Here is a 50,123-nt window from a genome sequence, read left to right as displayed (position 1 = left end):
CGAAAGTAGGACACTGCCAAACACCTATTTACGACACCTGCCTGATGGCGGGTGTTGTGCTTTGTGGGAGTATGATGAAAGGAATGGAAATCCGGGATAGCGGTACAGTGTGAGTTGGAAAAGGAAGAACGAACCAACTTCGCATAAGGTAAAATGCAATTATTTGTTACTTATGGGTAAAGATGCTTGTGTGATAAGTAATGTCAGGCTATCATGGCGTGAATACTGTATCTTTAAGGAGCAGTATTTCGCCTGATTAATTGTATAAGGAGTTCTGTATGAAGAAGTTTCTTTTCGTCGTTTTTACCCTGTTAAGTTTTTCTTGGGTATTAGCACAAGTTAATATTAACACAGGCACCGCGCAAGAGCTTCAAACCTTGAATGGCATCGGTCCGGCTAAGGCTGCTGCAATTGTGGAATATCGCACAGTCAATGGCCCGTTCAAATCTCCCGAAGACATTAAAAATGTACGTGGTATCGGTAACGGCATTTATCAGAAGATTTCTTCAGAAATTACCATAGGCAATGGTCAGGCTGCCCGTGCTCCTGCCGCCCGTCCAGCTACTCAGCAGCAACAGCAGCAACCAGCTGCCGCCAAACCGGCTACTCCCGCAGCTAAACCGTCTACCAGTAAACCTGCCGCCACCCGTCCGGCTGCCAACAAACCAGCTGCGGCCAACCCCTAATAAGTACGAAATGCTTATACACCGCCTGCCATTACCGGCGGTGTTTTTATGCCCGAAAGCGGGTACAATAAATACCATTTTATTTGGAGAAGAATATGCCCAAACACCATAAACTCATCATCCTCGGTTCTGGCCCTGCTGGTTACACCGCCGCCGTTTACGCCGCCCGCGCCAATCTCAATCCCATCATCATTACCGGTTTGGAACAAGGCGGCCAACTTATGACTACCACCGAAGTGGACAACTGGCCTGCCGATGCCGACGGCGTGCAGGGCCCCGAACTGATGGCACGCTTTCTCGCCCACGCCGAACGCTTCGGCACAGAAATCGTTTTCGACCATATCCACACCGCGCAACTGCAGCAACGCCCGTTCAAACTCATTGGTGATGCGGGCGAATATACCTGCGACGCACTCATCGTCGCCACCGGCGCATCGGCCAAATACCTCGGCCTGCCGAGCGAAGAAACCTTTGCCGGACGCGGCGTGTCCGCCTGCGCCACCTGCGACGGCTTCTTCTACAAAAAACAGGACGTAGCCGTTGTCGGCGGCGGCAACACCGCCGTGGAAGAAGCGCTTTACCTGGCCAACATCGCCAATACCGTAACCCTGATACACCGTCGCGACAGTTTCCGAGCCGAAAAAATCATGGTGGACAAACTGATGCGCCGCGTGGAAGAAGGCAAAATTGTCTTGAAAACCGAAGCCGTATTGGAAGAAGTATTGGGCGACGACAGCGGCGTAACCGGCGCGCGGTTGAAATTCAACGACGGCCGCAGCGAAGACATCACCGTCAAAGGCGTATTCATCGCCATCGGCCACAAACCCAACACCGACATCTTCAAAGGCCAGCTCGATATGGACGACGCAGGCTACCTGAAAACCAAAGAGGGCAGCGGCGACAACGTCGGCGCAACCAATATCGAAGGCATTTGGGCGGCGGGTGACGTGAAAGACCACACCTACCGCCAAGCCATCACCAGCGCGGCCTCCGGCTGCCAGGCCGCTCTCGATGCCGAACGCTGGCTCGACCGGCAACATTAAATGCACTCAGGCTACCTGAAAAAACGAAACCTCCGAAAGCCGATTTAGCTTCGCAGAACCCCAGCCTTGGCTGGACCAAGACATCGTTTTAACTACGTTGCAGCTTGCGTTTTCAGGTAGCCTTTAGCCTTAACCAGATTTCAGGTAGCCTGCCCACAATATTCCCCACTGGGAACCAGCATGGCGGGTAACAATACAGGCTACCTGAAAATCCCAAATACCCTGCCCAAACCATTTGTAGCCAATCCAGCCGCAGGGCACAGGCAAACTGGTTTGCCGGCTTCAGCCTCCCTGCCATTTTTCAGGTAGCCTCCATGCCCACCGTTACCTTCTACACCCACGTTGCCGATTTAGAAATCTTCGCCTGCCGTTTGGCTAAACGCGCAGTTGAAGCCGGCTGCCGTGTGCTAGTTTGGGGCAGTAGTGCGGAACAGCTGGCAACCCTCGACCGCCAATTGTGGGCATTCGAGGCCGAAAGCTTCCTGCCGCATGAAATCTGGCTACCTGAAACATCGTGTCCAGCCGAGCCGCTGATATTGTTGGCTGAAGGCGAAATCCTGCCAGCGGTGGGAAGTCACATGGTTGTGCTGAACTTGTCGGCAGGCTTGTGGAGTGATGCGCCGAATACGCCGGAACGTGTGCTGGAAATCGTTGGCCACAGTGAAACCCAGCTTGCCACCGCTCGCCGTCGTTTTGCTGCCTACCGTAGCGGTGGTTTCAAAATCGAACACCACAATATGCAGGGCAAAGCCTAGCCCATTTCATCTATCGTCTGCTTTGCCGGCCTGCTATAAAAACAGCCCATTTTCGGCTAAAATGCCGCCTTTCCCGCCTTTAGTTTTGCTGCCGGATTTTTCAGGTAGCCTATAGGTGTGCCGCCTCATTCCTATCATCATTTCACAATAAAATATGCAAAACGCAGAACAAATTGCCGCCGCCGGCATTGCCGCCATCCAAAACACCGCCGACCAGCAAGCCCTCGAACTCGTCAAAGCCCAGTACCTCGGCAAGACCGGCGAACTCAACGCCCTGCTCAAACAGCTCGGCAGCCTGCCGCCCGAAGAGAAAAAAACCGTCGGCGCGTTCATCAACGAATGTAAGCAGCGTTTCCAAGTCGCCTACGATGCCAAATGCGCCGAGTTGGCCGAAGTCAAACTGCAAGCCCAGCTTGCCGCCGAAGCACTCGATATTACCCTGCCCGGACGCGCGCAGGAAAATGGTGGTCTGCATCCCGTAACCCTGACTTTGCAGCGCGTAGTCGAACTCTTTCACGGTATGGGCTTTGAAGTGGCGGACGGACCGGAAATCGAAGATGATTTCCACAACTTCCAAGCCCTGAATATCCCTGCAAACCACCCGGCACGCGCCATGCAGGATACGTTCTACGTTGAAAACGGCGATGTTTTGCGTACGCACACTTCCCCGATTCAAATCCGCTATATGCTCGATAAAAAAGAGCCGCCTATCCGCATTATTGCCCCAGGCCGTGTTTACCGTGTGGACAGCGATGCTACGCACTCACCCATGTTCCACCAAGCTGAAGGCCTGTGGGTAGAAGAGGGCGTAACCTTCGCCGATTTGAAAGCCGTGTTCACCGATTTTATCCGCCGCTTTTTCGAACGCGATGATTTGCAAGTACGTTTCCGCCCATCTTTCTTTCCGTTTACAGAACCGTCCGCCGAAATCGACATTATGGGCGAAAACGGCAAATGGCTGGAAGTCGGCGGCTGCGGCATGGTGCATCCCAACGTGTTGAAAAACGTGAATATCGATCCTGAGAAATACACCGGTTTCGCTTTCGGCATCGGCCTCGACCGTTTCGCCATGTTGCGTTACAACGTGAACGATCTGCGACTGTTTTTTGATAACGATTTGAACTTTTTGAAACAGTTTGCAAGATAACGGGATTTTGGTCATCTGAAAAAGGGAAATAGAACATATGAATTTCTGGACACAAAAAAGTATTGAGTTGGCAGCTCAAAGTAATTACCTGGATCAACTCTACCGTGTGTATCCCATGTCAATTAATTTGCGCCGAGAATTACCTTTACAAACGCAAAACGAAATTCGCATACATCTGGATAATCAGGACGGTAAAAAGTTGCTGCACGTTTTGCTCAAACAGGAAATATTTCCGATTAAAGACAGCTATGTTGCCTACCTAAAACGGGACAAAACTGCGATTGACCGTAATCCTGCTACTGTAAGCCGTTTGGCGGGGATATTGATTGAAATGGGTTTTGATGAGATTTTGGACAAAACTACTGTTCCTAAAGAAACTAACCGCCAAATCGGCCCATTGTTTAAAAATTGGATTGCCAGCGGTGCGTTGGGTGTGCCGGTTACTGATAATGTAGATGAATTTCTGAATTATCAAGGAAATATTGTGTTTAATGCTGGCGATAGGGCAATGGAAGTATTTGCCAAAACACATTTGGGCTATCAACATGATAAAGGATTGGATTTTATCGCTAAATTTAATCAGACGTTTATCATCGGCGAAGCCAAGTTTTTAACCGATTTCGGCGGACATCAGAATGCTCAATTTAATGATGCATTGGCAACTATGCGTGCGCCGCTTGCGCCTTGTTCTCGTCGGGTTAAAACCATCGCAATTTTAGACGGTGTTTTATACATTGCAGGTGGGAATAGAATGTTTACTGAGCTTGCTCGCTTTGACGATAACGAAGTGGTCGTGTCTGCGGTTTTGTTGAGAGATTATTTATTTTCGGTATGACCATGCAGCTTATTTATCCCAACAAGCAGTCTGAAAATCAGATTATCGCACAAGCTGAAAGAATTTCGCCGCTTGCCTTAAATAAACCGCTTCCGCTTTTGTTTTTCGGCGACAATTTCCATGCGCTCTCCGCCTTGCTTAAGAGCGGCTATCGCGAACGGATTGATTTGATTTACATTGATCCGCCGTATAACACACAACAAAATTTTACTGTATCAGATGGACGGAGCAGTACCATAAGTCGTACTAATTACGGTATCACTGCATATTCTGATAGTCGCAGTATGGAAGAATATTTGGAATTCATGCGTGAACGCCTGATTTTAATGCGTGAATTATTGTCGCCTTGTGGATCAATTTATGTGCATATTGATAGTAGAGTTGGGCATTATCTGAAAATTATTATGGATGAAGTCTTTGGTGCGGAAAACTTTAAAAATGATATAGCCCGAATTAAATCGAACCCTAAAAATTTTGTACGGCGGGCATTCGGTAATGAAAAAGATATGGTTTTGTTTTATGCCAAAAACGCTAAAAAAAATATTTTCAACAACATTACCATTCCACTAACCGATGAAGACAAAATAGAAATGTTCCAGAAGGTTGATGAGAATGGGCGGCGTTATAACACTATTCCCGTCCATGCGCCAGGTGAAACGCGAAATGGGGAAACAGGTGGAATGTGGCGTGGAATGTTGCCTCCGAAGGGCAGACATTGGCGCAGTCTCCCATCCGAATTGGACAGGTTGGATGAACAGGGATTATTAGAGTGGTCAAAAAATGGTGTTCCGCGTATAAAAAAATTTGCCGATGAGCATAAGGGAAAAAAGATACAGGATATTTGGCAGTATAAAGATCCTGTTTACCCTGTTTATCCGACTGAAAAAAATGCTCAAATGTTGGAAATGATCATTGCCCAATCATCTCTCCCTGACTCTATTATTTTAGACTGTTTTGCAGGCAGTGGCTCAACCTTGTGGGCGGCGCAAAATTTAGGGAGAGAATGGATTGGCATCGATACATCGGAAGTTGCCGTGCAAGCCATACAAGAAAGATTTGGCCTGTTCCCTGTACAAACGATAACGATTGAAAAATTTCAAGCTGGTTGAAACTCCAAAAAGCAGTCTGTGCCCCTAAACAAACAGGTCGTCTGAAAACAAAATCTGATAAAAAAGTTAATTAATTGATTGAGAACATAACATGCAATTCTCCTACTCATGGCTGAAAACCCAAGCCGGTACCGAACTTTCCGCCGATAAGCTGGAACACCTGTTAACCATGTCCGGCTTGGAAGTGGAAGAAGCCGAGACTGCCGCGCCTGCGTTTACGGGTGTGGTGATTGCCGAAGTGAAATCCGTTGAAAAACATCCTGATGCCGACCGTTTGAACGTTACCCAAGTCGATGCGGGTACGGGCGAGTTGGTGCAGATTGTGTGCGGTGCGCCGAATGTGAAAGCGGGCATTAAGGTGCCGTGTTCGCTGCCGGGTGCGGTGTTGCCGGGCAATTTCAAAATCAAGCCGACCAAGATGCGCGGCGTGGTGTCGAATGGGATGTTGTGTTCCACTGACGAACTCGGTTTGCCTGACGACGGTGTCAACGGCCTGCACATTCTGCCGCAAGACGCTCCCGTCGGCGTAAATATCCGCGAATATTTGGATTTGGACGATACGGTGTTCACGCTGAAAATTACACCGAACCGTGCCGACTGCCTGAGCATCAAAGGCATTGCGCGTGAAGTGTCCGCGCTGACCGGCTGCGCGTTCAAGCAGCCTGCAATCCATGCCGCGCCAATCACGGGTAGCCGCAAACAGCCCGTGCAGATTGATGCGCCTGCCGATTGCGGCCGCTTTATCAGTCGCGTGATTGAAAACGTGAACGCGCGCGCCGCCACGCCGGATTGGATGAAGCAGCGTTTGGAGCGCAGCGGTGTCCGCAGTATTTCCGCGTTGGTGGACATTGGCAATTATGTGATGCTGGAAATCGGTCAGCCGATGCATGTTTTCGATGCCGACAAACTTTTAGGCAGCCTGCACATCCGCCGCGCGCGCGAAGGTGAAACGCTGGAATGCCTGAACGAGAAAACCGTCTCTCTGTCTGAAAACACGCTGGTAGTGGCCGACGAAAAAGGCGCGTTGAGTTTGGCAGGTCTGATGGGCGGCGCAGCGAGCGCGGTTTCAGACGACACACAAAATATCGTGTTGGAAGCGGCTTGGTTTGCGCCTGAAATCATCGCAGGGAAATCGCGCCAGTACGGTTTTGGTTCGGATTCGTCGTTCCGCTTTGAGCGCGGCGTGGATTACCGTTTGCAGGCTGATGCTATCGAACGCGCCACCGAATTGGTTTTGCAAATCTGCGGCGGTGCGGCAGGCGAAATGGTGGAAGCGCAGGGCGAATTACCTGAAGCGAAGCAGGTCGAATTGCGTTTAGGTCGTCTGAAAACCGTGTTGGGCGTGGACATTCCTGCCGAACAGGTGGAAACCATTTTGCAGCACTTGGGCTTGCAGCCTGAAAAAACGGCGGAAGGCTTCCGCGTTACCGCGCCGAGCTTCCGTTTCGACATCGAAATCGAAGCCGATTTGATTGAAGAAATCGGTCGCGTTTACGGCTATGAAAATATCCCCGACGATTACACGTCAGGCCGTCTGAAAATGCTGGCGCTGCCCGAAACCTGCCGTCCGCGTTTTGCCGTTTATAACGAAATGGCGGCGCGCGGCTACCGCGAAGTGGTCAGCTATGCCTTCGTTGACGAGCAGTGGGAACTCGATTTTGCCGCCAACGCCAACCCCATCCGCCTGCAAAACCCGTTGGCGGCACAGTATGCCGTGATGCGATCCACGCTCATCGGCGGCTTGGTGGAAATTCTGCAAAACAATCTGAACCGCAAGCAAAACCGCGTGCGCGTATTTGAAATCGCCCGCGTGTTCAGCAAAGGTTCAGACGGCCAGTTTGTACAAAACGAACGCATCGGTGGTCTGTGGTACGGCGCGGCGATGCCTGAACAATGGGGCGAGAAAACGCGTAACGCAGATTTTTACGACATCAAGGCAGATGTGGAAAATCTATTGAAAAACAAAGCAGTTGAGTTTTTCAAAACCGAACATCCCGCGTTGCATCCAGGACGCGCTGCCAATATCGTTTCAGACGGCCAGGTCATCGGCTTTGTCGGCGAACTGCATCCGAAATGGCTGCAAAAATACGACTTGCCACAAGCACCGCTGGTATTTGAAATCGATATGGCCGCTGTGTTGGAATGCGAAAAAACGCGCTATCAGGCAGTATCAAAATTCCAGCCGGTTCGCAGGGATTTGGCGTTTGTCATGCCGGAAACCACCACCTTCGAGCAGTTGCAGGCTGCTTTGCGCGGCGTACAATCGGATTTGATTCGAGAAATTACCTTGTTTGACGTATATCGCGGAGTAGGGCTACCTGAAAACATGAAAAGCATGGCAGTAAAAGTGATTTTGCAGGATACTGAACGTACCTTGACAGATGATATGGTTGAAGAGATCGTACAGAGGTTGATTGCTGCTGCTGAAACTGTTGGTGCACAGTTAAGATAGATAAGAATAAGAAGCCGGCTGCTTAGGTATCAAGTAACCGGCTTAGTTATATAAAATAAAATCTATTTGTTAATCATTGTACAAGAAGATGATTTGCTTTGTGCCTCACTTACAGTTTTGCATTCGTAGATAGTACCAGATGCTGTAATGTAAAGGGACTTTCTGTAGTTGCTAGGTCTAGGTTGGAGGTATACATAGTAACTGTTAATAGATGAACCACTCCCAAACCCTGAAGTAAACGTATATTTGCCTGTGGGGTTGCTATTTTTAGAGTTAATCAAGCTAGCTAGCCCAGCAGTAGAGTAGTTACCATTATTGAGTATTTTATTTTGTCGCATTTGCGCTGCAATATCTAATAACTCATTTTTTGCAACTGCTAAATCAGTTCGTTCAACATAAGCTTGATAGGAAGGCAGGGCAATGATTGTCAATATAGCAATAATTGCAACCACTGTTAATAGCTCTAGGAGGGTAAATCCAGTTTGGGCTTTCATATTCTTGACCTGTTATGAGCTGATGTACTCTACATAAGATTGCAAAGTCACAACTGTGTTAGAGTTTGCGCCCCATGCTCTAGCTGTAACCCGGAAAATACTTTTCGATGCATTTTGATCCTGATGAGTGCCACCCAAACGCTCAACCATATAACAAGCATTATTTTTATTGCTATTCCCAGAAATACAGTACCTACCTTTCCCGTTGGTATTCAGATCTACACTATCATCCGAACGTTTCCATACTGGCGTGGACTCAGATGCTTTACCACCACAAATTCCATTTGAGCAACTATTAGAAGTTTCCTGTTTATCAAATTCGGCATTCCCCACTTCTAAAATACGAGATTCACCACTACGTAAAGCTTGTTCGGCTAGTGAGAGAGCAAACTTCCGATCCGCTTCGTTTGAGCTGATACGCATTTCAGTATTAGTAGATTGTATACTAGCAATTACAACTATTGCAATTACCAGCATCATGATTAGAACAACAAATAAAGTATAACCTTTTTGTTTTAGAATAGGTTGGCACATATATTACCTCCACGGACGTTTGCACGAATTAAATATTGATTCACGACACCGTAAGTTGATGGGCTATTATTAAGCCGTAATTGTACCTCAATAATGGTGGGTAAGGTGGATACACGCGTAATATTTGCTGTTGATTTTAGCTGGTCTCTATTTTCGGAAAAAGTAACCTTAGTACTAGTATCGTCACAGCCAGAATATATGGCAGAATATTGCATGCTCTGTATATTTGCAGCCATTAACTGAGGGTTACTCCACTGCCCATTTTTATCTAAGGTAAAACGGTAAAGAGCATCGGTGTCATTAACCCCATTTATACGACCAACAACGTAGGCAGCACTATATACCTGAGATAGTGTAGTTTGTGGGATATAAAAAACAGCACTATTATTTGAGTTTGATGTACGCGGGCCTGTACCAAAATCAGATACATCTACTTCATTGCTGTTAATTTTAATGTTGTTGCTTCTGTGTTTATCAATATACATTCGTGAACAAGAAGATAAAGCAACATGTCCGCCTGCTCGCACCACAGATCTTAACTCTTCAGAAGCACCAGTTGTTTTTGTTCCTGTGCTATCAAGAGGAGTGGGATGTAACCCGTACGTAAAAACGAGAACTTTTGATCCCGGTTTGGGAATAAAGTTATGGCGAGAAAATGCGGCGCTTGCATCAGTATTGCTCATGGTGCTAATGCCGTTATAATTTGGGTCACCCAATTTAAGTTGAAATTTAGCAGGAGATTGAAAACCATCACTTGAGCCAGGAGAAGTGGGGAGTTCTTTTGGGACTAAGTTACCCATGTTAAAACAACCGAAGGCACCTGCCATTTGAGCATCACGTAAGACTAACTCTGATACGTTGCGTAAATCTTGTTGTGCGGCTAGGCGGTTTTCTGATGTTCTTTTCATTCTGCTGGTGGTGCCGTAAGTAATACCAATAGCCAGCAATACAACCAAGGCAAGCGAGCTGGCCACCATGAATTCAATTAGAGTAAAACCATACTCTGTGTTCTGTGGAAGAAGGGGGGAAATTGGAGAAAGTTGTTTTTTCCTCATGTTAATCTCCTACGACGGCACTATATTGGAAGTTATAATTATCACTATTTGCCCCCGCTGCATCATCATTAGTTTCTGACCATTTGACGGATATGGTGGTCGTGGGGGTTGCTCCGCTTGTACTGTCTATTTTGTAGGCAATATTGCCGGCATTTGGTAATGCAATCTTTAACTCATTCACAAACGCATTCGTAATACAAGTAGTAAACTCGCTATTCGTCACGATTGAGTTGGCAGAACCTAATCCACATATAACATTAGCGGTCGGAGGATTGCTGTCAACATTGATCCAAGAAGCGGTTTTATAGTTTGAATATTGTAATTTGGCATTGACGTTACTAGCACTACCTAAATTGGTAATGACATCTGGATTGCTCAGCATACCTGCAGATAGGTTTTGTACTGCCTGGGCAACACGAGTTTGCATTTCTGCCTCGCGGACATTACCAACAGATTTTAGTTGTGCAAGCATTAAAGCCATGATGCCGAAAGCCATAATAAAAACAGATATCAATACTTCAAGCAAGGTACTTCCGCGCATTGATTGTAGTTTTAGCATGGGAAATTTCTTTGTATGAGCCATGGTTTATAAGGTTCCTAAAATTATGAGAGAGCACAGAAGTTTTTGTAATCAGCTGCCTGAATCCTATCAAATACAGCAGGCGTCATAGATGTATTGCACGAGACAACTCTTCCACTAGGTGCAATGAGAGCCATCCGTACTCGTTTGCCATCACTGGCTGAAATTCTAATGTAGTGCGAGGCATAGGTGTAAGGTACACTGGATCCGCTTTTTATTCCAGTACCAAAAGAACCATTGGGTAAGAATATAAACCGGTATTTAGTGTTTGAAGTAGATAGCTTATTAAAACCAATATCCAAATAAGTGATATTGACATTGCCTTGATCGATCAAGACAGAGCGTAAATCAATATCGCTGTTAGGATTGGTGATACTACTTTGATAGTCGTCATCTTTGTTGCTATCAACAAATGCCAATAGGGAGCTACCTCCCTTATCACAGCCATTATCAGGTTTTGCGTCAGACTTTAACTTAATTCCTCCGCATATAAGCACGGGTGCGTTACGCCGAACAGCTTCTGTTCTGGCAAATCTAAAAGTGGTAACAACACGGTCAATATGCCCAGCAATTCTTTGATTTGAAATAAAATCACTCATGCTTGGCATGGCGAGCGTGGCCATAATCCCAATAAGGGTTAGGGTAATCATTAGTTCTATCAAGGTAAAACCCTGGATATGTTGTTGTGTTTTCATAGCCATCACTCTAAGACGGGGAATGGGGCACCCAAAAATAGGTGGATTGATTAGGATTATTCTTATTCTTCAGTGAAGTAAGTATGCCCAGTATGTACAGCATTGTCAAATTTGCTGAATTCGCCGGTAAATATCAGCGGAATTTTGCCAGTGGGGCCGTTACGGTGTTTGCCAATGATACATTCGGCCACCCCTTTTTTATCGGTATCGGGGTGATAGTATTCGTCGCGATACATGAACATAATCAGGTCGGCATCCTGCTCGATGGCACCGGACTCACGCAAGTCGGACATCATGGGGCGTTTGTCGGTTCTGGATTCAACAGTACGTGACAGTTGGGAGAGGGCGATAATTGGAATATCCAATTCTCTGGCCAGTGACTTAAGTGAACGAGAAATTTCTCCCAATTCTGCTGCACGGTTGTTGTTATTGTGGCCGGTGCCGTTCATCAGCTGTAAGTAGTCGATAACCACCAGCCCTAATTTGCCTTTTCTTCTAGCCAGTCGGCGTACGCGGGCACGGACTTCCAACGAATTTAAGGCGGGAGTTTCGTCGATAAAGATGGGAGCGTCTGACAGTTTGTGCAGAGCGTCATTGAGCTTGCTCCAATGTTCGTCTTGCAATTGACCGGTTTTGAGTAAGCTCTGATCCAGCCTCCCAACCGAACCAAGCATACGCATTACCAGCTGCACACCGCCCATTTCCATCGAGAAGATGGCAACGGGCAGGTGCGTACTGATAGCGACGTTTTCCGCGATATTCAATGAAAAAGCGGTTTTCCCCATTGCTGGTCTCCCAGCGACGATGATGAGATCGCCGCCGTGCAAACCAGCTATTTTTTTATCTAGATCAATGAATCCGGTTGGAATGCCGGTTACATCGTCTTTATTTTCCCTCGAGTAAGCCTTGTCGATTTTGGCGACTGCTTCTTTCAGCATGGCAGGCATCTCTAAGAACTCGTGTTGCACTCTGCTGGTGCTTTCCGCGATTTTAAAGATTTTGGCTTCTGCCTCGTCTAACATTTGTTTGACGTCCTTGCCTTGCGGATTGTAAGCATTCCTAGCAATCTCTGTGCCAGCTTGTGCCAGTTGGCGCATGATGGAGCGGCTACGTACGATTTCGGCATAGCGGGAGATGTTGATGGCAGAGGCAGTATTTTGTGCTAAATCTACCAGATAGCCAAAGCCGCCGGCTTCCTCCAACACTTCTTCACGCTGCAATACTTCTTCCACGGTGATGGTGTCGGCGGGGCGGTTGCGTTCAGCCAGGTGGGAAATGGCGTGGAAAATTAGGCGGTGTTCGTAGCGGTAGAAGTCTTCTTCCGAGATGGTGCCGGCAATGCGGTCCCAGGCGGAGGAATCCACCATCAGTCCGCCCAATACCGACTGTTCGGCTTCTATGGAGTGTGGTGGTAGGGCGAGGCTTTCGTTGCTTTGGTCTTGAATATTCATAATTAGTTGTGGCGGGGGAATAGGGGCCCCTGAAAAATACGTTACTTAATGTGTGGTTCATGGCTACCTGAGAACCGGTATTCATTTGTTTTCCAGATAGTTTTCGAAGTGTGCTCCGACTGATCGGAGTAAACTGACAAATTCCGTCACTTTTGTTGCTTGCACACGGGGTATGGAGCAGTCCTTTAGTTCCGTCGGATAAGGCAGGTTCATTCGGCGCAGGCAGGACGCTCAACTATCAACACCGTAGTTTGGTTGTACCAATGCGCACACAAGGCGGCTGCGGCGGCTGCGGCCGGGGATGCGGCCGCATTCCTGTGCGGGGCTGTCGAAGTAGCTGCTGCGTGAGAAGGATTTGCTGCGGCTGTCTGAGTTGCGGCCTCGTCGGCTGTGGCGTGTTTCACGCGGCTCACGTGTTTCGCGCGAGGAGTGCTCGGCGGCGGGGCGGCTGCTTTCCTGCTGATGTTGCCACCAGCTCGGCTCGAAGCCCTCAATCCGTTCCACCGGCAGTTCTTTGCCAATGAGTTCTTTAATGGCTTCAAACATTTTCTGTTCGTCTTCATCCATCAGCGAGATGGCCACGCCCTCGGCGCCGGCGCGGCCGGTGCGGCCGATGCGGTGCACATAATCTTCGGCCTGGGTAGGCATTTCGTAGTTGATGACAAATGGCAGCTCGACAATGTCCAGCCCGCGTGCAGCCACGTCGGTGGCTACCAACACGCGCAGTTCGCCGGCTTTGAAGGCGGTGAGCGTTTCCAAGCGGGTTTGCTGTGATTTGTCGCCGTGAATCGGCGCCACGCTGAGACCGCGCCGTTTCAGATCGCGGGCTACCTGATCAACGCTCTGCTTGGTTTTGCAGAACACGATTACCTGGTTGATGTGCAAATCCACAATTAGCCGCTCCAGCAGATTGCGCTTTTGTACGGTGTCGATGGCGATGATGTGCTGTTCAACGCTGGCGCTGGTGGTATTTTGCGGGGCAGTTTGCACCTGTTCCGGCTGGTACATGAGATCTTGCGCCAGCTTGCGGATGGGAGGGGAGAATGTGGCGGAAAACAGCAGGGTTTGGCGCTGTTTGGGCAGCAGCTGCATGATGCGGCGGATGTCGTCGATGAAGCCCATGTCGAGCATGCGGTCGGCTTCGTCGAGCACCACGATTTCCACTTTATCCAGCCGGATATTTTTTTGCTGTACGTGATCCAGTAGGCGCCCCACGGTGGCCACCACGATTTCGCAGCCGGCGCGCAGGTCGGCAGTTTGTTTATCCATATTCATGCCGCCGAACAGCACGGTGTGGCGCAACGGCAGGTTTTTGATGTAGGCGGCGGTGTTTTGGTCGATTTGGTCGGCCAGTTCGCGGGTAGGGGTGAGCACCAGCATGCGCACCGGATGCATGGCGGGCGAGGTGCTGGTGGTGGCGTAGCGGCGCAGGCGTTCCAGGCTGGGCAGCATGAAGGCTGCAGTTTTGCCGGTGCCGGTTTGAGCAGCGGCCAACAGATCGTGGCCGGCCAATACTTTGGGGATAGCGGCGGTTTGGATGGCGGTGGGCTGCTCGTAGCCCTGGTCGGTCAGTGCGGCGGTGATTTCAGCGCTGAGGCCGAGATTGGTAAAGGGGTTGTTCATATTTGCTCCGTGTGGCAGCTGTGCGGTGGGCGGCTGCGGGGAATGGGGATGGGCTTTGGCGGCGGTTTGGATGAATTTGGCCGGCAAAGGCTGAAGGCTACCTGAAAGTAGGGGCGGTAACGAAGTTAAAGCAGGCCGGTGATACGCTTGAAAATTGTGCGCAAACCGGCACGGCAAAATGCCACAAAAAGTGTTTCAGGAGTAGGCAGTGGTCGGGAAACCCGACCAGAGGTTACCTGAAAACGTGGACTTCAATGAAATTCAAATAAAAGGCCGGCAATGCAAGATGCCGAACAGGCCGTATTGTGCCTGAAAAACCGGTTTTCAGGTAGCCTTTGCCGCGGCCTATTTCCAGATTTGCCGCGCATTCCGGCGCAGGTAGTCGGCATCGGAGAAGGTGGTGATCAGATGCGGTTTGAGGGCTATGAAGATGGCAGACAGCAGGCCGGTGAGGAAGGCTTCGCCCCAGGCAATCAGAAAGAACACCGGCAGCACGGAATCCAGCAGGATGGCAGTGGGAAATACTCCAGCCAGATACAGCAACACTCCATTGGCTGCCGTGCTGAGCAGGATGCCGGCAGCGGCGGCGAAAAAGCCGTTGAGGAAGATGTAGATAAACAGGTTGCGTGGCAGCCGCTGCACGATTTGCCGTGCCAGCGCCACGCCGACCAGCGGCGGCACAATGCCGGCCAAAACCGTTAGCCCCGCCACGCTTAAATCGCCCACGCCCTGCCACAGCCAGATATAGGGCAACAACAACAATACGACCAGGCAGAACGCTGCCGGAATGTCCACCATCAAGGCCAGTAGGCCGATACCCAGCAAATGGTAGCTCAACCCGCCCAGCATTCCGCCGGCTGGTGCGGCTCGCAGGCTCCAGCACAGCGCCACGATCAGCAGCCCAACCCATGCCGCCAAAGCCGGGCGTAGGGCGGCAGCAAACAATAGCAGGCACAGCACATCGGCGGCCAGTAGCCAGGGCAGGGGGAACCAGTGAGCGGGGAAATTCATGGGGTGTTAGCAGCTCAGATTTGCCAATCAATCGGCGGCAGACCGTGCTGTTGCAAATAGGCATTGGCCTGTGAGAAATGGCGGCAGCCGAAGAAGCCGCGGTGGGCGGAAAGCGGCGAGGGGTGCGGCGCGGTGAGCACCAGATGGCGGGCGCGGTTGATAATGGCACCTTTTTTCTGCGCATGGCTGCCCCACAGCATGAATACCAAGTGCTCGCGCCCTTCGTTGAGCACGGCAATCACGTGGTCGGTGAAGGTTTCCCAGCCCAGCGCGGCGTGAGAATGCGCCTGGCCGGCACGCACGGTGAGCACGGTGTTGAGCAGCAGCACACCCTGCTCTGCCCAGTTTTGCAGATAGCCGTGTTTAGGAATTTGAAAGCTAGGGATATCTTGTGCCAACTCTTTGTAAATATTTACCAGGGATGGCGGCACGGCCACGCCTTCGCGCACAGAAAAGGCCAGTCCGTGCGCTTGGTTGGCGCCATGATACGGGTCTTGCCCGAGGATGACCACGCGCACCCTGCCGAACTCGGTGGCGCGGAAGGCGTTGAACACGTCGGCGGCGGGCGGGTACACAATCTGCCCGGCTGCGCGCTCGTTGTGCACGCTATGGATGATGTGCTGGAAATAGGGTTGCTGCTTTTCCGCACCGATGGCTTCGTGCCAAGTTTGCATGGGAATTCCTTTTAGATGGGAAGAGGCTACCTGAAAAACGGGAACCGCCGTTTCAGGTAGCCTTTGGGGTTACATCAGCCAGCCGTCCGGCGTAACGGGTTGATTGTCAATTAAACGCACGACGCCGACCACTACGCGGAAGAGATACCAAAAGCAAATCACCACCACCAGCGGCACGCCGAGAATCACGCCGATAAAGGTAATGGTAAGCAGGAAGCCCACCACAAAGCCGATTAAGCTGCCCCAAAAAGTTCGCAGCAGAAATTGGATGTGGTCGAAATAAATCGTACCGCGCATATCGTCGCGCTTCACATAAGCCACAATGGCGCCGACGAAAGTAGGCAAGGTAAAGCCGACTATACCCAGCGCATACAGACCGTAAATCGCATACATATAGTTGCGCTGCTCAGGCGTGGGTGTGTTGGCAGTGGGCACGGGGTAGGCAGAATCGGGTTGTGTAGTCATGATGACACTCCTTGCAGGGGGTTAATGCGTATCCAGCTCGGCAAAACCTTTCACCAGATTGTCAATCTGCTTGAGCTGGCTCAAGAAGGGCTCAAGCTGGCTTAAGCGCAGGGCGCAGGGGCCGTCGCACTTGGCCTGCTCGGGATCGGGGTGGGCTTCCAAAAACAGCCCGGCCAGCCCCACCGCCATACCGGCGCGCGCCAAGGTAACAATCTGCTCGCGCCGCCCGCCGGCCGAATCGCTGCGTGCACCAGGCTGCTGCAGGCTGTGGGTAACGTCGAAAAACACCGGCACGTTCATCTGCTTCATGGTGTCAAAACCGAGCATATCCACCACTAAGTTGTTGTAGCCGAAGGCAGAGCCGCGCTCGCACAAGATGATTTTATCATTGCCCGCCTCCAGGCACTTGTTGATGATGTGTCGCATTTCATGCGGGGCGAGGAATTGCGCCTTTTTCACGTTGATAATCGCACCGGTGCGCGCCATGGCGTGCACCAGATCGGTTTGGCGGCTCAAAAAGGCCGGCAGCTGCAAAATATCGGCCACCTCCGCCGCTGGCGCGGCTTGGTAAGGTTCGTGGATGTCGGTAATCACTGGCACGCCGTAGGCCGATTTAATATCGGCCAACCATTGCAAACCCTCTTCCAAACCCGGTCCGCGGAAAGAATGCAGGCTGGATCGGTTGGCCTTGTCGAAACTGGCTTTGAATACATAGGGAATATCTAGCTTGCGGCAGATTTCCACATAAGTGGCGGCAATTTCCATGGCCAAATCGCGGCTTTCCAGCACGTTCATGCCGCCGAACAAAACAAAGGGGTGATTATTGGCAATGGCGAAGCCGTGAAGCGGGATTTGCGAAAGGGCGGTTTGCATGGCGTGCGTCCGTTGTTTGGGTGGATTTTAAAGATGGCACGATTATAGCGGAAAAAAAGGGGGAGAACGGAAGGCTTAAGATAGTTTATATATTTTCAGGTATCCTATTTGGGCAATGTAGGAAAATCAATGAATTGCCTGCTGCGCAACCTGAGCGCACTAGGCTTTGTGCCGAGATTTGAGTACAATACACTACATCAAAGTAACGTGTTTGCTGCAAGCAAACAGACCGCCAGCCGCCGCCGGAACCACAACCAAACAGAGGCTGGCGTTTGTTTCAGCCCGGCTGACAGCACGCGCCTTCGGGTGTAGAAAGTGGAACATGACCAAAGCGAAAACAACGCCGATTTTACCGCCCGCCATGCTGGGCATTTTGGGCGGAGGCCAGTTGGGCCGGATGTTTACCGTGGCCGCCAAACAAATGGGCTACAGCGTTACCGTGCTCGATCCCGATCCCAACTCCCCTGCTGCTGTGCTGGCCGACAAACACATCTGCGCCCCGTATGACGACCTCGGTGCACTGGCCGACCTTTCCACCTGCGCCGCCATTACCACCGAATTTGAAAACGTAAACGCCCAAGCCATGCGCGCCTTGGCCTTAGAAACCCGCGTTTGTCCCAGCGGCGATAGCGTGGAAATCGCCCAAAACCGCATTCAAGAAAAAGCCTGGATAGCCAAAGCCGGCCTCCAAACCGCGCCTTACCTGCCTGTTACCCAAGAAGCCGACCTCACCGACGAAGCCCTCGAGCCGCTCCTGCCCGGCATCTTCAAAACTGCCATGTTCGGCTATGACGGCAAAGGCCAGGTGCGCGTGTCCAGCCCGAAAGAAGCCCGCGCCGCTTTCAAACGGCTCGGCAGCGTGCCTTGCGTGTTGGAAAAAATGCTCAACCTGCATTCCGAGATTTCTGTGATCGTGTGCCGACTCAACAGCCAGCAGGTGGAATGTTTCCCGCCTGCCGAAAATCGCCACGAAGATGGCATCCTCGCTTACTCTATTGTGCCTGCCCGCTTGCCCGACGAAGTGCAGAAACAGGCACAGGAAATGGCCTGCCAGCTGGCCGAAGCCATGAATTACGTCGGCGTGCTGGCTGTGGAAATCTTCGTGATCGGCAACGACCACAAACTGATTGTGAACGAAATCGCCCCGCGCCCGCACAACTCCGGCCACTACACTTTGGATGCCTGCGCCAGCAACCAATTCGAACAGCAAGTGCGCCTCATGTGCCGCCTGCCGCCTGCCGATACCCGCCTGCTTTCTTGCTGCAGCATGGCCAACCTCTTGGGTGACATCTGGCTGCCCGAAGGCAAGGTAAACTGGTTGCCGCTCTTGCAACGCCCCGACGTGTGCTTGTATCTCTACGGTAAAAAAGATGCCCGCCCCAGCCGCAAGATGGGACACTTCACCGTGCTTTCCTCCCAATCTGCCGACATCGCTTTTATGCTCGCGCACAAATTGCAGCGGCAACTGCAGCGCAAAGGGAAATAACAAACGCCAACCCAACAGGGTTGCCAGGAACGGTGGCTCTGTTTTTTATGGGGAGCGGATACGGAGTAGCTTGGAGGGTAGAGGCTACCTGAAAATTTCAGGTAGCCTTTAATCTTGCCTGGCCGGTCTACAACGCGTTTTGCGGCCTGCCTTCGGCGAAGGCGGTGATATTGGCTTCGAGGATTTCGGTCATATTGAGCAGGGCTTCCTGGCTGGTCCAGGCGATATGCGGGGTAACGATGAGGTTGGGCAGCGGGGCGAGCAGGGGGTTGCCTTGGCGCGGTGGCTCTTGGCTGAGCACGTCGAAACCGGCGCCGCCGAGCCGGCCTTGTTGCAGAGCGGCGAATACGGCTTGTTCGTCGGCAAGACCACCGCGGCCGGTGTTGATGAGGATGGCGGTGGGTTTCATCAGGCGCAGCTCGGCTTCGCCTATCATGTGGCGGGTGTGCTCGTTGAGCGGGCAGTGCAAGGAAACGGCATCGGCCTGCTGCAGGGCTACCTGAAACGGGGTGTAGCCTTCGCGCACGGCGGCTGCGTGTTTGTGTTCGCCCCAGATGACTTTCATGCCGAAGGCCTGGGCGTAGCCGGCGAGTGTACGGCCGATGTTGCCGCGGCCGAAGATGGCGAGGGTTTTGCCGCCGAGGTCGTGCATGGGGGTGTTGAAGTGGACGAATTGGGGGGATTGTTGCCAGTCACCGGCGGCGATGTCGCGCATACAGGTGGGCAAGTGGCGGATAAGGGCGAGCAGCATCATGAAGGCGTGCTGGGCCACGCTTTCGCTGCTGTAGTTGCGCACGTTGCATACGGTAACGCCGGCGGCTTTGGCAGTGGCCAGATCGATGTGGTCGTAGCCGGTGGCGGCCACGGCGATGAGTTTGAGCTGGGGGTTGGCAGCGAGGTGTTCGGCGCGGATGGCAACTTTGTTGGTGATGGCGATTTGCGCACCGGCGAGGTGGGCGTTGGTTTGCTCGGGCGTGGTGGCAGGAAATTCGTGCAGGGAGTGGGGGAAGTTGAAAGAGAGCGGGCGGGCGGGAAGGGTGTCGCGGTCGAGGAAAACGATGTGCATGAATGGCTCCTTGGAACAGGGATATGAAGACGATATGGCCTGCAGCGAGTATAGCGCGAAACCAGGGGCGAGCGGCAGGCTACCTGAAAATTGGCGCCGCCTGCTTTCAGGTAGCCTTAATTAGATTTTCGGCGGCCTGCCGGTTTTAGCTTCATGGAACCACCGCTGCTTACTACTTTCACCGTTTGAGTTTGCTTTTTTTCATAGTTGCGAGCACTTGGAACGATTTGATGGCGAAGTAGAAGCAGATGAAGGTTATTTGGAAGGCGGCCGCAAAGGCAAACGCAGTCGCGGAGCAGACGGCAAAGTTATGGTATTCTGGCTGTTAAAGCGTAATGGCAAGGTTTACACCGTTACCGTAGCCAATATTAGCGACTACCCTACTGCCGATTATCCGGGAGCAGATAAGGCCGGACAGCGTAGCTTATACCGATTGTCACAGTATCCCAATGTATTGGATGTTAGCGAGTTTAGCCGCTTGCACATTAATTACCACACTCATTTTGCAGGCAGGCAAAACCACATTAACGGGATTGAGAATTTCTAGAACCGGGCCAAACGTCATTTATGCAAGCTCAACACAAAGACATTGCTGGAGATATTGAAGACGCTAAATCAGGCGAATAAGCCCGATTGCAGTTGTATTGGAAATGCTGCTGGAAAGCCTAGCGGCATTTTTGCTGGCTGGATAGATTGATGGAGAAAAGGCTACCTGAAACTTTAGATTGCAGCTGTGCTAGTGTGCTCATACTGGCTGGTGTGTGGATTTTCAGGCAGCCTTTAAGCCTCTCTCAAAAGGCTACCTGAAAGACAGTGTGGGCTAATGCTGTTTGAGGGGCAGTTTGATATGGGGTTTGGACGTAGTTTTAGGGGCGGGAGTAGGTGCGGCTTTGAAGCCGAGTTCGATTTGCTGCTCATCGCTGAACAGGTTGCTCCAGTCGCCGCTTTTATACCATTTGGGGCCGTCGGTTTCAATGGGATGTTGGATACGTTCGCAGCCATTGCCGCATTGCAGATCTTCGGTGCGGCAGTATTTGTCACAACCCCAGCAGATGCGTTCGGGGTGTTTGGGGGAAATGGGGAATTTTTTGGCCATGATGTGTGTCTTTTATTGATATGGTTTAAAACACGGCGGTGCGGGCTAAGGAGAGGATTCTTATAGCTGCTACTGCATTAGCTTGCTTTGCCTCAGCTACAATAATAAAAATCCCACTCTCATTGGCGCTGCACTTTGCGTACCTGCGAAATGGTATGCAGGGAATGGATGATTTGCTTGAGCTGTCCGAGGTTGGATACTTGGAGGCGGAAGCTGAATTCGATGAAGCCTTCGTTGTTTTCCTGCGCGGAGCTGAGGGTATCGACCGATTCGATGTCGGCACCATGCCGGGATACGGCTTGTGCCATGGCGGCGAGCAGGCCGTGGGCGCGTTTGGCGGATACGGTGATGCTGGTGTGGTAGGTTTTCTTTTGCTCGATGCCTTCCCAGTTGGCATCCAGCTGCTGCTCGGGTGGGGCTTTGAGGGTATTGGGGCAGGTATCGCAGTGGATGATGAGGCCGTGGTCTCTCACGAGCAGGGCTTTGATACTGTCGCCGGGGATGGGGTGGCAGCAGGAAGCAAGTTGGACACGGCCGCTGTCGCTACTGCCCACGCTGATAGGGGCGATTTTCACGCCGTTGTTTTCGGGCTGGCGGCCGGCGATTTCGGCAATGTGCATGGCTACGGATACGGGGGCGAGCCTGCCCATGCCCACGTCGTAGAGGATGTCTTCGAAGCTGGTGTTTTTGCGGCTGAGATCGTCGAGATAGCTTTGCTTGAGATCTTCGGAGAGTAAGAGCTCTTGGGGCAGCAAGGCGGTGAGGGCGCGTTGCAGCAGTTGCTCACCCAGGTGAACGGCATCGCCGCGGTCGATGTTTTTGAGTTTGTTGCGGATGGCACTGCGGGCGCGGCCGGAAATCACGAAGTTGAGCCAGGCCGGATTGGGACGGGCGGTGTTGGAAGTAATGATTTCCACGCTATCGCCAGTGCGCAGGCGGGTGCGCAGGGAAACCATGTTGTTGTTGACGCGGGCGGCAATGCAGCGGTGGCCGATGTCGGTGTGCACGGCATAGGCGAAATCCACCGGTGTGGCGCCTTCGGGCAGCACGAGGATTTTGCCCTTTGGGGTAAATACATACACTTCACGCGGGAACAAATCCACTTTAACGTGTTCAAGGAATTCGATGGCGCTGTCACCTTGGGCTTGGAAGTCGAGAATATTTTGCAGCCATTGGTGGGTGCGTTGGGCGGCGGGGTCGGTGGCGGGGTTTTTGTAGAGCAGATGGCTGGCCACGCCTTCTTCGGCCACTTTATCCATTTCGCGGGTGCGGATTTGCACTTCGATGGGCAGGCCGAATGGGCCGACCAGGGTGGTATGCAGGCTTTGGTAACCATTGGCCTTGGGGATGGCGATGTAGTCTTTGATATGGCCAGGCTTGGGTTTATAGAGGCTGTGTAGCGCGCCGAGGGCAGCGTAGCAGGCGGGGATGTTGTTTACGATGACGCGGAAACCGTAAATATCCATCACTTCGGAAAAATGCAGTTTTTTGTCCTGCATTTTCTTGTAGATGCTGTAGAGGTTTTTTTCACGGCCACGGATTTTGGCTTCGATATTGGCACTTACCAGCCGCTGGCTGAAGGCGCTCAATACTTTGCCCACCACGTCGCGGCGGTTGCGACGGCTGGCTTGGCGGGCGCGTTCGAGCACGGCGTAGCGGTTGGGCAGCAGATATTTGAAGGAGAGATCTTGCAGTTCGCGGTAGGCTTGGTTGAGGCCTATGCGGTTGGCGAGCTGGGCGTAGATTTCCAGCGTTTCATGGGCGATGCGGCGGCGGCTGTCGGGCTTTTTGGCATCGAGCGTGCGCATATTGTGCAGACGGTCGGAGAGTTTGATGATGATGACACGGATGTCTTTGGTCATCGCCATGATGAGCTTGCGGAAGCTCTCGGCCTGGTGCTCGGCCTGGCTGTCGTATTCGAGCTTTTCCAGCTTGGAAAGGCCGTCCACCATGTCGGCGATGGCTTGGCCGAATTCGGCGGCAAGCTCTTCTTTGCTCGTACCAGTGTCTTCGAGCACGTCGTGCAGCACACCAGCGCACAGGCCTTGGGCATCGATGTGCCATTCGGCCAGCTGTTGAGTCACGGCCATAGGGTGGGTAATGTAGGGCACGCCACTGTTGCGGAATTGGTTTTGGTGGGCGCGGATGCCGAAATCGCAGGCGCGGTTGAGCAGGCTTTGTTCTTCGGTTTTCAGGTAGCCTGCGGCGTGCAGCAGGGATTGGCGGCTGCGTTCGATGATGAGGTGGTAAACCTCGTTGATTTGCCGGCGGCACTGGGTGAGCTGGGCTTCTTGGCCGGCTTCTGGGTTGGTGTGGATGTGGGCGATGATTTCGATGCACACTTCGCCGAATGTGGGCTGCAAAAAGGCAGGGTCGGCCTGTGTGCCGAGGTCTTCCATGGCAATTTGTACCAGCACCGCGCACAGGGCGTGCACGCGCTGTTTTTCTTCGGCCAGTGCGGCGGTGAGGCGGAAGGCGCGTTCGAGCCGCTCGGGCTGCCCCTGCTTGGTGGCGGTGTCGTAAATGTAAACGCAGGCAGCTTCGAGCAAGGCCCAGCGTTCCATTTTTTTCAGGTAGCCTGTTTGGGCAAACAGGTGTTCACGCCAGGCAGCAACGGGGGCGGCATAATCGGCGCTGGGGGCAATCATGGTTACTTGCTGCGGGAAAGAATTTCTTCGCCGATTTGGCCGGCAGCGATTTCGCGCAGGGCGGTTACAGTTGGTTTGTTGTTGCGGATGTCGTCCACCAGCGGTATGGAGCCGTTGGCCAGCTGGCGGGCGCGGTAGGCGGCGGCCAGGGTGAGGTTGAAGTGGTTGGGGATACGGCTGATGCAGTCTTCTACAGTAATACGTGCCATGATGTGTTCCTTAAATATGTTGTGAATTAAATGGGGTAAATGTTTTCAGATGGCCTATTGGTAGGTTGAAGCTGCCTGAAAAGATTAATTCGGAATTGGCTCAGGCGTTTTCGCTACCGCCAAGCAGTTTGGTGAGGAAGGGCGTTTGGTTTTCCAAATGAAAACGCTGGGATTTGATAATGTGCAACAGGGCAGCTTCGGCGGCAGTGAGGTCGTCGTTGATCACTAGGTAGTCGAACAGGCGTGCCTGTTCGATTTCGTTGCGCGCTTCGGCCAGCCGCACAGCAATCACCTGCGGGGCATCGGCGGCGCGCTGGCGCAGGCGCTGTTCCAAAGTGCCTAAGGAGGGCGGGGCGATGAAGATGCTGTAGGCCTGTGGCAGCTGGCGGCGGATTTGCTCCGCGCCTTGGGTGTCGATTTCGAGGATAACATCGGTGCCTTGGCGGGTGAGGCTTTCCAGGCTTTGGGTGCTGGTGCCGTAGTAGTTGCCGTACACTTTGGCGTACTCCACGAATCGGCCTTCTTCTATCATGCGCTCGAATTCGGGTACGCTGACGAAGTGGTAGTGCTTGCCATTTTCTTCGCCCCGGCGCGGGGCACGGGTGGTGTGGGAAATGGACACGCGGATGTCGGAATGATGCTGCAGCAGCCGGGCGATCAGTGTAGTTTTGCCGGTGCCGGAGGCAGCGGAAATAACGAAAATATTGCCTTGCATGGTACAGAAAATTTTTAGTTGAAATTCGGGCGTATTATCGCATAGCATTCAGGGCTTTGGAAGGGTGGCAGATAGGGCTTTGCACTTTGTTGGTGTGTAGTTTTCAGGTAGCCTTTGCTCAGGCAGGCTACCTGAAAACCGAAAGCCCCGTGCTTTTGCTTTTGCGGGAAACGGGGTAAAATTATGCTTTCCAAAGTGGGCATTTCATCATGACCAAATTTATTTTCGTAACCGGCGGAGTGGTATCTTCCTTAGGGAAAGGTATCGCCGCCGCTTCTATTGCCGCCATTCTTGAATCGCGCGGGCTGAACGTAACCATGCTTAAGCTGGATCCGTATATCAACGTGGATCCTGGTACGATGAGCCCCTTCCAGCACGGCGAGGTGTTCGTGACCGAAGACGGCGCGGAAACCGACCTCGACCTCGGCCACTACGAACGTTTTATCGACGCCAAGCTTACCCGCGCCAACAGCTTCAGCGCCGGGCAGGTGTATGAAAACGTGATTGCCAAAGAGCGGCGCGGCGACTATTTGGGCGGCACGGTGCAGGTGATTCCGCACATCACTGATGAAATCAAACGCCGCATCCACGAAGGTGCGGCCAATAAAGACGTGGCTATTGTGGAAATCGGCGGCACGGTGGGCGACATCGAATCGCTACCATTTTTGGAAGCTATCCGCCAGATGCGCAGCCAGCTCAGCCGCGCTAACACGCTGTTTGTACACTTAAGCTACGTTCCCTACATCGCCGCTGCTGGCGAAATCAAAACCAAGCCCACCCAGCATTCGGTGAAAGAATTGCGCGAAATCGGTATCCAGCCCGACGTGCTCATCTGCCGTATGGACAGACTGCTGCCCGAAGAAGAGCGGCGAAAAATCGCCTTGTTCTGCAACGTGGAAGAGCGCGCCGTGATCGGCTGCTACGATGCCGACAGCATCTACAAAATTCCTGAAATGCTACACGGCCAGGGCATCGATGATGCCATCTGCGAGCAGCTCCAGCTCAACATCCGGCAGGCCGATCTCACTGAATGGCGCAAAATCGTGTATGCCATCGAGCATCCGAAGCACACCGTGCACATCGCCATGGTGGGCAAATATGTGGATCTAACCGAATCCTACAAATCGCTCAGCGAAGCTCTGAAGCACGCTGGCATCCACACCGAAACCAAAGTGTGCATCACCTATATCGACAGCGAAAACATCGAAACCGAAGGCACGGACTGCCTGAAAAACTTCGATGCCATTCTCGTGCCCGGCGGTTTCGGCGTGCGCGGCGTGGAAGGCAAAATCGCTGCTGCCCGCTATGCCCGCGAAAACAAAGTGCCCTATTTGGGTATTTGTCTCGGTATGCAGATTGCGCTCATCGAGTTTGCCCGCCACATGGCTGGCATGGAAGGCGCCAATTCCACCGAGTTTGATTTGAAAACGCCCTATCCCGTGGTGGCGCTGATTGATGAATGGCAAACCGCCGACGGCGTGGTAGAAAAGCGCGACGAACACGCCGATTTGGGCGGCACCATGCGCCTGGGTGCGCAGGAAGTGGCGCTCGCCGACGGCAGCCTGGCCGCCGCCATCTACGGCAGCACTAATATCAAAGAACGCCACCGCCACCGCTATGAAGTAAACAACCATTTCGTACCGGCGCTGGAAAAGGCCGGGCTGGTCATCAGCGGCGTATCCGGCGGGCGCGAACGTTTGGTGGAAACCATCGAGTTGCCGCAGGGTACGCATCCTTGGTTCTTCGCCAGTCAGTTCCACCCCGAATTCACTTCCACTCCGCGCAAAGGGCACCCGCTGTTTACTTCGTTTATCAAGGCGGCCTTGCAGCATAAGGAATAGGCACGTGTGCGATTGAATAAAGGCTACCTGAAAATTTTCAGATAGCCTTTTGCCCGGCGGCCGATGCTTATTTGAGGGAATCCAACAGGCCGCTCAAGTTCAGCAGGAACAGCAGGGTAAATCCGGTGAGGTAGATGAGGCCGATGATGGCGAGGAAGTTCATGCCGGCGGTGAGCTTATGGCGTTTATCGCCTTTCACCAGGCGGTAGTTGAGCTAGGCAAACACGGGGGCGGATAGGAAGGCAGTGATCATGGCGAATTTGAGCAGTTCGGCCATGGCGCTGTTGAACCAGAAAATCACTACCAATCCGGAGCCGGTCACCCAAGTATTCCAGGCGAAAAGCTCGATGTTGCCGGTTTTATCGCGGCCGCGCAGCAGGCGGATGGGCTCGGCAATGGCGCGGGCGTAGCCGTCCACTACGGTGATAGTGGTGCAGTACATACAGGCGAAGGCGATGAAGGCCACCAGCGGGCGCGACCAGTCGCCGATGGTGGCGGCATACATATTGATCAGCTGGTTCACGTATTTGCCGCCCGCCATCTGCACTTCTTCGCCGTTGCCGTATTGCACATAGGCATCCAGGGCGAGGAACACCACGGCCAGCACCGCGCTGGTGATGAAGCCGACGTTGAAGTCGAAAATACCGTCGCGGTAGCTGGAAGGATTAAGCCGTTGTTTTTCGGTAACCCACAGCGAATTGATGGCCGAAATTTCAATCGGCGCCGGCATCTAGCCCATCAGTGCGATGAGGAAGCCTAAGGCGGTGAATGTCCACGGGGTAGGCTCGATAAAGTCGGGCTTCATCTGCATGCCGCGCGACATAGCGATAGCGGCTGCGGCCGCGGTGGCGATGGTGAGGCTGACGATGATGATTTTGGAGACGTTGTCCAAAGCTTTGTAGCGCCCACTGGCGAGGATAATCAGGCAGGAAGCCATAATCAGCGCGGAGATTGCGCCTACATTCAACGTCAGTGAAGGAATCGCCATTTTGACAATAGCGGCGGTAACTACGGCCACTGCGCCGGCGTTAATCGTGGCCGATGCCACGCACAAAATCAGGAACACCCACAGATAAAAGCGGCTTTTCTCGGCATAGCCCTCAATCAGGCTTTTGCCCATGTCCAGCGTGTAGTGTGCGCTGAAGCGGAAAAACGGGTATTTAAACAGGTTGGTGAGGATAATGATCAGCGCCAGCTGCCAGCCGTAGAGCGCGCCGGCCTGGGTGGATGCAATCAGGTGTGAGCCGCCCACCGCTGCCGAGGCCATCATGATGCCGGGGCCCAAGGCGTTGATTTTGCTTTTCCAAGTTGAAGTGTGTACGTGGTGTTCAGACATGTTTCTTTTCCGCCGTTGCGGGCGGTCTTCACGAAAAAAGGGCGCATTTTAACGTAAATCAAAACGCGCCCTGATAATATTCGGCTATTTTGTGTTTTATTTTTTCAAAATACAGGAAATCAAGATAAAAAATCCATTTTTTTTTCGGCATATTATGCTTGAAATCTTTTTTCAGGTAGCCTGCTATCGCTTTTTGCCCATCGTCAGCCGTGCCAAAAATAACGCACGATGTGGAAGAAAATCGGTGCGGCGAAGCAGATGGAATCGACGCGGTCGAGCATGCCGCCGTGGCCGCGTATCAAGTTGCCCCAGTCTTTCACGCCGTAATCGCGCTTGATGGCCGACATCACCAGCCCGCCGAAGAAACCCATTAGGCAGATAGTGAAACCGATGGCGGCAGCCTGGCCGTGGCTAAACGGTGTAATCGGCGACATCAATGCGGCAAGCGCAGTGGCAGACAAAATGCCGCCGACCGTGCCGGATATGGTTTTAGACGGAGAAAGCGACGGCATGATTTTGGCACCGCCCACCAGTTTGCCCCAAACGTATTGCAACACGTCTGAAGCCTGTACCACGCCGATCAGGAAAATCAGCAACAGGATATTGCCGCTGCTGTCGAAATCGTCCAAATTCAGGAACATCAGGGCGGGAACGTGTGAAAGGCAGAAGATGCAGATCATCGCCATCCACTGCGTTTTGGCGGCACGTTCGAGGAAATGGGCGGTTTGACCGCTCAGGCTGGCGATAATCGGCAACACCAAAAAGCCGTACACGGGGATGAAAATGCTGAACATGCCGTACCAGCCGTCATAAACAAAATAATATTGCACTGGCAGCAGCAGGTAGAAGCAGGTTACCATGCTGTAGTAATCACTGCGGCGGCGATAAACGAGAGTCATGAATTCACGCAGGGCAGCAAATGAAATCAGAAAAAACAACACCACCGTACCGGTTTTGCCAAACCAGAAGGCAGCCAGCAGCACCAGCGTCATCAGCCACCAAGCGTAGATGCGGGCATTGAGGTTGGCAATGGTGGCATTGCCTGCACCGTTTTTGCGTTTCAGCCATTGCCCGATGATGCTGGTAAAAATCAATACGGCGAATACGCCGGTAAAGATATAGCTTGCCTGTGGGGTGAGATGGGCGGCGGTTTGTTCGGTAATGATTTGGCTGGATGTGTTGGCAAAGCTCATGATGCTTCTCCTGTGTTTTGGTGCGGCTCACTGTGTTCGTTTGGGCGAACATCGTTGCCCTCGTTTTGGCGAAGCTCACTCCGTTCGCTTTCAGACGGATTCAAAGCCAGCAGGGCTTCACGGCTGCGGGCGAGGAAGGCTTCTTTGTCTTCATCTTCGCGTAGGGTCAGCGGTTCGCCGATGTGGACTTCGCACAACAGCGGCACGGGCAGCACTTTGCCTTTGGGCAGGACGCGGTTGATGTTGTCTATCCATACCGGCACAAATTCGGTATCCGGTTTGCTTTTGGCTAGATGGTAAATACCTGATTTGAATGGGAGCAAGATTTTGTTTTCGTCCGTATTGCGTGTGCCTTCTGGGAAGATAATCAGCGAATTGCCCGCTTGGAGCGCGTGGTTCATCTGCTCGGTAATCAACTGCGGGTTGTTGCTGTGGCGCGGAATCAAGAGCGCGTTGAAAACGTTTTGGATGATGAAGCGTTTGAGTTTGTTGGTTAGCCAGTAATCCGAGCCAGCAACGGGACGCGTGGAAAAGCGCCAACGTCGCGGCAGGGAAATCCACACCAGCAAGAAATCACCATGGCTGCCGTGATTGGCGTAATACACTTTCTGCTGCGGGTTGAACGCCAACTCGCGCGAGCTTTTGGGTTGGACGCCGGTGAGGAAGGATACCGACAGGCACAGTGCTTGGTCGGTGAGCCAGGCAAGTTGTTTTTTAATGAAATTTTTCATGGCATCAATGGCATTAGAGAAGTTGGATCAGGAAAATTGCTGATTGTGCAGCGGTTAGATACAAGCTTTTGCGCCACAAGGCGAGTGCGCCCGCCGCACGCTGCGACATGGAGGGGTCGTCTGAAATGCGGCGCAAGCTGGTTTGCCGCAAGGCTTGGTCGAGGGCTTCGGGCGTGTAGCAGCCGTTGGCAAAATCTTGGAATACGCGGCGGTCGAATTCGATGCGGGTGTGGTAGTACAACAGCACCGCAGCCAAGACAAGCTGCACCGCTGACCACGCACTGTCCTGTTGTGCCGATAAAGCCAGTAGCAAGGCATTGAACACAGCGGTATAGCGGGCGGTGGCGAGTAGGTGGGTGGTAATCAGGCTGTCAGTTGCTGGTGTCGTGTTCATGGGGTTTCCTTTTGATCTGCGCAGAAGTTTTTCAGGTAGCCTGCCGCCGCTTCTACTGCCTTTGCCGTTTCCGGCGGCAACACCATCTGCGGGCGAGCCTGTTTCAGCTCCGCCGTTGCCTGCGCCAAATCCCGACAGCCGCCGTAAACCAGCAGCCAAGTAAGCACCACTGCCGCGCTGCGTCCGTAGCCTAGCGCGCAACAGGTCAGAACCTTACCGTGTTGCCGACGCAATTCTTCCAGTAGCGAAACCGCCTGCATCAAATTGTTTTCAGATGGCGCAACCATATCCAATAATGGCAGAGCGCGGCATGCGCCGCAATAACGAGGGCGGGGATATTCGGCGCACACATCCAATACAGCGGGGAGGTCATCTGAAACCCCTAATACGCTGCCAATCAACACATCATCACGCACGCGTGCTGCCTTCGCTTTGCCGCGTAGCCAGTACGCCATGTTCAACCGCACGCCAGCCAGATAAGGCAGCAGCAAAACCGTTGTTGCCGCCGACAGCTTGCCGTCTGCCTGTTTTTGGAGCACCGCCGCGTTGCCGGTCAAATAGGCGAAAGCGACCACCGATAACGACACACTAACCCACAAAGTACACAACCACGCGCCGCCGAACAAAGCAGGCAGAGCCGACAATACCGCGCCCGCCAGATACAGCATGGCGATTTTGATTTCACGGGAACGTGTTTCAGGGGAAGTTTTAGCTTTATCGGAACTCAGCCTTACTTTGCAAGATGCCGTTTTCAGGTAGCCTGTTTGCTCAGCTGGCTGTACTACAAACAAATCTCGTCTCTTGAAAGGCGATACGCCGCGTTGCGGTATGGCCCACAACACCAGCCAGCCCAGCAGCGCGCCGGTTGGCACGTCGATAAAATGGTGTTGGTAAGTCGTCAGCACCGACAAGGCAATCAGGCTTTGCCACAGCAAAATCGGCAAACGGATTTTGGGGAAGCGCGAATAAAATGCACCAACGATCACCGCCAATGCAATATGCAGCGATGGCGCTTGGTTGTACGGCAAATCAAATGCTACCAACGAGTCAAGCAGCCAACCCGACAACCCGTCGGTAGGCAATTTCGGCCAGCTGAAATGCAGCGGAAACAGCATGAAGCAAGTGGTGGCAATGATTTGCGCCGCCACAAGCCGTGCGACGTAGCGGTTTTGTTCATACGCATCTCGGCAAAGGAAAAATGCTGCTGCGTACATCAGATTCAACGACCAATACGGCACAATCGTCCACGCCCAAAACGGAATGCCATGTTCCCATGCAAAAGCGATTTCCGGCACATAGGCTAGCGATGCCGCGTAATGGTTGGACAAGCCATAGCTGGTGTAGAACAGCACGCCGACCAAAACAAGCTTGAACAGTGAGGTTTTCAGGGTGGGTTTCATGGAGAGGATTGTAAATATTCAATGTAAATCAGATGAAATCCGCTTTCAATACAAGGCATGCCAACAATGCAGCAGAAATTAAGTTAATTTGTCATACTTAGAGGTATGATATTATTTTACTATTGCATTGGTTGAATATTTTTGCTGGAAGACTACAATACCGCCTGCTGTTTGGGCAGATTATTCATTTGCTTTAGAACAACACAGGCGGCTTGAGGCTACCTGAAAAATTTCTTGACGCTCAATTAGGAGTCATAACCATTATGAAACTATTATCTGTTGTTACTGCGGCTGCGCTGGCTGCCATTTCCCTGAGTGCTGCGGCTGCGCCCGGCGGCATGGTTTCCTACACCTGCGACAACGGCAAACAGTTGAACGTGTTGTATGAGTTCAACCGCCAAGGCAAGCCGGTAAGCGCTGCGGTTAATGCCGCCGGTACGCAGGTAAACCTGGCTTATAACAGAAGACAGTCCGACAGCACCGGTACCACCTTTACCAACCGTCGCGGCTACTCTCTGTCTGCCGGCTACATCGACAGAAACACCCACACCACCTCCGACGTGGTGGGCTTGACCGCTCCTGGCGGCCGTTTCGTGGTGAAAAACTGCTCACCTGTGAACGCCAGCAACTAAGATTTTTCGATAAAAGGCCGTCTGATTTTCAGGCGGCCTTTTCTTATTTTATTTTTTCACCGCCAGGCTCACGGTGAAAATACCGTATTCATCTATCCATTGGCGGATTTTTTCAAAACCGGCTTTCTCAACCAATTGATCCATTTCCTGCTGGCTGCGGCGGCGCATTACCCAGTTCGGGCTGCCCGCTTTATGGCTAGTCAGCGCGCGTGCAATCATTTCGAGCTGCGGATGCCACGGCTGTCCGGTGTAAATCAGGTAGCCGCCTGTTTCAATCGCATCGCCGAAGCCGTAGAGCGAGTTCAAAATCAAATCGTTGTCGGCAAACAATTCATGCAGGCCGGAAACGATGCCCAGCGTAGGACGGGGCTGCAAATCCTGATAATTGGCGCGGTCGTAGGCATTGACTTCGTTAAAAGTAACCGTGTCTTGCAGGCCGCGTTCGGCAATCAGCTTGCGTCCGGCTTCAACGTTAATCGGACTGTAATCGCGCAGGCGCACGGAATCGGGCAACGTATCGGCAGTCAGCGCGTCGAGCACATAGCGGCCATGCCCCGAGGCAATATCGAGAACATGTACCGGTTTGCCCGCTTTGCGCAGCTTGGCAGAGGCCGTCTGAATCGCTTTGCCGATATTGATTTTGCGTTGGCGGATGCCGCGCCAGCCGATGGCGTTGAGATAGTGTTTGTCCACCGCCACACCAAAGGCATTGCTGCCCTGCGGTTGGTTGCGGTACACATAATCGAGCGTACTGCCGGAGTCGTAGCCGGTTTCCTTGCCGATTTTCAAACCTTCGCTCCAGCGCGCGCCGAGGTCGAGGGAGGCGCGGTAAGCCGCCCAGAATGCGCCGCGCGGCGACCAAATAGGCAAAGGTGTTGCCAGTTCGTCGGCTTCGCGGCGGCTTTCGCCATGTAAGTGCGCTTGGGTCAAATCGACTTGATATAAAGGCTGATTGAAACGTTCGCGGATAAAACGACGCATTTCAACAAAGGCGATTTCGCGGTTTTGCTCGCCCAATGTGTCGTGATAGAAGCCGTCCAGAATATGGCGTTCTTTGATACGGCTGCCCAAACGGTTGTAGAAATCGTGTTGCGGTTTGTGATGAACAACCCAGTCGCTGCCGGAAATCAAAAGCTGCACGGGCGTGGTAATGGCTTGCGCGTCGGCAACAACACGCTCGGCGGCTTCATATAAACCGAGCAGAATGCGCACGGAAATGGCGCGGGTAATCAGCGGATCGTTGTCGTAACTGGTTTGGTGTTCTTGGTTGTGGGTCAGGTAATGGGCTTTGATGTAGCTGTTTACAAAGAAATTGCCGCGCCATTTCTGCATGATTTTCAGGCCGGTGCGGGCAAAAGGAACGTAGAGTTTGACTTTGAAGGCGGGCGATGCCAATACGGCGCAACGGATTTTCGGCGCGTAGTCGTGCAGCCAAGTGGACACCAATACCGCGCCAACGCTTTGCGCGATCACGCAGATGTTTTCGGGTTTGATGCCGTATTCGCTTTGTATATGGCGGATGAAGTCGTCCACGTCGGCAACGGAAGTGCCAATGCTGGGGCTGTCGCCACGTTCGCCGGGGCTGTGGCCATGGCCGCGCGCGTCCCATGCGAAATAGGCAAAATCGTCGAAACCGAGTTCGTCGGCAACAAACATCATCCGGCCGGAATGTTCATGTCCGCGATGGAACAGCACGATGGACTTATCGGCCGAACCGTCGGCAGCGGGGCGGTAGCGGTAGAAAAGTTCGGTGCCGTCTTGGGTGGCGAAATATTTTTGCTGTTCCTGCATATGTGTACTCCTTGGTGAAATACATTTTAAAGAGGCTACCTGAAAATCGGTTTGATGCGTTTTCAGGTAGCCTTTAACAGTTAAGATTGGCTGCCCAAACGTTTATCTGGGCGGGTAAACAGGAAAATGAATAAGGAAGTGAGCGCGCCCAGCGTGTCGGAGAGCATGTCTTTTTGCGCGTCCCAAATATCACCTTGTGAGCCGAGCACTTCTATGCCAGCCTGGCCGCCGTCAATCACGGCATACTGCCATTCGATGATTTCGTAAGCCGCAGCCACGCTCATGATGAAGAACAGGGAAAAGAACAAGGCAATCGGCACACGGCAAAGCTTGCGGCGCAGCAGCCATTCGGCCATCGGGTAGGCATAGAAGCCGATGATGTAGTGGCCAACACGGTCGAAATGGTTGCGCCCTTCGCCCAAAAGCGGAGCGAGCAGGCGGTTGGCCCAATCGAAAGGCACGTCGGCGAAGGTGTAGTGTGCACCGATGGTATGCATAATCAGCCAGAAGCTCATGAATACATAAGCCAGATTGCTGAGGCGGAAGCGACGGTAAGTGGCGATGAGCGCGATAAATACAGCGGACACGGGGATGATTTCGGCATACCAAACGGCACGGTCAGACGGGTTGATGCCCGACCAGATGATGAGTGCGGCAATGAAAATGGTAAGCAGGAGGGGGATGATGGGGAAGGATTTTTGCATAGGGGTTGATGTGTGGGGATAAATGTTGACCGATTTTAATTTTGTTGGGAGGCTTTCAGGTAGCCTTTATGGGAGGCTACCTGAAAAATCAATAATCCAAATTCCTTTGAAGATGTTTCAGCATCACAATCACAAACAAGGCGGGTGCGAAGGATAGCATAAACATTGGCACGGCGGCCGGAATCGAACGCGGGATGGACTGCACGGCCATCACCAGCAACCAAACGGTTGCCCCGGCAAAGGCGAGTGTGGCGATGCTGAAAAAAGCCACGGCAAACCAAACCCAGATTTTGGTAACGCAGCGCTCGAAGCGGCTGTATTGCCCGCTTTCCCGCACGGCTTCTAAATAGGCATCTAAGAAGACCAAGCCCACGCAGATGGCAACGCCCAACCACAGCCCTTTGCTGTGCCAACCGGTTTTCCCGGCGAAACGATAAGTGTAGATGGCGATAATCAGTAGGAAGCCACAGTCCAAGCATTGAATACTTTTTTCATGATCGGTTTTTCAGGTAGCCTTTAATCCGTTGATAATGCGCTTATAGCAGGTGTAAACCAATGCCGCGCAGGCCAGCCACATGAGGGCGTAGAAAGCGATATGAAAACTGCCTACTGCCGCATACCACACCGCCAGCACGCCAATAAAGAACGCGCGGTCGCTTTTGCCGAATGGGCCGTCATAACGCCGCCCGTTACCGTGCACCTGTCCCAGCACGCCGCAAAATTCTGTCATAGCTGCAAGCCAAATAAATAGGGCAATTTGCAGGCCGCCGAAAGGGGCGATAAAGGCAAAAGGCAGATACAGCGCGGCATCGGCGGCTACGTCGGTGATCTCGTTCAGGTAGCCGCCCAAGGCTGATTGTTGGTCAAACTCGCGTGCCAGCATACCGTCCACCGCGTTCAACACCATACGCAGAAACAGCCACACGGGCATGAGCCAAAACAGCACGGGAAAGTGTGCCAAGCAAGACAGCAGCAGCCCGAGCGCAATGGATATTGCACAGGCAAACACAGTTACCTGATTGGCCGTTCCCCCTTTCTGATACAACCACCGCACCAGCGGGCGCAGCAGGTTTTGGAATTTGGGTTTAAGGGCGTAGATGCTCATGGTGTGCGGTCTCGATGGTGGGTGGTTGTATTATAGATGAAATGGGTTAAGGATTGCTGTTTGTTGTGTATCAAAATGAAGCATTTAGCCGCATTTTCAGCAAGTGTCGGCAGTGGGATTGGTGTGTTTACACGCAATGGTACAACTAGGTTTGTAAGCCGATGGATAATGGAATTTAGGAATTGTCAGGAATTTGTATATAAGGGTAAAATAAACGGATAACTCAACCCGATGGTTTGCCTGCATGGCGGATTGTTGGGGGAGCCGATAAATATTACTTTTGGAAGCAACACCGCTGGAAAGGGAAAACAAAAATGTTGATGGCGTTTATATTGGGATTTTGGTGCCTTTGGATGGGCGAGCGTGAGCCAAGCGTATTGTTGGAGGGGCTGTTTTTTGCCATTATCGCTATTGTGGCCAATGGGTTTATGCAGTGGCAGATGCCCAACACGGATACGGTATGGGCTTTGCAGTGGAGTTTAGTTTGGGCTTGGGCTTCGCTGATGATGTTTGTAGTGGATACCTTTGGCTCGAACTTGGGTATCCGTTTGGTGGTGGCCTTGGTGGCTGGTGGCGGTTATTTTTGGCTGGAGCAGAATGGTTGCTCCTTGGCTGCCGGCTGGTTGGGTGCGCAGGCCGAATGTGTGCAACATGCGGCCGCAGCTTCGCAACTCAAATAAATGTTATAGCCGCATTAATGAAGGCTACTTGAAATTTTAGCTTCACGGAAACTACGTTGCTCTGCGTTTTAACTTTGTTGGAGCTGACACTTTCAGTAGCCTTTTGTACTGTGTTTGTTGCCGTATAGCCTTTGGTTTATTGCTTCAGATAGGAAAATGTATCTCGGCTGTTAAGATGCTATGTTGAATAAGGCTACCTGAAAGTCTACTAGGGTTTCAGGTAGCCTATGCCGTTTTGATGCCTGTTGTGGATATGAGCAGCTGCTTACACTACGGCTTCTTCTTTCTGCTTCTGCGGTTTGTGGATGTTTTCGCGAGTGAGGCCAAAGAAGAGGAGTAGCGGGCTGGCTACCAGTACAGAGGAGTAGATGCCGAACACGATGCCGATAGTGAGCGCGATGGCAAAGCCGTGCAGGGCGGCACCGCCGAATACCAGCATGGATACCACCATGGCTTCGGTGGAACCGTGGGTGATGATGGTACGGCTCATGGTGGCGGTAATGGCGTTATTGATAATCTGCGGGATGGTTTTGCCGCGCATAGCGGGTTTGTGGATATTTTCGCGGATACGGTCGAACACCACCACCGATTCGTTCACCGAATAGCCGAGCACGGCCAGGATGCCGGCCAGCACGGTGAGCGAAAACTCCCATTGAAACAGGGCAAAGCAGCCGAGAATCACCACCACGTCATGCATATTGGCGATGATGGCGGATACGGCAAAGCGCCATTCGAAGCGCACGGAGAGGTAGATGATGATGCCGACCACCACCATGCCCAAGGCCAACAGGCCATGGGTAACCAGCTCTTCACCCACTTGCGGGCCGATGAATTCAACCTTGCGCAGGCTGGCGTCGGCATGGTCTTTGCGCAGCAGTTCCAGTACGTTGTTGGAGAGTTGGGCAGAGGACATGTCTTGGCGGTTGGGCAGGCGGATCATCAGCTGCTTGTTAGTGCCCAGGTTTTGCACTTGGGCTTCACCTATTTTGAGCTCGTTCAGGCGGGTACGCACTTGGTTGGGGTCGGCGCCCTGTTGGGTGTATTGCACTTCGATAACGGTGCCGCCGGTAAACTCAACCGAGTAGTTGAGCCCTTTGGTGACGAGGAAAAACACAGCGGCGATGAAGGTAAGCAGCGAAATCAGGGTGGTGATTTTTCCGTAGCTCATGAACGGAATGTCGTGTTTCAAACGGTGGAAGAAATCCATCTTAGTGCTCCTTGGCGGTAGGCAGGGTGATGCCGATGGACAAAGTACTCAGCTTGCGGCGGCGGCCATACCATAGGTTCACGAAGGTACGGGATACCACCACGGATGAGAACATAGAAGTAAGGATGCCGATACAGTGCACCACGGCAAAGCCGCGTACTGCGCCGGAACCGAATACCAAGAGGGCGATACCGGCAATCAGCGAGGTGATGTTGGAATCGACAATGGTGTTCCAAGCGTGGCGGTAGCCTTCGCTGATGGCCTGTTGCGGGCTCATGCCGTCGCGCAGCTCTTCCCGGATACGCTCGTTAATCAGCACGTTGGAATCGATGGCCATACCGAGCGTGAGCGCAATGGCTGCAATGCCGGGTAGGGTGAGCGTGGCTTGCAGCAGCGACAAAATTGCAACTAGGAACAACAGGTTGGCAGTGAGTGCCAGCACGGAGAAGATGCCGAACAGGCGGTAGTACACTACCATAAAGGCGGCCACAACCAGGAAGCCCCACAGCGTGGAGTGGAAACCTTTTTGGATATTTTCCTTACCCATAGAGGGGCCAATGGTGCGCTCTTCGATGATTTCCATCGGCGCGGCCAGCGAGCCGGCGCGCAGCAGGAGAGCGGTATCGTTGGCTTCAGCCACGTTCATGCTACCTGAAATTTGCACGTTGCCACCGGGAATTGGTTCGTTGATGGTCGGCGCGGTAACGATTTCGGCTTTGCCCTGGTCGATAAGGATCATCGCAGTGCGGCGGCCGACGTTGTTGCGGGTAAGATCGGCGAAGATGCTGGTGCCGGCGTTATCGAGCTTCAGGTTTACCGATGGGCGGTTGTCGTGGGTGAAGCCGGCTTGGGCATCGTTGATGTTGTCGCCGGTGAATTCCACCTGCTTGCTCACTAAAAGCTGGCCGCCTTCGGCGGTGGGCAGCAATTCATAGCCGGCTGGCACGTTGCCGGCTTCCGCCTGTTGCAGCAGCGCGGGGTCGTCGGCCACCATGCGCACTTCCAGCGTGGCGGTGCGGCCGATGATGTCTTTGGCTTTGGCGGTGTCTTGCACGCCGGGCAGCTGCACCACGATGCGGTCGGGGCCGGCTTGCTGGATAATCGGTTCGGCCACGCCCAATTCGTTCACGCGGTTGTGCAGGGTGTTGATGTTTTGCTTCACGGCGGCATCGCGGATTTGCGTTTGGGTGGCCTCGGGCAGGCTCACCACCAAGTTGTTGCCGTCAGCCCTCAATTCCGCATCCGGAGCAGTTTCTTTCAGTTTGGGCAGGGCGGCCTGCAGGGTAGCTGCATCTTGGAAAGGCACAATCAGCGTATCGCCGCTGCGGCGCATATTGCCGGTGCGGATTTTATCTTTGCGCAGCTGGCGTCGGAAGTCGCCGGAGATGCGGTCGAAGGTTTTGTCCACTGCTGCGTGCATGTCTACACGCATGGTGAAGTGCACGCCGCCGCGCAGGTCGAGGCCGAGGAACATCGGGTTGGCACCGAGCTTGGTCATCCAGTCGGGGGTGTTGGCAATCAGGTTGAGGGCGATGATGTAGTTGTCGCCCAATTTCTGCTCGATAACGTCGCGGGCTTTGCTCTGCAACTCTTCATTGGGCAGGCGCACGCGCAGGCTGCCGTCGGCAATAAACATGCCGTTGTGCTGGATGTTGGCTGCCTTCAATGCCTCTTCCACAGCTTGTTCGGTGGTTTGATCGATGTGGATCGACTGGCGGTTGGTGGAAACCTGAACGGCCGGGGTTTCGCCGTAGAGGTTGGGCAGGGCGTAGATGGCGGATACAACGATAACCAGCCCAATCAGCAGGTATTTCCAAAGCGGATAACGGTTCATAACGGGCTTTCAGAAACGGAAAACGGGCAGCGTGGCCGGAATGCGGCTGCTGCGCCGTAGGAAAAGGTTAGTTTTCGAGCTTTTTGATGATGGCGTCGCGGTGAAACTCAACCACGGTGTCGGGGGCAACTTCTAGGCCGATGATTTCTTCGCCGATTTTGGAAACTCTGCCGATCATGCCGGCGCCGGTCATCACTTTGTCGCCTTTTTTCAGTTCGCTGAGCATCTCGCGGCGGCGCTTCTCGTCACGCTGTTTCGGCCGGAGAATCATGAAGTAGAGCATGGCGAAGAGGAAAATCAGCGGGAGGAAGCTCTGAATGGTACTCATCAGGTCGGGCTGGGCTGCGGTGGCGAGTGGGAAATGCAACATGGGGCAAGACTCCAAAAAGAAAAATGAAAGTGTGCCATTGTAAACGGGCGGCGGGGTTTTTCCAACCCGTGGAATGGAAATTTAGGCGCGGTTGCCATGAGGCAAGGGGATTTTGTGGTGGGCGGGTGTGCGGCGGGCTGAAATTTTGCCGGGTTGGGTTTTATCCTATCCGCTGGATTAACACGGGCTACCTGAAATAATCTGCGGCATTACAGATATGGATTTCAGGTAGCCTGTTAAATTTTCAGGTAGCCTTCCCCAGCAGTGGAAAGGCTACCTGAAAATGTTCTTGAACAAGCTTGGCTAATCTAAGGCCAGATGCTGCGCATTTACGCCTTCGGGTGATACGACAAGGCAGCCGCCTTCTTTACCATACCAGTCTTGCAGCACAAAGCGGGTGAAGCTTTGGCCGTCGGGTAGGGTGTGCCGGTGGGTGGCCGGGCGGTGAGTGTGGCCGTGGATAAGATCAGCGCCGGGGTGTTGCGCCATCAGGGCGGATACCGCTTCTTCGGTTACGTCGGAAACGGCGCTTTTGCCGTTTTCGGCTTTGCCGCGTTCGCTCATCTGGCGGATTTGCTGCGCCAATAGGCGGCGTTCAGCCAGAGGTTTGGCGAGGATGGCGGCTTGCCATTGCGGCTGGCGCGATTGGGCACGGAACTGCATATATGGCAGGTCGGCGGTACAGAGTTCGTCGCCGTGGGTGAGCAGGTATTGGTGGCCGTAGAGGGTAACCGGATGCTGCTCGGGCAGCAGGGTCATGCCGCTGCGGCTGGCGAAGTCTTGGCCGAGCAGGAAATCGCGGTTGCCAGGGATGAAATACATGGGTTTGTGTTGGGCGAATGCTTTTAATTCGGCGGCGATATGGTCGGTGAAGAGAGTGCGGTCGTCGTCGCCCACCCAGGCATCGAACAGGTCGCCGAGAATGTAGAGGGCATCGGCCGTGCTTTGCCAGTGGTGCAGTTGGCGCAGGAAGAGTTCGGTGAGCTTGGGGCTGTGCTCGGAGAGGTGGAGGTCGGCGATAAAGATGGTTTGATTCATGGTTTAGGCGAAGATTTCGGAATAACGTTCGGGGGAAAAGCCGATGTGGACGCGGCCTTGGTGTTCGAGCACGGGGCGTTTGATCACGGAGGGCTGTGCCTGCATCAGGGCGATGGCGCCTTCGCGGCTGTCGGCAGCAGTTTGTTCGGCCGGGCTGAGTTTGCGCCAGGTGGTGCCTTTGCGGTTGATGAGAACGTCTGCACCAACGGCGTCGAGCCAATGGGCGAGCTGTTCGGGCGCAGGGGCTTCGGTTTTGAAATTAACGAAGGTGTGGGGCACTTGTTTTTCGTCCAGCCAGGTGCGGGCTTTTTTCACGGTGGCGCAGTTTGGGATGCCGTAGAGGGTGGTCATTATTGTGTATAATCCTTGCCGATTGAAACGCCCGCCATTGTACGGGTAGGATGTTTTTTTGTCATGGCATGGCATAAGTTGTGCCAGGATATATTTGATTTTGGAGAATTTATGAAACATTGGATATGGGCGGCCTTGGCTGCCGGTTTGCTGGCCGGTTGCGGTGCGCAGGAAGCAGGCAAGGGGCAGTTTCGGGATGTGCTGGCGCGTTATGCGGCGGCAAATGAAGTGTGCTTGCCGTTGGCTTTGGATGCCGATGGAGCTGCGCCGCTGCTGGGCTCGGAGCGGATTGTGCTGCCGCGCCGTGATGTGGAAGATAAACGCATCAATGAAGCAGCCATCAAGCAGATGCGGGCTTTGGAGAGCGCCGGTTTGTATGAGTGCTTGAAAGAGGGCGATGACGAAGTAGCGCTGGTGTTCGCGCTCACCGAAAACGGGCGCAAACATACCCGCGCCGGCCTAAACAGCCCGCTGTTCTGCCTGGGTCATGAGCATGTGGATAAAGTACAGTACTACACCGAGCCGGCCACCAACGCCGCTGGCCTCACTGTATCCCGCGTGGTGTATGAGGGCAGCATCACGATGGACGGCTGGGCAAAGCGCCTAGTGCGCCAGGGCAGCGAAACCTGGCAGAACCGCCTGCCACTGAAGCGGGTGGAACAGGCTACGCTGGTGAAAACCAATGATGGCTGGCGCGATATGCGCGAACTGCCGCCTGCCGAAGGCGTGGCGCAGACAGCGCAGTAGCAAAGGTTTCAGGCTACCTGAAAACAGAATGGGACACTAAAACGGCGGCATGGAAATGCCGCCGTGTGCTTTTCTAAGTGAGATGTCGGACTCAAGAATCCGATCTGCGGTTGTCATACAGCTTTTCAGGTAGCCTTTATCGTGCTGCTTTAAAACGTTTTTTGCGAATCCAGCAAAATGGTTACCGGCCCGTCGTTGCACAAGCTGACCAACATGTGGGTGCGGAAGTGGCCTTCGGCCACGTTCACGCCGTGGCCGCGTAAGAGGGCGGCCACTTGCTGATACAGCGTTTCGGCCTGTTCGGGGCGGGCAGCTTGGGTGAAGGAGGGGCGGCGGCCGTTACGGGCGTCGCCGTAGAGGGTGAATTGCGATACCAGCAGCACTTCGCCGCCGGTGTCTTTCACCGACAGATTGAGTTTGCCGGCTTCGTCTTCAAAGATGCGCAGGTGGGCGATTTTGTCGGCGATATAGCGGGCATCGGTTTCGCTATCTTCGCTGCCCACGCCGAGCAGCACGCACAGGCCATGGGGGATTTGGCTGAACGGTGCATCGGGCGCATCGGCGGCGGCGATGTGGGCATGGCTGACTTTTTGGATAACGGCACGCATGGTTTCAGGTAGCCTTTCTGGTTGTTCCCAATAGGCAGGGTGCAGCATGGGCTTGGCCTTGCCGTATATGCATGTTGCCTACGGCTTGCTGCTTGGTTGCCGGCCTATTGGCGGGATGATGGTTTAGGGTAGATAAGGATAAACAAAAGGCTACCTGAAAATAGTACAGAGCCGGTTTTAACTTCGTTGGCACTTTGCTTTCAGGTAGCCTTTTCTTGGCAGGCGCTTAAGCCTCGTCTTGTTCTTGGCTCGGGCTTTCGGCTGAGGTTTGGGTTTCGGCGGCTTGTGCTTCGTCTTCCTCTTCTTCGGCTACGCGCTCGAGGCTGACGAGGGTTTCGCCTTCGTCCAGGTTAATCAGCTTCACGCCGGCGGCGGCGCGGCCGGTTTCGCGGATTTGTTCCACCTTGGTGCGGATGAGTACGCCGCCGCTGGTGATCAGCATCAGGTCGTCGCTTTCGCTCACCAGGGTGGCAGCCACCAAGTCGCCGTTGCGCTCACCGGTGTTGATGGCGATGTTGCCTTGGCCGCCTTTGTTTTTGCGGTTGTAGCTGGCAATCGGGGTGCGTTTGCCGTAGCCGTTGGCGGTGGCGGTGAGCACTTGCAGTTCGCTCTGCTCGCACTCGGGGGCGAAGGTGATAAGGCTGACGATGCGGCCGTTTTCGGGCAGTCTCATGCCGCGCAGGCCGCCGCTGCCGCGGCCGCTGGGGCGTACGCCGTGTTTGCCGCTGATGGGGGCGCTTTCGGCGCTGTCGTCTTCCTGGCTACCTGAAATTTCGGTGTCGTTGTCGTCGCCGGTTTCTTCGTCGTCGCTGCTGCGCTCCCAATATTCATTGAAGCGGATGGCTTTGCCGAGGTTGGAGAAGAGCATGATGTCGTTGCGGCCGGAGGTGCGCGCCACGCCCACCAAGCTGTCGCCTTCTTTGAGGGCGATGGCTTTGATACCAACTTTGCTCACGTTTTTAAACGCGGAAAGTTGCACTTTTTTCACCACGCCCATGGCGGTGGCGAAGAAAACGTATTCGTCTTCGGGGAAGTCGCGCACGGGCAGGATGGCGGAGACTTTTTCGTTTTCGTCCAGCTGGATAACGTTGTTGATCGGGCGGCCGCGCGAATTGCGCCCGCCTTCGGGCAGTTTGTACACCTTAATCCAGTGGCAGCGGCCGTGGTTGGTGAAGCACATCAGGTAGTCGTGGGTGTTGGCCACAAACAGGGTTTCGATGAAGTCTTCGTCTTTGGTGGCGGCGGCCTGCTTGCCGCGACCGCCACGCCGCTGGGCTTGGTAGTCGGTGGTGGGCTGGGTTTTGATGTAGCCGCCGTGGGTGAGGGTAACCACCATTTCACGCGGCGGAATCAGGTCTTCGTCGGCGATGTCGCCGCCGAACGGGTTGATTTCGCTGCGGCGCGGGTCGCCGAAGTTGGTTTTGATTTCGATGAGCTCGTCGTGGATGATTTGGGTGATGCGCTCGGGCTTGGCCAAGATATCCAGGAAATCGATAATCTGCGCCATGATGGTTTTGTAGTCGGCGAGGATGGTGTCTTGGTCGAGGCCGGTGAGGTTGCGCAGGCTCATGCGCAAGATGGCGTCGGCTTGCAAGTCGCTCAAATAATAGCCGTCTTCGCGCAGGCCGAGGTTTTCAGGTAGCCCTTCTGGGCGCGCCATGTTCAAATCCAAATCGGTGCGGCTGAGCATGTCGCCCACCAGGCCGGACTGCCACGGCCGCGCTAACAGCTTGGCTTTGGCTTCGGCAGCATCAGCGGATTCTTTGATGAGCTGAATCATCGGGTCGATATTGGAAAGCGCCACGGCTTTGCCTTCGGCGATGTGGCCTTCGTGCCGCGCTTTTTTCAGGCGGAACAGGGTGCGGCGGGTAACCACTTCGCGGCGGTGGCGCAAAAATTCGGCCAGAATCTGCTTCAAATTCAACAGGCGCGGTTGGCCGTCGACCAGGGCCACCATGTTGATGCCGAAGCTGTCTTGCAGCTGGGTGAGTTTGTAGAGCTGGTTGAGCACGACTTCGGCGTTTTCGTTGCGCTTCAGTTCGATGACCACGCGCATACCGGATTTGTCGGATTCGTCGCGCAAATCGGAAATGCCTTCCAGCGTTTTCTCGCGCACCAACTCGCCGATTTTTTCCACCAGCTTGGCTTTGTTTACCTGATAGGGGATTTCATCGATGATGATGGCTTCGCGCTCGCCGTGTTTGCCGATGGGCTCGATATGGGTTTTGCCGCGCATCACCACGCGGCCGCGGCCGGTGCGGTAGCCTTCGCGTACGCCGGCGAGGCCGTAAATGGTGGCGCCGGTGGGGAAGTCGGGGGCTTTGATGGTGTCGATGAGCGCGTCGATAGACGTGTCGGGATCGGCCAAGAGTTGCAGGCAGGCATCCACCGTGTCGCCCAAATTGTGCGGCGGGATGTTGGTGGCCATGCCCACGGCAATACCGGCCGAGCCGTTGGTCAGCAGGGCGGGGAAGCGGGTGGGCATCACCAGCGGCTCTTGTTCGCTGCCGTCGTAGTTCGGGCCGAAGTTTACGGTGTCTTCTTCAATGTCGGCCAGCATTTCGTGGGCGATTTTCGCCATGCGGATTTCGGTATAACGCATGGCTGCCGCGCCGTCGCCGTCCACCGAGCCGAAGTTGCCCTGGCCGTCTACCAGCATATAGCGCATGGAGAAGGGCTGCGCCATACGTACGATGGTGTCGTACACCGCGCTGTCGCCGTGTGGGTGGTATTTACCGATAACGTCGCCCACGATACGGGCGGATTTTTTATAAGACGAGTTCCAATTATTTTTCAGCTCGTGCATGGCGTAGAGCACGCGGCGGTGCACGGGTTTCAGGCCGTCGCGCACATCGGGCAGCGCGCGGCCGACGATTACAGACATGGCGTAATCGAGATAGCTTTTGCGCATTTCCTCTTCGAGGCTGACGGGGATAGTTTCTTTGGCAAACCGGTGGTCGTGGGTGCTGCTCATGGAGATTTAAAGCCCAATCGATTAAAACGCGTTATTTTATCACACAATGTGCGGTAAGGCTGGGCGGGAAAGGCTACCTGAAAACGAAATGGCAGTTTCGGCTAGCCTTGAGGGATGATGTGGGTTTCCGAGACGAATTATTTTTCAGGTAGCCTGCATCCTTTGCCTTGTTCATCGTGTATTTTTGTGGGAATAGCAAGCCGTAGGTTGGATTTCTGAATCCGACGGTTTTGGCGTAACCATTTTGTCGGTTACGAGTATCTGGCCTACAGATTGGGAAAGGCTACCTGAAAACAGAATAGTGAGTTTCAGGTAGCCTTTTATGTTTCTGCTTCATTGGCCGGTATATTCCACCAAGAGCGGCCGGTGGTCGGAATACTGCCAGGGCAGGGTGCGGGCGGAAACGTTTAGGCCTTTGGCTAAGGCGTGGTCGATATTGAGGAAAAACGGTTTCCAAGTGGGCGTGAAGTAGCTGGTGGCGGGGCGGCTGCCGCTTTCTTGCAGGAAGCGGCGGAACAGCGGGGAAAATGGGCTGCTGTTGAAGTCGCCCACAGCCAGCGCGCGCGGTTCGGCGGCAAGGGCGCAGGCGGTTTCGGCCAGGTAGTGCTGCCGCGCCCCGGCCAGTTCGCTGCTGATGGGTGGCGGCGGGTGCAGGGCGTAGAGGGCGGTGCCGTCGGCAGTTTGGGCGCGGATATAGGGGTAGTCGCCAATCATGCGCACTTCGCAGGCGGCCAGCGGCTGCTCCACAGGGCGAGGGCGAAGGGGCTGTGTTCGCGGTGTTGGCAGCCATGCGGATAGGCTTGGCGCAGGCTTTGCCAGCCGGGGTTGTCGAGGTTGATTTCGCCCAGCGCGAGCAGGTCGGCCTGTTCGGCCAAGAGGGCGGCGCTTTCTGCTTCGGCGGCGGGGTTATCGAGGTGGACGTTGTACCAAACCAGCCGCGTGCCGCCGGCCGGGGCATCGGGCAAGGCGAAGGGCTGAGCCAGCCATAGCAGAGATGCGGCAGCACACACGAGCCACAGCGCACGCCACTTCGGGCGCGGCCAAATCGCGGCGAGAATGAAGACGGCAGTGTAGTGGGGCAGAAAATGGCTGAACAGTTCGACCGGCCAAAACAGGCTACCGAGCTGTCCGATCAGCATGGCAGCCAGGGCGAGCAGGGCGAGAAGGTGCAGGCGCAGGCGGAGAAAGGCAGACATGGCGGTGTGGGTGAAAAGGTGGCGGGTGGGATAGAGGCTACCTGAAAATGGGCGTGGTGTATTTTGATAAAACGGAATGTAATGGATTTTATCAAGAGTAAGTTTGTGGGTCTCTACGAAGCTAGAACTTCAGGTAGCCTTTATTTGCTCGATATTTGGCTTTGTGTTCAGGTGTTTTCTATGGTTTCAGCATGCATGAGATAAAGCGGTTCGGGAATCAATCCACAAACAAAAACCTGCCGCAGAGGGCAGGTTTTCGATAACAGCAAAGATTAATCTTCCAGTTTGCGGCCAGACAGTTTTTCTTTGATGCGGGCAGCTTTGCCGGTGAGGCCGCGCAGGTAGTACAGTTTGGCACGACGAACGTGGCCGCAGCGTTTCACTTCGATTTTTTCCACGTTGGGAGAATACAGCTGGAAAGTACGCTCCACGCCTTCACCGCTAGAGATTTTGCGCACGATGAAGTTGCTGTTCAGGCCACGGTTGCGGCGGGAAATTACCACGCCTTCGTAGGCTTGCAGACGGGTACGGTTGCCCTCGGTTACGCGCACGGAAACGGATACGGTGTCGCCGGGAGCGAATTCGGGGATGGTTTTGTTCAAACGGGCGATTTCTTCCTGTTCGAGCTGTTGAATCAAGTTCATTGCTATAGTCCTTAAGTTTATGATGGGATATCTCGTTCCTCCTGCTGGATTTTCTGCAGGAGCCTAGATTCCTCTGGGGTTAATGCGCGGCCGGCCAAAAGGTCTGGTCGGCGCTGCAGGGTGCGGCGCAACGCTTGTTCTAAGCGCCATTCCGCAATCAGGGCGTGGTTGCCGCTGCGCAATACAGCGGGCACGGCCATGCCATGAAATTCTATCGGGCGGGTGTAGTGTGGGCAGTCTAAGAGGCCGTTGGCAAAAGAATCCTGCCCGGCCGAATTGGCATCGCCCAACACGCCGGGGATCAGCCTCAACACCGCATCCATCAGCATCATGGCTGGCAACTCGCCGCCAGATACCACAAAGTCGCCAATGCTGATTTCTTCATCAATGGCGCTGCTTAACAGGCGATCGTCTATGCCTTCGTAGCGGCCGCACACCAAAATCAAACTGTCCAGTTTAGCCAGTTCGGCTGCTTTTTGATGCGTCAATTGGCTGCCTTGCGGGCTGAGGTAAACCACTTTGCCATTATGCTGCGCTTTGGCGGCATCGATTGCCGATTGTAGCGGTTCAGCCATCATAATCATGCCGGGGCCGCCGCCAAAAGGCCTGTCGTCGATGTAGCCCAATTTGTTGTCGGCAAACTGGCGCGGGTTGATGCTGTTGAAATGCCATAAGCCGCGTTGCAGGGCGCGGCCGGTTACGCCGTAGTCGGTGATGCTGCGGAACATCTCGCCAAACAGGGTAACGGCTTGGATATACATCAGTAATCCAAGCCCCAATCGACAATGATGCTGCCTTGTTCCAAATCCACATTGTCGATGTAGTGATCGACAAACGGAATCAGTTTGCGGCCATGCTCACCATCTACTACCAAAATATCGTGCGCACCGGTTTCCATCAGGCTGCTTACTGTGCCGATGAGCTCGTTTTGCCGGTTGTATGCCGTCAAGCCGACCAAGTCGGCCCAGTAGTATTCGCCTTCTTGGGCGGGCTCAAAATCGCTGCGTTTGATTTCGATGGTGTAGCCGCGCAACAGCTGTGCAGCATCACGGTCGCTTATCTCGGCGAATTTTACTTGCAATTCATCGCCGGCCACCTGGCCGTTGTCCAGCGTGTAGCTGCGGGAAACACCGTCTTTGCTCAGCTGCCATACAGGGTAGTCCAGTAGGCTGTCGGCATATTCGGTATCGGCGGCCACTTTTACCCAGCCTTTGATGCCGAAAGCGCCTTTCACATAGCCCATGGCTACCCAGTTGTCTTGGCTGCGGCTCATGGCGGGTATTCCAGAATTAAGCGGCTTTCTGCTGCTCTTTTACCAAGCGGGCAACGGCATCGCTTACTTGCGCGCCTTGGCTCACCCAGTAGTTCAGGCGTTCGGTGTTCAGGCGTACGCGCTCCTGTTTTTCGTTGGCTACGGGGTTGTAGAAGCCAACGCGCTCGATAAAGCGGCCGTCACGACGGTTGCGTGAATCGGCTACCACGATGTTGAAAAACGGAGAATGCTTGGAGCCGCCGCGCGAAAAACGGATAACTACCATATTATTATTCCTTCTTCCTTCGGGAAATTTGATCAATAAGAAAACAGCGGATTTTAGGGTAATTTGCCATGCGGGCGCAAGCATTTGTTGAAAAAATACCGTTTTACCGTGGTATCGGGTGGACGATATGCCGCAAGCGGCTCGTTTTGGGTGCGGGTTGCGCCGTATTTTCAGGTAGCCTTTTTCTTGGTAGATGCTACGCCAACAGGCTACCTGAAACCAAACTCTCGGGCAAACTAGTTAGCTGCCCTTGATTTTCGCAGCAGCGGTGCCATTTGCCTGCTGTTCGTGATAGCGGATTAAATTGCCTTTTGCTGCCAGGCAAGCCAATGCTGGCGCAAAAGCCGGGTTAATCCGCCCTATATTTGATCAAGCTATTTGGGAGCCGTTTTATGAGCACTTCCGTGATGACCCCGCAAGAAATTGTCCATGAGCTGGACAAACACATCATCGGCCAACAGCAGGCCAAAAAGGCTGTGGCCGTGGCCTTGCGCAACCGCTACCGCAGAAGCCAGGTGGCCGAGCCGCTGCAAAGCGAAATCGTGCCGAAAAATATCCTGATGATCGGCCCCACCGGCGTGGGCAAAACCGAAATTGCCCGTCGTTTGGCGCGGCTGGCCAATGCGCCGTTTATCAAAATCGAGGCCACCAAGTTCACCGAAGTGGGCTATGTGGGGCGTGATGTCGACAGCATCGTGCGCGATTTGATGGAAATCGCCCTGAAGAATTTGCGCGAGCAGGCTGTGCGCAAAAATCGCGACCGCGCCCAAGACGCTGCCGAAAACCGCGTGCTCGACGCGCTCCTGCCGCCTCCGCCGCAAACCGGCTTCGAAGGCGAACCGGCCGAACCGCAGCCCGAAAGCCACACCCGCAAAAAATTCCGCGAAATGCTGCGCCGGGGCGAATTGGATGATAAAGAAATCAACATCGAATTGAGCCAAGCCTCACCAACCTCCATGCAAGTGATGGGCCCGCCCGGCATGGAAGAATTCAGCAGCCAGCTGCAAGACATGTTTGCCAACCTCAGCAAAGGCCGCACCAAACCGCACAAAATCAAAGTAGCGGCCGCCATGAAGCTCTTGCTGGACGAAGAAGCCGCCAAACTGA

At 53.7% G+C, this 50,123-nt stretch carries 51 protein-coding genes and 2 pseudogenes (1 of these 53 only partly in view); 15 read left to right on the top strand and 38 right to left on the bottom strand.

What is annotated here, in order from left to right:
* Positions 1 to 278 precede the first annotated feature (278 nt).
* The 7 genes from A7Q03_RS07280 (at position 279) to pheT (ending at position 8,027) form a co-directional block, all read left to right on the top strand.
* On the top strand, positions 279 to 686 hold the full coding sequence (locus A7Q03_RS07280) for a ComEA family DNA-binding protein (RefSeq protein ID WP_067448609.1): 408 nt from the start codon (positions 279 to 281) through the stop codon (positions 684 to 686).
* Between the two features lie 95 nt (positions 687 to 781).
* Positions 782 to 1,729 (top strand): thioredoxin-disulfide reductase, encoded by a 948-nt coding sequence (trxB, locus tag A7Q03_RS07275; protein WP_067448607.1) that lies wholly within the window; start codon positions 782 to 784, stop codon positions 1,727 to 1,729.
* Positions 1,730 to 2,043: 314 nt separating this feature from the next.
* Positions 2,044 to 2,484, top strand: coding sequence for a DNA polymerase III subunit chi (locus A7Q03_RS07270; RefSeq protein ID WP_067448605.1), 441 nt, complete (start codon positions 2,044 to 2,046; stop codon positions 2,482 to 2,484).
* Between the two features lie 154 nt (positions 2,485 to 2,638).
* The gene (gene pheS / locus A7Q03_RS07265) at positions 2,639 to 3,631 is read left to right on the top strand and encodes a phenylalanine--tRNA ligase subunit alpha (RefSeq protein WP_067448603.1); all 993 of its coding nucleotides are present in this window, start codon (positions 2,639 to 2,641) and stop codon (positions 3,629 to 3,631) included.
* Positions 3,632 to 3,668: 37 nt separating this feature from the next.
* A complete protein-coding gene (locus A7Q03_RS07260; protein WP_067448601.1) occupies positions 3,669 to 4,466 on the top strand; it encodes a restriction endonuclease in 798 nt (265 codons plus the stop codon).
* Positions 4,467 to 4,468: 2 nt separating this feature from the next.
* Positions 4,469 to 5,575 (top strand): site-specific DNA-methyltransferase, encoded by a 1,107-nt coding sequence (locus tag A7Q03_RS07255; RefSeq protein WP_067448598.1) that lies wholly within the window; start codon positions 4,469 to 4,471, stop codon positions 5,573 to 5,575.
* Positions 5,576 to 5,666: 91 nt separating this feature from the next.
* The gene (pheT, locus tag A7Q03_RS07250) at positions 5,667 to 8,027 is read left to right on the top strand and encodes a phenylalanine--tRNA ligase subunit beta (RefSeq protein ID WP_067448596.1); all 2,361 of its coding nucleotides are present in this window, start codon (positions 5,667 to 5,669) and stop codon (positions 8,025 to 8,027) included.
* Positions 8,028 to 8,089: 62 nt separating this feature from the next.
* On the opposite strand, the gene A7Q03_RS09885 is transcribed toward pheT, so the two are convergent.
* The 11 genes from A7Q03_RS09885 to kdsA form a co-directional block, all read right to left on the bottom strand.
* Positions 8,090 to 8,521: a type IV pilin protein gene (locus A7Q03_RS09885; RefSeq protein ID WP_082880719.1), complete on the bottom strand. Its 432-nt coding sequence runs from the start codon at positions 8,519 to 8,521 to the stop codon at positions 8,090 to 8,092.
* Between the two features lie 12 nt (positions 8,522 to 8,533).
* Positions 8,534 to 9,055 carry a PilX N-terminal domain-containing pilus assembly protein gene (locus A7Q03_RS09880; protein WP_082880718.1) on the bottom strand — a complete coding sequence of 174 codons (522 nt, stop codon included), beginning with the start codon at positions 9,053 to 9,055 and terminating at the stop codon, positions 8,534 to 8,536.
* Positions 9,037 to 10,110, bottom strand: a complete 1,074-nt coding sequence (locus A7Q03_RS10220; protein ID WP_151086336.1) for a PilW family protein — start codon at positions 10,108 to 10,110, stop codon at positions 9,037 to 9,039. The genes A7Q03_RS09880 and A7Q03_RS10220 overlap by 19 nt, the downstream gene beginning before the upstream one ends.
* 1 nt (position 10,111) lies before the next feature.
* Positions 10,112 to 10,669, bottom strand: a complete 558-nt coding sequence (locus tag A7Q03_RS07245; protein WP_067528271.1) for a hypothetical protein — start codon at positions 10,667 to 10,669, stop codon at positions 10,112 to 10,114.
* Between the two features lie 44 nt (positions 10,670 to 10,713).
* Positions 10,714 to 11,385, bottom strand: a complete 672-nt coding sequence (locus tag A7Q03_RS09875; RefSeq protein WP_231863633.1) for a GspH/FimT family pseudopilin — start codon at positions 11,383 to 11,385, stop codon at positions 10,714 to 10,716.
* A gap of 62 nt (positions 11,386 to 11,447) precedes the next feature.
* Positions 11,448 to 12,836, bottom strand: coding sequence for a replicative DNA helicase (dnaB, locus tag A7Q03_RS07240; protein ID WP_067448592.1), 1,389 nt, complete (start codon positions 12,834 to 12,836; stop codon positions 11,448 to 11,450).
* Between the two features lie 231 nt (positions 12,837 to 13,067).
* Positions 13,068 to 14,459 (bottom strand): DEAD/DEAH box helicase, encoded by a 1,392-nt coding sequence (locus tag A7Q03_RS07235; RefSeq protein WP_067448629.1) that lies wholly within the window; start codon positions 14,457 to 14,459, stop codon positions 13,068 to 13,070.
* Between the two features lie 345 nt (positions 14,460 to 14,804).
* Entirely contained in the window at positions 14,805 to 15,470 is a 666-nt protein-coding gene (locus A7Q03_RS07230) for an energy-coupling factor ABC transporter permease (protein ID WP_067448590.1), read from the bottom strand.
* Between the two features lie 14 nt (positions 15,471 to 15,484).
* On the bottom strand, positions 15,485 to 16,150 hold the full coding sequence (gene ung, locus A7Q03_RS07225) for a uracil-DNA glycosylase (protein ID WP_255361294.1): 666 nt from the start codon (positions 16,148 to 16,150) through the stop codon (positions 15,485 to 15,487).
* Positions 16,151 to 16,213: 63 nt separating this feature from the next.
* Positions 16,214 to 16,609 carry a hypothetical protein gene (locus A7Q03_RS07220; protein ID WP_197474755.1) on the bottom strand — a complete coding sequence of 132 codons (396 nt, stop codon included), beginning with the start codon at positions 16,607 to 16,609 and terminating at the stop codon, positions 16,214 to 16,216.
* Between the two features lie 21 nt (positions 16,610 to 16,630).
* Positions 16,631 to 17,482, bottom strand: coding sequence for a 3-deoxy-8-phosphooctulonate synthase (gene kdsA / locus A7Q03_RS07215; RefSeq protein WP_067448585.1), 852 nt, complete (start codon positions 17,480 to 17,482; stop codon positions 16,631 to 16,633).
* A gap of 322 nt (positions 17,483 to 17,804) precedes the next feature.
* On the opposite strand from kdsA, the gene A7Q03_RS07205 reads away from it, so the two are divergent.
* Positions 17,805 to 18,968, top strand: a complete 1,164-nt coding sequence (locus tag A7Q03_RS07205; protein WP_067448581.1) for a 5-(carboxyamino)imidazole ribonucleotide synthase — start codon at positions 17,805 to 17,807, stop codon at positions 18,966 to 18,968.
* Between the two features lie 127 nt (positions 18,969 to 19,095).
* Here A7Q03_RS07205 and A7Q03_RS07200 read toward each other — a convergent pair whose 3' ends face one another.
* Positions 19,096 to 20,034: a D-2-hydroxyacid dehydrogenase gene (locus tag A7Q03_RS07200; RefSeq protein ID WP_067448579.1), complete on the bottom strand. Its 939-nt coding sequence runs from the start codon at positions 20,032 to 20,034 to the stop codon at positions 19,096 to 19,098.
* Between A7Q03_RS07200 and A7Q03_RS10750 the strand changes: the two genes are divergently transcribed.
* Positions 20,033 to 20,158: a hypothetical protein gene (locus tag A7Q03_RS10750; RefSeq protein ID WP_255361292.1), complete on the top strand. Its 126-nt coding sequence runs from the start codon at positions 20,033 to 20,035 to the stop codon at positions 20,156 to 20,158. The two genes, A7Q03_RS07200 and A7Q03_RS10750, sit on opposite strands and share 2 nt — an antisense overlap.
* 34 nt (positions 20,159 to 20,192) lie before the next feature.
* A pseudogene (locus tag A7Q03_RS10215) lies at positions 20,193 to 20,578 on the top strand (transposase); the annotation flags it as partial.
* A gap of 276 nt (positions 20,579 to 20,854) precedes the next feature.
* Here A7Q03_RS10215 and A7Q03_RS07190 read toward each other — a convergent pair.
* The 4 genes from A7Q03_RS07190 to gmk all read right to left on the bottom strand — a co-directional run bounded on the left by A7Q03_RS07190 (position 20,855) and on the right by gmk (position 24,702).
* The gene (locus A7Q03_RS07190; protein WP_067442654.1) at positions 20,855 to 21,130 is read right to left on the bottom strand and encodes a DUF3079 domain-containing protein; all 276 of its coding nucleotides are present in this window, start codon (positions 21,128 to 21,130) and stop codon (positions 20,855 to 20,857) included.
* A 119-nt stretch (positions 21,131 to 21,249) separates the two neighbouring features.
* Positions 21,250 to 23,778 carry a bifunctional (p)ppGpp synthetase/guanosine-3',5'-bis(diphosphate) 3'-pyrophosphohydrolase gene (locus A7Q03_RS07185; RefSeq protein WP_153705662.1) on the bottom strand — a complete coding sequence of 843 codons (2,529 nt, stop codon included), beginning with the start codon at positions 23,776 to 23,778 and terminating at the stop codon, positions 21,250 to 21,252.
* Positions 23,779 to 23,780: 2 nt separating this feature from the next.
* Positions 23,781 to 23,987 (bottom strand): DNA-directed RNA polymerase subunit omega, encoded by a 207-nt coding sequence (gene rpoZ, locus A7Q03_RS07180; protein ID WP_067448574.1) that lies wholly within the window; start codon positions 23,985 to 23,987, stop codon positions 23,781 to 23,783.
* Between the two features lie 100 nt (positions 23,988 to 24,087).
* Positions 24,088 to 24,702, bottom strand: coding sequence for a guanylate kinase (gene gmk / locus A7Q03_RS07175; RefSeq protein ID WP_067442676.1), 615 nt, complete (start codon positions 24,700 to 24,702; stop codon positions 24,088 to 24,090).
* Between the two features lie 209 nt (positions 24,703 to 24,911).
* On the opposite strand from gmk, the gene A7Q03_RS07170 reads away from it, so the two are divergent.
* Positions 24,912 to 26,543, top strand: a complete 1,632-nt coding sequence (locus tag A7Q03_RS07170) for a CTP synthase (protein WP_067448572.1) — start codon at positions 24,912 to 24,914, stop codon at positions 26,541 to 26,543.
* Positions 26,544 to 26,610: 67 nt separating this feature from the next.
* On the opposite strand, the pseudogene A7Q03_RS07165 reads toward A7Q03_RS07170, so the two are convergent.
* The 5 genes and pseudogenes from A7Q03_RS07165 to A7Q03_RS07145 form a co-directional block, all read right to left on the bottom strand.
* Positions 26,611 to 27,879, bottom strand: a pseudogene (locus A7Q03_RS07165) (NRAMP family divalent metal transporter).
* Between the two features lie 203 nt (positions 27,880 to 28,082).
* Entirely contained in the window at positions 28,083 to 29,072 is a 990-nt protein-coding gene (locus A7Q03_RS07160; protein ID WP_067448570.1) for a phosphatidate cytidylyltransferase, read from the bottom strand.
* Positions 29,069 to 29,803, bottom strand: a complete 735-nt coding sequence (locus tag A7Q03_RS07155) for a lysophospholipid acyltransferase family protein (RefSeq protein ID WP_067448568.1) — start codon at positions 29,801 to 29,803, stop codon at positions 29,069 to 29,071. The genes A7Q03_RS07160 and A7Q03_RS07155 overlap by 4 nt, the downstream gene beginning before the upstream one ends.
* Before the next feature lie 13 nt (positions 29,804 to 29,816).
* A complete protein-coding gene (locus A7Q03_RS07150) occupies positions 29,817 to 30,197 on the bottom strand; it encodes a hypothetical protein (RefSeq protein WP_067448566.1) in 381 nt (126 codons plus the stop codon).
* The gene (locus A7Q03_RS07145) at positions 30,194 to 31,597 is read right to left on the bottom strand and encodes a phosphatase PAP2/dual specificity phosphatase family protein (protein WP_067448564.1); all 1,404 of its coding nucleotides are present in this window, start codon (positions 31,595 to 31,597) and stop codon (positions 30,194 to 30,196) included. The genes A7Q03_RS07150 and A7Q03_RS07145 overlap by 4 nt, the downstream gene beginning before the upstream one ends.
* 263 nt (positions 31,598 to 31,860) lie before the next feature.
* Here A7Q03_RS07145 and A7Q03_RS07140 point away from each other — a divergent pair, with 263 nt between their 5' ends.
* Complete coding sequence (locus tag A7Q03_RS07140) at positions 31,861 to 32,229, top strand: adhesin (RefSeq protein WP_067448562.1); 369 nt, start codon at positions 31,861 to 31,863, stop codon at positions 32,227 to 32,229.
* A 48-nt stretch (positions 32,230 to 32,277) separates the two neighbouring features.
* Here A7Q03_RS07140 and A7Q03_RS07135 read toward each other — a convergent pair whose 3' ends face one another.
* The 4 genes from A7Q03_RS07135 to A7Q03_RS07120 all read right to left on the bottom strand — a co-directional run bounded on the left by A7Q03_RS07135 (position 32,278) and on the right by A7Q03_RS07120 (position 35,829).
* Positions 32,278 to 34,020, bottom strand: coding sequence for a bifunctional alpha/beta hydrolase/class I SAM-dependent methyltransferase (locus A7Q03_RS07135; protein WP_067448560.1), 1,743 nt, complete (start codon positions 34,018 to 34,020; stop codon positions 32,278 to 32,280).
* Between the two features lie 80 nt (positions 34,021 to 34,100).
* The gene (locus A7Q03_RS07130) at positions 34,101 to 34,724 is read right to left on the bottom strand and encodes a DUF2238 domain-containing protein (RefSeq protein ID WP_067448558.1); all 624 of its coding nucleotides are present in this window, start codon (positions 34,722 to 34,724) and stop codon (positions 34,101 to 34,103) included.
* Between the two features lie 88 nt (positions 34,725 to 34,812).
* Positions 34,813 to 35,199, bottom strand: coding sequence for a hypothetical protein (locus A7Q03_RS07125; protein ID WP_067448556.1), 387 nt, complete (start codon positions 35,197 to 35,199; stop codon positions 34,813 to 34,815).
* 30 nt (positions 35,200 to 35,229) lie between these two features.
* Positions 35,230 to 35,829 carry a CDP-alcohol phosphatidyltransferase family protein gene (locus tag A7Q03_RS07120; RefSeq protein WP_067448554.1) on the bottom strand — a complete coding sequence of 200 codons (600 nt, stop codon included), beginning with the start codon at positions 35,827 to 35,829 and terminating at the stop codon, positions 35,230 to 35,232.
* 236 nt (positions 35,830 to 36,065) lie between these two features.
* Between A7Q03_RS07120 and A7Q03_RS07115 the strand changes: the two genes are divergently transcribed.
* The gene (locus A7Q03_RS07115) at positions 36,066 to 36,509 is read left to right on the top strand and encodes a diacylglyceryl transferase (RefSeq protein WP_231881776.1); all 444 of its coding nucleotides are present in this window, start codon (positions 36,066 to 36,068) and stop codon (positions 36,507 to 36,509) included.
* 265 nt (positions 36,510 to 36,774) lie between these two features.
* On the opposite strand, the gene secF is transcribed toward A7Q03_RS07115, so the two are convergent.
* From secF to A7Q03_RS07090, 5 genes are all read right to left on the bottom strand, one after another.
* A complete protein-coding gene (secF, locus tag A7Q03_RS07110; protein WP_067448549.1) occupies positions 36,775 to 37,716 on the bottom strand; it encodes a protein translocase subunit SecF in 942 nt (313 codons plus the stop codon).
* 1 nt (position 37,717) lies between these two features.
* The gene (gene secD, locus A7Q03_RS07105) at positions 37,718 to 39,550 is read right to left on the bottom strand and encodes a protein translocase subunit SecD (protein ID WP_067448547.1); all 1,833 of its coding nucleotides are present in this window, start codon (positions 39,548 to 39,550) and stop codon (positions 37,718 to 37,720) included.
* Between the two features lie 67 nt (positions 39,551 to 39,617).
* Positions 39,618 to 39,920 (bottom strand): preprotein translocase subunit YajC, encoded by a 303-nt coding sequence (gene yajC, locus A7Q03_RS07100; protein ID WP_067448545.1) that lies wholly within the window; start codon positions 39,918 to 39,920, stop codon positions 39,618 to 39,620.
* A 303-nt stretch (positions 39,921 to 40,223) separates the two neighbouring features.
* Positions 40,224 to 40,958 (bottom strand): UDP-2,3-diacylglucosamine diphosphatase, encoded by a 735-nt coding sequence (locus A7Q03_RS07095; protein WP_067448543.1) that lies wholly within the window; start codon positions 40,956 to 40,958, stop codon positions 40,224 to 40,226.
* A 3-nt stretch (positions 40,959 to 40,961) separates the two neighbouring features.
* Positions 40,962 to 41,309, bottom strand: a complete 348-nt coding sequence (locus A7Q03_RS07090) for an arsenate reductase (protein ID WP_067448541.1) — start codon at positions 41,307 to 41,309, stop codon at positions 40,962 to 40,964.
* A gap of 111 nt (positions 41,310 to 41,420) precedes the next feature.
* On the opposite strand from A7Q03_RS07090, the gene A7Q03_RS07085 reads away from it, so the two are divergent.
* Entirely contained in the window at positions 41,421 to 42,056 is a 636-nt protein-coding gene (locus tag A7Q03_RS07085) for a hypothetical protein (protein WP_067448539.1), read from the top strand.
* Between the two features lie 149 nt (positions 42,057 to 42,205).
* Here the strand turns inward: A7Q03_RS07085 and dtd are convergent, their stop codons facing one another.
* The 8 genes from dtd to rpsP all read right to left on the bottom strand — a co-directional run bounded on the left by dtd (position 42,206) and on the right by rpsP (position 49,016).
* The gene (dtd, locus tag A7Q03_RS07080; RefSeq protein WP_067448624.1) at positions 42,206 to 42,664 is read right to left on the bottom strand and encodes a D-aminoacyl-tRNA deacylase; all 459 of its coding nucleotides are present in this window, start codon (positions 42,662 to 42,664) and stop codon (positions 42,206 to 42,208) included.
* A gap of 226 nt (positions 42,665 to 42,890) precedes the next feature.
* Positions 42,891 to 45,638: a DNA gyrase subunit A gene (gyrA, locus tag A7Q03_RS07075; RefSeq protein WP_067448537.1), complete on the bottom strand. Its 2,748-nt coding sequence runs from the start codon at positions 45,636 to 45,638 to the stop codon at positions 42,891 to 42,893.
* Positions 45,639 to 45,971: 333 nt separating this feature from the next.
* Positions 45,972 to 46,385, bottom strand: a complete 414-nt coding sequence (locus A7Q03_RS10425) for an endonuclease/exonuclease/phosphatase family protein (protein ID WP_369814462.1) — start codon at positions 46,383 to 46,385, stop codon at positions 45,972 to 45,974.
* Entirely contained in the window at positions 46,349 to 46,834 is a 486-nt protein-coding gene (locus A7Q03_RS10420; protein ID WP_197474754.1) for a hypothetical protein, read from the bottom strand. The genes A7Q03_RS10425 and A7Q03_RS10420 overlap by 37 nt, the downstream gene beginning before the upstream one ends.
* Before the next feature lie 272 nt (positions 46,835 to 47,106).
* Complete coding sequence (rplS, locus tag A7Q03_RS07065; protein WP_067448535.1) at positions 47,107 to 47,478, bottom strand: 50S ribosomal protein L19; 372 nt, start codon at positions 47,476 to 47,478, stop codon at positions 47,107 to 47,109.
* Between the two features lie 17 nt (positions 47,479 to 47,495).
* On the bottom strand, positions 47,496 to 48,239 hold the full coding sequence (gene trmD, locus A7Q03_RS07060) for a tRNA (guanosine(37)-N1)-methyltransferase TrmD (protein WP_067448533.1): 744 nt from the start codon (positions 48,237 to 48,239) through the stop codon (positions 47,496 to 47,498).
* The gene (gene rimM / locus A7Q03_RS07055) at positions 48,239 to 48,751 is read right to left on the bottom strand and encodes a ribosome maturation factor RimM (RefSeq protein ID WP_067448531.1); all 513 of its coding nucleotides are present in this window, start codon (positions 48,749 to 48,751) and stop codon (positions 48,239 to 48,241) included. The genes trmD and rimM overlap by 1 nt, the downstream gene beginning before the upstream one ends.
* A 16-nt stretch (positions 48,752 to 48,767) precedes the next feature.
* Positions 48,768 to 49,016, bottom strand: coding sequence for a 30S ribosomal protein S16 (gene rpsP, locus A7Q03_RS07050; protein WP_023887900.1), 249 nt, complete (start codon positions 49,014 to 49,016; stop codon positions 48,768 to 48,770).
* Positions 49,017 to 49,408: 392 nt separating this feature from the next.
* Here rpsP and hslU point away from each other — a divergent pair, with 392 nt between their 5' ends.
* A protein-coding gene (gene hslU / locus A7Q03_RS07045) for an ATP-dependent protease ATPase subunit HslU (RefSeq protein WP_197474753.1) crosses the window boundary here: on the top strand, positions 49,409 to 50,123 show its 5' portion. It continues 623 nt past the right edge of the window; the window shows 715 of its 1,338 coding nt (coding positions 1-715); its start codon is at positions 49,409 to 49,411; its stop codon lies off the right edge, out of view.

The sequence above is a fragment of the Eikenella sp. NML99-0057 genome (assembly GCF_001648535.1).
Classification (GTDB): Bacteria; Pseudomonadota; Gammaproteobacteria; order Burkholderiales; family Neisseriaceae; genus Eikenella; species Eikenella exigua.
Note: the sequence above shows the minus strand (reverse complement) of the source record. Positions and strands in the feature narration are given on the sequence as shown.

Excerpts from the sequence above, each read along its gene's own strand:
- rpoZ (WP_067448574.1), bottom strand. The coding sequence starts at position 23,987 with ATGGCACGTATTACTGTAGAAGACTGCATCAGCCGTATCCCCAACCAC.
- secF (WP_067448549.1), bottom strand. The coding sequence starts at position 37,716 with ATGGATTTCTTCCACCGTTTGAAACACGACATTCCGTTCATGAGCTAC.
- A7Q03_RS10750 (WP_255361292.1), top strand. The coding sequence starts at position 20,033 with ATGAATGGCTCCTTGGAACAGGGATATGAAGACGATATGGCCTGCAGC.
- A7Q03_RS07085 (WP_067448539.1), top strand. The coding sequence starts at position 41,421 with ATGAAACATTGGATATGGGCGGCCTTGGCTGCCGGTTTGCTGGCCGGT.
- A7Q03_RS07200 (WP_067448579.1), bottom strand. The coding sequence starts at position 20,034 with ATGCACATCGTTTTCCTCGACCGCGACACCCTTCCCGCCCGCCCGCTC.
- A7Q03_RS07095 (WP_067448543.1), bottom strand. The coding sequence starts at position 40,958 with ATGAATCAAACCATCTTTATCGCCGACCTCCACCTCTCCGAGCACAGC.
- A7Q03_RS07120 (WP_067448554.1), bottom strand. The coding sequence starts at position 35,829 with ATGAGCATCTACGCCCTTAAACCCAAATTCCAAAACCTGCTGCGCCCG.
- rpsP (WP_023887900.1), bottom strand. The coding sequence starts at position 49,016 with ATGGTAGTTATCCGTTTTTCGCGCGGCGGCTCCAAGCATTCTCCGTTT.
- A7Q03_RS07260 (WP_067448601.1), top strand. The coding sequence starts at position 3,669 with ATGAATTTCTGGACACAAAAAAGTATTGAGTTGGCAGCTCAAAGTAAT.
- A7Q03_RS07185 (WP_153705662.1), bottom strand. The coding sequence starts at position 23,778 with ATGATTGCCCCCAGCGCCGATTATGCCGCCCCCGTTGCTGCCTGGCGT.
- A7Q03_RS07280 (WP_067448609.1), top strand. The coding sequence starts at position 279 with ATGAAGAAGTTTCTTTTCGTCGTTTTTACCCTGTTAAGTTTTTCTTGG.
- gyrA (WP_067448537.1), bottom strand. The coding sequence starts at position 45,638 with ATGAGCAGCACCCACGACCACCGGTTTGCCAAAGAAACTATCCCCGTC.
- A7Q03_RS07130 (WP_067448558.1), bottom strand. The coding sequence starts at position 34,724 with ATGCAAAAATCCTTCCCCATCATCCCCCTCCTGCTTACCATTTTCATT.
- trmD (WP_067448533.1), bottom strand. The coding sequence starts at position 48,239 with ATGTATATCCAAGCCGTTACCCTGTTTGGCGAGATGTTCCGCAGCATC.
- A7Q03_RS09875 (WP_231863633.1), bottom strand. The coding sequence starts at position 11,385 with ATGAAAACACAACAACATATCCAGGGTTTTACCTTGATAGAACTAATG.
- A7Q03_RS07090 (WP_067448541.1), bottom strand. The coding sequence starts at position 41,309 with ATGACCACCCTCTACGGCATCCCAAACTGCGCCACCGTGAAAAAAGCC.
- A7Q03_RS07145 (WP_067448564.1), bottom strand. The coding sequence starts at position 31,597 with ATGAAACCCACCCTGAAAACCTCACTGTTCAAGCTTGTTTTGGTCGGC.
- pheS (WP_067448603.1), top strand. The coding sequence starts at position 2,639 with ATGCAAAACGCAGAACAAATTGCCGCCGCCGGCATTGCCGCCATCCAA.
- A7Q03_RS07220 (WP_197474755.1), bottom strand. The coding sequence starts at position 16,609 with ATGACTACACAACCCGATTCTGCCTACCCCGTGCCCACTGCCAACACA.
- pheT (WP_067448596.1), top strand. The coding sequence starts at position 5,667 with ATGCAATTCTCCTACTCATGGCTGAAAACCCAAGCCGGTACCGAACTT.
- A7Q03_RS07205 (WP_067448581.1), top strand. The coding sequence starts at position 17,805 with ATGACCAAAGCGAAAACAACGCCGATTTTACCGCCCGCCATGCTGGGC.
- rimM (WP_067448531.1), bottom strand. The coding sequence starts at position 48,751 with ATGAGCCGCAGCCAAGACAACTGGGTAGCCATGGGCTATGTGAAAGGC.
- A7Q03_RS07160 (WP_067448570.1), bottom strand. The coding sequence starts at position 29,072 with ATGAGCTTTGCCAACACATCCAGCCAAATCATTACCGAACAAACCGCC.
- A7Q03_RS10220 (WP_151086336.1), bottom strand. The coding sequence starts at position 10,110 with ATGAGGAAAAAACAACTTTCTCCAATTTCCCCCCTTCTTCCACAGAAC.
- A7Q03_RS07190 (WP_067442654.1), bottom strand. The coding sequence starts at position 21,130 with ATGGCCAAAAAATTCCCCATTTCCCCCAAACACCCCGAACGCATCTGC.
- A7Q03_RS09880 (WP_082880718.1), bottom strand. The coding sequence starts at position 9,055 with ATGTGCCAACCTATTCTAAAACAAAAAGGTTATACTTTATTTGTTGTT.
- kdsA (WP_067448585.1), bottom strand. The coding sequence starts at position 17,482 with ATGCAAACCGCCCTTTCGCAAATCCCGCTTCACGGCTTCGCCATTGCC.
- A7Q03_RS07150 (WP_067448566.1), bottom strand. The coding sequence starts at position 30,197 with ATGAACACGACACCAGCAACTGACAGCCTGATTACCACCCACCTACTC.
- rplS (WP_067448535.1), bottom strand. The coding sequence starts at position 47,478 with ATGAACTTGATTCAACAGCTCGAACAGGAAGAAATCGCCCGTTTGAAC.
- A7Q03_RS07235 (WP_067448629.1), bottom strand. The coding sequence starts at position 14,459 with ATGAACAACCCCTTTACCAATCTCGGCCTCAGCGCTGAAATCACCGCC.
- A7Q03_RS07230 (WP_067448590.1), bottom strand. The coding sequence starts at position 15,470 with ATGAATTTCCCCGCTCACTGGTTCCCCCTGCCCTGGCTACTGGCCGCC.
- A7Q03_RS07135 (WP_067448560.1), bottom strand. The coding sequence starts at position 34,020 with ATGCAGGAACAGCAAAAATATTTCGCCACCCAAGACGGCACCGAACTT.
- A7Q03_RS07255 (WP_067448598.1), top strand. The coding sequence starts at position 4,469 with ATGCAGCTTATTTATCCCAACAAGCAGTCTGAAAATCAGATTATCGCA.
- yajC (WP_067448545.1), bottom strand. The coding sequence starts at position 39,920 with ATGTTGCATTTCCCACTCGCCACCGCAGCCCAGCCCGACCTGATGAGT.
- A7Q03_RS10420 (WP_197474754.1), bottom strand. The coding sequence starts at position 46,834 with ATGTCTGCCTTTCTCCGCCTGCGCCTGCACCTTCTCGCCCTGCTCGCC.
- A7Q03_RS07270 (WP_067448605.1), top strand. The coding sequence starts at position 2,044 with ATGCCCACCGTTACCTTCTACACCCACGTTGCCGATTTAGAAATCTTC.
- A7Q03_RS07140 (WP_067448562.1), top strand. The coding sequence starts at position 31,861 with ATGAAACTATTATCTGTTGTTACTGCGGCTGCGCTGGCTGCCATTTCC.
- gmk (WP_067442676.1), bottom strand. The coding sequence starts at position 24,702 with ATGCAAGGCAATATTTTCGTTATTTCCGCTGCCTCCGGCACCGGCAAA.
- A7Q03_RS09885 (WP_082880719.1), bottom strand. The coding sequence starts at position 8,521 with ATGAAAGCCCAAACTGGATTTACCCTCCTAGAGCTATTAACAGTGGTT.
- dnaB (WP_067448592.1), bottom strand. The coding sequence starts at position 12,836 with ATGAATATTCAAGACCAAAGCAACGAAAGCCTCGCCCTACCACCACAC.
- secD (WP_067448547.1), bottom strand. The coding sequence starts at position 39,550 with ATGAACCGTTATCCGCTTTGGAAATACCTGCTGATTGGGCTGGTTATC.
- A7Q03_RS07170 (WP_067448572.1), top strand. The coding sequence starts at position 24,912 with ATGACCAAATTTATTTTCGTAACCGGCGGAGTGGTATCTTCCTTAGGG.
- A7Q03_RS07155 (WP_067448568.1), bottom strand. The coding sequence starts at position 29,803 with ATGAAAAATTTCATTAAAAAACAACTTGCCTGGCTCACCGACCAAGCA.
- dtd (WP_067448624.1), bottom strand. The coding sequence starts at position 42,664 with ATGCGTGCCGTTATCCAAAAAGTCAGCCATGCCCACATCGCCGCCGCC.
- A7Q03_RS07245 (WP_067528271.1), bottom strand. The coding sequence starts at position 10,669 with ATGCTAAAACTACAATCAATGCGCGGAAGTACCTTGCTTGAAGTATTG.
- trxB (WP_067448607.1), top strand. The coding sequence starts at position 782 with ATGCCCAAACACCATAAACTCATCATCCTCGGTTCTGGCCCTGCTGGT.